We start from the raw sequence: 57,671 nt of genomic DNA, 5'->3' as shown, positions 1-57,671 counted from the left end.
AATTAAAGATGATTACATTACATTATTTAGCCCATCAGATGTGCCTGGCCTTTATGATGCATTTTTTGAAGACCAAGCTGAGTTTGACGCACTTTACGTTAAATACGAACAAGACGAGTCTATTCGTAAAAAACGCATTAAAGCCATTGAGCTTTTCTCTATGTTTGCGCAAGAGCGTGCAAGTACTGGTCGTATTTATTTACAAAATGTGGATCACTGTAATACACACAGCCCATTTATTTCTAAAGTTGCGCCAATTCGCCAATCTAACTTATGTTTAGAAATTGCATTGCCAACTAAGCCACTTAATAACGTGAATGACGAAGAAGGCGAAATTGCCCTTTGTACACTTTCTGCGTTTAACCTAGGTGCAATAGAGTCACTTGATGAGCTTGAAGAGCTAGCTGAACTTGCAGTACGCGCACTTGATAACTTACTTGATTTCCAAGACTACCCTGTACCGGCTGCTAAAAATGCAACTATGGGTCGTCGTACACTAGGAATAGGCGTAATTAACTACGCATACTACCTAGCTAAAAACGGTAAGCGTTATTCTGATGGCAGCGCTAATGCATTAACACATAAAACCTTTGAAGCTATTCAATATTACTTAATGAAAGCATCAAACGAGCTTGCTAAAGAGCGTGGCGCGTGTCCTAAGTTTAACGAAACAACGTATTCACAAGGTATTATGCCAACAGATACGTACAAACGTGATTTAGATAAAATTTGTGATGAGCCACTTCATCTTGATTGGGATACACTACGTGCAAGTATTAAAGAGCACGGTATGCGTAACTCAACACTAAGTGCATTAATGCCATCAGAAACATCGTCGCAAATCTCTAACGCAACTAACGGTATTGAGCCACCACGTGGACATATTAGCGTTAAAGCAAGTAAAGACGGTATTTTAAAACAAGTTGTTCCTGAGTATGAGCGTTTAAAAGATCAGTACGAGCTACTATGGGACATTCCATCAAACGATGGTTATTTACAGCTTGTTGGCATAATGCAAAAATTTGTTGACCAAACAATTTCTGCAAATACAAATTATGATCCAAACAAGTTCGAAGGCGGTAAAGTACCTATGCAAGTCTTATTAAAAGACTTACTAAGCGCGTACAAACTAGGTGTTAAAACCTTGTATTACCACAATACTCGCGATGGCGCCTCAGATTCACAAGAAGATGCTCCAGAAGTGGAAGATGACGATTGTGAAGGCGGCGCGTGTAAAATATAACTGCTGATTTTTATTTTAAGCGGGCATTTAGCCCGCTTTTTCTGATAGTTTTTTGAGTGATAAACATGTCTTATACTACTTTTAGCCGAAACCATAATAACCAAATGCAAGAGCCAATGTTTTTTGGCCAAACTGTAAACGTATCTCGTTACGACCAACAAAAATACCCAATTTTTGAAAAGTTAATTGAAAAGCAACTGTCTTTCTTTTGGCGTCCTGAGGAAGTAGATGTAAGTAAAGACCGTTTAGACTTTCAAGCATTACCAGATCACGAAAAGCATATATTTTTAAGCAACTTAAAATACCAAACACTGCTTGATAGTGTACAAGGTCGTTCGCCAAACGTGGCTCTACTTCCAATTGTATCGCTACCAGAGCTTGAAACATGGATAGAAACGTGGGCGTTCAGTGAAACAATTCACAGCCGTTCATACACGCATATTATCCGTAACGTAACACAAGCACCTGAGCTTATTTTTGATGACATTGTTAGCAACGATAAAATTAGCGAACGTGCTGATGCCGTAACTAAATACTACGATGACTTAATTAACTCTGTATCGCTTTACAACTTATACGGTGAAGGCAAACACGAGATTAACGGTAAAACAGTTATCATTAATTTATTTGAGCTTAAAAAGAAACTTTACCTGGCTATGATGTCGGTAAATATTCTTGAAGCGATTCGCTTTTACGTAAGCTTTGCATGTTCGTTTGCATTTGCTGAGCGCGAGCTAATGGAAGGTAACGCTAAAATCATCAAGCTAATTGCACGCGATGAAGCACTTCACCTTTCTGGTACTCAGCATATTTTAAACATTATGCAAGACGGTAAGGACGATCCAGAAATGGCGATTGTTGCTGCCCAGTGCCGCGACGAAGCAATTAAAATGTTTGTTGATGCTGCAGAGCAAGAAAAAGAGTGGGCCGAATACTTATTTAAAGATGGTTCGATGATTGGCTTGAATAAACATATTTTATGTCAGTACGTTGAATACATTACCAATGCACGTATGACTGCAATTGGTTTGCCAGCACAGTTTGAAAATAACAGTAACCCTATCCCGTGGATAAACTCGTGGTTAGTGTCTGATAACGTGCAAGTAGCACCACAAGAAGCAGAAATAAGCTCATACCTTGTTGGTCAAATAGACTCTCAAGTTGATGCATCAGAATTTGGTGATTTTGATTTATAATGAGTGACAAGTCTACTGCAAGCATAACGCTTGCAGAAAACAGCCAGTGTATAGAATTTACCGCAGGCTGCCCTTCTCTTTTACAGTGCTTAGAGTCCATGAAAATAGACGTCGCATTCCAATGCCGTGAAGGTTACTGCGGCGCTTGTAGAGCAACGTTAGTGTCAGGTAGTGTTGAATATAACGAAGAGCCACTTGCGTTTGTGCGCGAAGGCGAAATACTCCTGTGCTGCTGTAAACCCAATGGCAATGTAAGTATTAATTTAAAGTAGTCTAAACGCTAAATACAGTTTATAAACGCCAATCTAATTGTTTAATACCCGATAACTAGCTCTTTAGCTTATTTACGTATCACTGAACGAGCTTTACACGCATTGAAACTGATGCGCTACGCCCTAAATTATCAACCACTCTTACGTCAAATTCGCCTACTTGCGGGTGCCAGAAAAAAGGCGTATCTCGCTCTACTTTACCAACAAAGCTGTTATCTACAAACCAATATAAAATACGTGAATCTGTATCTGTGATTGCACTAAAAGGCAGGCCTTCTTTTTTCAATTTACTGGCTCTTATCGTGTAGCTAATTAAATTACTCGGGGATGTAATACTCGGTGCTGAGCCACGTGTACTCGTGTCATTAATTAAGCATGAATCTAAATAAGGTGGAGGCTGGCGTTTAACAATACCTGCTTGTTTAAATAATCTGACTAAGTCAGATGGCCAAAATTCATAAACTGCCTTTGTAGTTGTAGATTCAACATACTGACAAGCACGTAATCCCGATACTTTATCAATATAAATTTCACGATGTACATCGGACACTTTAATTGGCGACTTACCTGGAATAAAAAGCCCTTTTTCTGTTTTAGGGCAATGCACATTAGGTAAATCACCTGTTGTTGAACAAATATCTACTTCTGTAATATTTAAACTACCTGGTTTTATATTGCCTTTGATTAAGCCGTAACTATCTAATGAACGTATTATTTCAAAAAATAAAGGCGCGGCTGCTTGTCGCCCAATAAAAGATGGGTGCCCTTCTCCTGAGAAATTACCCACCCATGTAGCTAAAACATACGGACCAACAATACCTACTGACCATGCATCGCGAAAAGCAAATGAAGTACCTGTTTTCCAATATACAGGGTATGATTGCCTTCTTTCTTTTTGAAATGAAATTTCATCAACTGCACTATTTTTACTTAGCATTTGTAAAGTCAGGTAGGCTGCCTCTGGGCTGATGAGCTGCTTAATATGATTGTTTTGATTATTTGGGTTGTTTTGGTTAATAACAGTGGCGTCTTTTTTTAATATAACTTCATCCTTATACACCCCTAAATTAGCTAACATAGCGTATAACTTAACGAGCTCTAGCATCGTTACTTCACTGCCGCCCAGCGCAAGCGCTAAACCATAAAACTCTTTGGGCTGAAGCTTTTTAACATCGGCTGCAACGAGTAAATCGTATAGCCCAACATTTTGTAAGCGATACATCAAATTAACAGCAGGCACATTACGGCTCAGCACTAGCGATTCAGTAGCCGATATAGGCCCTAAAAACTGCTGATCGTAATTCTCTGGTGTATATCCTCCAAAGCGTTTGGGGGCATCTTTTACAAGCGTTAATGGATGAATTAACCCTTCCTCTATAGCAAGCGCATAAATAAATGGTTTAAGGGTTGAACCTGGTGAACGCTTAGCTCTTACACCATTTACTTGACCGCTAATGTCATTATTAAAAAAATCCACAGAGCCTAATTCAGCAACTACTTCCATAGTTTTATAATTTAGTAAAATAGCAGACGTATTACTAAGCCCGTCTCTATGCCTGCGATTAATGTAATTTCTTGCATGGCGCTGAAGTAAGTTTTGTAAATTAAGGTCTATCGACGTTTTATATTCTCCAGGCTTTAGGTGCGGGTACTCGCTTTGTAAATTATTAATAAAATGTGGGGCTTCAAAAGGCAAGTCTGAAGAGGCATATACCTTTATCGGTAATTGCATAGCTGCTAGCCAGTGTTTATCGTCTGGGTACTTTTCAAGCCAACGAGTAAACAGTTTTTTTCTTGTTTCTAGCAATACCAGTTTAGCCGATTTTTTAATGGGATTTCGTTTGGTTGGGTTTTGCGAGATTAAGCTAAGTAATAATGACTCAGGTAAATTAAGATCAATAGCTGGTTTCTTAAAATAAATTAAACTGGCTGCACCAACACCTTCAATATTTGATCCATAAGGCGCTAAGTTAAAATACGCCTCGAGTATTTGGTTTTTACTGTAGTGTCGCTCAATTTGTAACGCTCGAAGTATTTGTTCTACTTTTCCAAAAATAACATGCGTGTTCATCCCAAAGTGTAACCGGGCTACTTGCATTGTTATTGTTGACGCACCGACTCGGTGACTTCTTTTAATATAGCTAGTATAAAACGCATTTATTAAAGCAATAAAATCGACACCAATATGCTCATAAAAGTCTTGGTCTTCATACAGTAAAGTAGCTTGTTGAATGCTCAAAGGGATTTTATCTATTGGCGTCCATAATCTATATCTATCGTCTGCGGCTAAATTTAAACGAAGTAATTTATCACTGCTATCGTAAAAAGCCGTTGAGTAAGCATTGGGCTGGGTAATATCAGGCTTTGGAGTAAATAAATACAACAGCACTGCAAGCAGTGCTGTTGTAAAAAAAGCCGTTTTTATTATAAAACTAAGCTTTTTATTTAGCGGCGGTAACATCAAAACGACCCGATTTTGAGTGCGCTTTGATACTTAAATCATACATAGATTCAGCATAAGCCGATGGCACTACAAAGCTGCCAGATGCTGTAGCCTTAACTTTGTAAGTAAGCTCAGTCATGCTATCGCCAAAGCTGTCATACAATATAACGCGATCCTCTCGTATATCTTTATAATCAGAGGTCCAGCGATTATAACTATTGCGAACGCTGTCTCTGAGTACTTCAAACCCACCAGGTAGTAAATCAATAACAGCAACATCCGAAATATTTTTACCCGTTGTACTACGCACTCGTAATACAACGTTTAGTTCTTGACCTTGAACAGCGGTGGTTATCACATTACCTTTATCGTCTTGGTATTCTCTGACAACTTCTAAACCATTACTTAATGACTTTTGTGGCACGTTTGTATCAAAACCAGCTTGGCTCATCATGTAAAATGAGCGAGGTGGCGCTAATACATCAAGCGTTTTAACGTCATTTAAAAACGAGGCTTTAGGATAAGGTGTATAGGTTACGTCTAATGCCTTTTTTTCTGCCATTGTCGTTGTTGCCATTATTTTTACATCTTCAGGCTGGGCTTGTGATAACGCAACTTTTGAGTATGCCGTCATAGCAAGTACAGACCAAGCAGACGACAACGTGTTGAAGTCTCCTTTAAAAATAGGGTCAACGACATTAAACAAATCATCTTTAGTTAACTGCTTTAAGCGAGCAGGAAAATGTTTTGATAACAAATAAATATACTGTCCGTCGTGAGCTAAACGTGAGTCGTAAGCGCCCCAATTATCGTGCTGGGTATCTTGCCCAATTTTATAGCTATGGATCAGTGCTTGCGCTTTGTCGCTTGCACGTAATAGCTGATAAGTTGCGCCCATAAACGCGGACGTTATATCTTGTTGCCATACTTTGCTATTACTCGCATTTACACTTTTTTCTAAATCAGATAAGTAATTAGTTGTTACCTCACCTTGTCGTGTTAACAAATAAATGGCATAAGCGCGGTTTCTGTCATTCGTCTCTAAAGATCCGCTCGCTATACTGCGCACACCTTCAAAACCACTGCTCCACATATCATAAGGTATTGCTACGCCCGCTTCTTTTGCATCTAATAAAAAATGCATAACATAAAGAGAAGAATAAATAGATGCACTAGAATTACCCGGCCATAACATAAACCTGCCATCAGGTAACTGACGTTGACGAAGGGTATCTATTAAGTTGTTTATACGCTCACGTTTATAAGATACATCGCCCATATAACTCGGGTGTTCTAAATAACTCAGCACCGGAAACACACTACTCACTACCTGCTCGGTACACATATGAGGAAAGTTATCTAAATAACTAATAAGACCATCAACAAGCGCTAACGGGCTTTGTGAAGCGGTAATATTATTTTGTGATAAGTTAGGATATAGCTGTCTCGAAACCGCTATTTCTTTTTTACCTGATTCACTAAAGCCACTTTCAAAGCTACTAACAAATGCAACCGCAGGGCGCACACTTAACGTTGCCGTGCGTTGGCTAACATTGTCACCCGATAACGCAGTAAATGTAATTGATGCAGCGCCAAGCTTATCAAGCACTTTCACTCTAAACGTTAATGTGTCTTCTGATTTTTCATCAATATTTAGCGTTAATTTTTTATCGCTTATTATTTCAATTTTGCTTGAAGTAAGCGCTTCTACCGTAATTGGCAGTTGTTTACCTGAATCCTCAACGCCATTAGCAATACCAAGTACAATATCAAACTCATCGCCTGGTGCTGCTGTCGTTAATACATTAGGAGTTAATACAAAGGGCCCTTTCACAAGTGTTGTACTTTCTTTAACACCAACACCCTCGTCATTTACGGCAATAGCAATTACACGTACCTGACCTGCAAAAGTATCTGGGATAGTAAACGTATGTTTTTTCGTTTTAGCATCAGCCGATAAAATACCAGACCAAAATGCGACTGGTTTTTGTACCTTACGAGAAAACGGGTTAAGTTGCTTGCTCTTGCGGTTCATTGCCATTGAGTCATCATAACCACCACCCGCAGCTGCAAGCTCTTGCACTAGTTTAAATTCAGGTAAAATAAGATCAACAATTTGCATAGTACTAACTTCTAAAGCACGTTTTTGTAAGAAGTGATTTAACGGCTTTGGCGTCCGATAATTTGCCACTTGTAAAATACCTTCATCTACAGCAAATAACAGAACACGTGAAGGTGATTTGGCACTATATGAAATGACTAAATCGTCACCTGGTTTTACTTTATCAGGTATGTTTACGTCAAAATCTATTGCGCGTTTACTTCGTTCAATCGCAAATGGTTTAACTGCGTAGCTTAATGGGCTTGTAAATATTTCTTTCGATTCAAGGCTTCGAACAAATGAAACATTAACATACGCATTGCCTTCTATCCCTTGAGGTAACGTTATGGTTTGTATGCTACTTGTTGTTTTACTCTCAAACCATTTAAAAGCGTGTACTTTATTAGTTTCAATTGTAATTAAACCCGAGCCAACATAAGGCGCTACAATACTTATTTCAATTGTTTCGCCCGGTTTGTAATCCGGTTTATTTAATTGAACTTGCAGTTCAGCATTCTTTTCAAGCTTACCCGCTAAGTTACCCGTGCCGGTTATCGTAAATGATACCCTACTAACGGTATTCCCTTTGCCATCAACGAGTTCTATTAAGTAATCACCTGGTTCAGCAGTGGGTAATTCGTAGTTTGCGCCATCTTGTTTAATGTAAAACGGATTGCTTGATACCTGTTTGTTTTTTCTAACCGATTGGTACTTATAAGTGCCGTTATTTTGTTGCACCAACGTAGATACATATTGTTGTTCTATTAAATTTAGCGATAAATCATCACGAGCAACTTGCTCAGTTTCTGAATTAATATTAATAAATTTTACAACACGTTTTGACTCTTTTGATATGTAGCTTAAATCGCCATCGGCTTTATAACCAACTAACTGCTCAACGGGTGAAACAAGCACCGAGCTGCTTGCACGAACACTTTTACCACCGCCTTCTTCATACCCTTGTACTGCAAAATTTAACTGATAAGTACCTGCCTCATAGCGAGTTAAGTCAATATCAAATTCTGCCTTGCCTTGTTCATCAGTTTTGGTTTCGGTTAATGATTCATAACTGTGTCTAATATTTTTTCCTTCACTGTGGGGATCAGAAAACACATAACCTTTGTATTCATTAAAGTAAAAACCAGCTGGAGATAAACGTAAATCAGCAGTAACACGTCTATTTTGAGCGGGTGTACCAAATAAATTTTGAAGGCTCACCAATGCTTTAAATTTTGAGCTGTTTACCCACCCCTTTGCAGATGATTGAGAAAATTGACTACTAATTTTCAATCTATCGGGTACAAACTCTTCAACTTTAAACTGAGTACTGCCTAATTGGTCGCGGCTATTATTATTTTTAATAAGTTGGACCGATACATAATACGTTCCGGTATTGGCGCTATTTTGTGTTTTAAAGTCAAAATCAAGCAATCCATACTTATCTAAGCTCACTCGTTTATTATAAACAGTTGTCCCTTTAGGATCGGTAATTATAAGTTCAAGCGGTATATCGCCCAGTTTTGCAAAGTTTTGTTGCTTCACAATCGTGGCAAGTTTAACACTATCGCCTGGTCGATAAATTCCACGATCAGAAAAAACAAACGCATCTATTTTATTACTACCACTGAGCCCAGAACTTACACCGCCGGTATCAAACCGAGAGTAGTTAACCATTCGAGCATAGCGATTATAAGGAATAAAAGACATGTCACTTTTAGTTTCGACTACAAAAGCAACGGGAGTTTGATCATCAGTAAACCACGTTGTGTTGTCGAAAAATGCGTGCCCCTCAGAATCTGTTTTAGCATTTAAAATAACTAATCCGTTTTTCCCCAATAACGACACCTTCGCTTTTGCTACCGGTTTTCCTGTTTCAATAGATTGGACAAATATATCGCGAGATCCATCTGCATTATTTTTTACCAAAATACCTAAATCAGTAATAAGGATAAGTCGTTTTTCTTGGGGGCCATATACGTAATTATCTTCTGTATTTAACGCTTGAGCATTTATAAAAAATAAGCCTAAACCAACTGACTCATTATACTTACTACTCAAATCAATAGATGAATAGACCGCTTTTTTAGGGTGCTCCGATTTTAAATTAACTTGTCTGGTAAAAATTGAACTTATGTTTTGTTCTGTAAAGTAATAATTATTAAATTCTGGATTAGAAATATCACCACTGGTTTGACTTATAAGGTGGTTAATTTGATTGGCTTCTACCCTACCTACTTTAACTTGAAGTGCGTTTACACCGCGGGTCAAAAATGACAATTTATGATCGCCATTTTTTGATAATATAGAGCCCTTAGACATAATATTTACTTGTGTCGGATAAGCCGGCGTATCTAAAATAGTGTCGTATTTATTCACCATCGTAAACTCACCCGTCGACTTTAATCCCTTATCAATCGCGATATAAACTTGCTGGTTTTGAGGGGCGTCAAACGTAAAACTGTGTAACTTAGTTGTATCTTGCGCGGTAGGAATCGCATTTAACTTAACTTTTTGAGATTGCTTAAGCACTGCATCAGTAACTTCTCGTGGGCTACTGAAGTACTTATAATTACCTTTTGAATCTTTAGCCGGTAATACGTAAGCAACTGTTTTACTAACCACATCTTGCGATGAAATATCATCTGTGAAGTCTAAAACAAGTGTTTGTTCGGGCTCCCCTTGCGTATTTTTTACCATCAACACATTGGCAGTATTTACTCTAAAAAAGCTATTTACACTTGGGATCAACACGGCGTCTTTAATCTCTACTGTTGTTTGAGAAGGACCCATAACCGGCTTTACACCGCTATTAAGAACAAAATACAGATAGCTTTCGGTATCTTGAATACGTATTTGCTCTGAAGTAATGTAAATCTCTCGTTGATGCTTGTCGTAAGTAACATCAAATTTGTATTGTGCTAGTTCGTTTTTGCCATCTTGCTCAAGTGATTGAGTCAGCTTTAAATTATTTTTTATGGTGCTTAAATCTGTTGGGTGAGTCGCTTTTAATGTTGCAATCACCTTGTGACTTTTTTTAACGTTAGGATCTTGATAAAAAGCGAGTGAGCTAAGCGTTAGTTCAAAATCGGGAGTTTTAAATACATGCTCATTATCGCTTAGATGTATATCACTTTTAAAAATAGATGAATCAAAACGTACCTTATATTCTTGCCCTGCTGACCAATCTTGTTTTGGGATAAATTTAAGCTGGCTTTCACTATTCCAAGACCACTGTCCAATTAGCTCAGGCGTGACTTTTATACCTGTGGGAATCACTTTGCCAACAAGCGCAAGCTTTGCGACAGAGTAAGACACTGCATCCGTGTTTTCTACATCATCTAAAACGGGAGTAAAATCAATATAAAGCGGTTCAGGGTTTAAAACATCAGATAAAGTGGTAACAGCAGGTGTAGAGTGAGTTGCTTTGTAACTAATTGGCTGTGGTAAGGAAAGAAAAAAACAATAGCCTGCTATAATTAATATCAACATTAGCACGGCGCTAAAAAATGCTGTTTTGCGCTCTTTAGCAAACCTAAGCACATTATTTATAGCAGTAATTAACCATTTCGGTTTATGCCAAATAATGACACCAAATGCATTTAAAATAACAAAAAATGTGGTCAGTAAAACCCACACACTGCCAACTGTTTTTTCGGTTACATTTACGTTGCCAAGTAAGCTTGCAACCAAACTAAACAAACCCGTACCTATCGCTAAAAAAGCAATACTCATAAATAAGCTAGCTATTTTGGGAGCGAGTTTACTTTGTTTAAGATTAACCTCTTTTGGGCTAGCCTCTTTTGAATCGGTTTTTGTATTCACGTTCAAAATCCTTTTTCTTTATACTGCAATATCAATAAATGAGAGAACTCATACTTATAATCTGGTTATTTATATTCTTGTGGGACGAAACGGTAATGCCCCGTAATTTTAAAATCGAAAAGCATGTCGCTTTTTTCAGGTCCTCGACCAATATTATGAACAATTAATGGATTCCCTGTGTCTTTTGCTAACTCATTCACAACCATACCAATGTGCGGCAAATTACCTGGCAGCATCCACGTTACAATGTCACCCGTTTTATAGTCGTTCACGTTACTTGATTTAGCGAGCACTTGGCCATGATTTTTAAAGTAAGCCTGTAAGTTTGGCACACGGCGGTGGTCTATATTTTTATCCGGTTTGGTTAAACCCCAAATACGCTTAGAGGGATATAGCTCAAAACTTTTTAACATGTCCTCATGCACAAGCTTTTGCAAATCAATACCTAAAAGTCGATATGATCGAATAACTACATCGGTACACACCCCTACATTAGCGGGCACATCGCCACCCGGATAAGTAATAGAGCGATAAGACCCGTCATAGGTAACGTTATGTGTTGTTCTTTCAAGTAACGCAGCCACAATATCGTCATCAAACGATGCCGCATAGGCATTTACACTAAGTAAGCTCAGTAAAAAAACAGTAAAGCGTGTCATATGCAATCCTTTGAAAATGTTAATTAACTACAACGCTTGAACCACGAGTTCAGGCACGTTTATTTTCTTGCCATTATTTGTAAAGTGCTTATCAAGACCATACGCCATGACTTCAAGTGGCGCAGCATTATAACCAACCTGCTGAATTTCGGTTATGTAACGCAACATAAAAGCCTCGGCGCCAAGTTCACTCCATTGGGCTACGTGAACAAGTTCATGAAAATGCACAGCTAAATTATCAGCTACGTAAGGAAGCATGTAATAAGTGTTTTTGTATGTAGTACCTGCAGCATCCATGTCAATAAAATCGTCTAATCCCATTTCACGCAAAAAAGGAAAGTTAGGTTTGGGTATTTCATCGACAATAACGGAAAAGGCATTTTTTAAAAATTCGACAGGATAAAACCCTGCAAACTCACTGGCAAATTTCTCACAGCTAATTCTTTGGGTTTTATATTTAATATTTGTTGCATCAATCCATTGTTCTATTTGTTCGAGCACGTCCTTCCTCCAAAATACTCACTTAACATTGTATAAATGTTGTAAGCCAACAACTCAATTGTAACAAAAGTAAATTAACGAATCTCTTTTTAAAGTACAAAAAGCTGCTAAAAAACCACTTACCCTCTAATCAACTATATATTTGGTAATGTGCTTTAAAAACACAGGTATTGTTACTGTGTCCTTATTAGTAGTAACTTGTAATTATTAACTGAATGCAATTGTGTAAATAACGGGTCTGGTAAATTAATAAAGCGTCATTACCAAAAATAACGAGTTTACTTATGCACCCAGATATACAAAAAAATCTTAAAGTAAAACCTGCTCACATCGTCTCATTTATTGTGTTTTTATTAGTTTCAATGTCTACGCTTACCGCTCAGGTATATGCCGCTGATGCTGTATGGCCTTCAAAAACCGCTTACAAATATGCAAATGTAAACGGTAAAAAGATATTTTACCGAGAGGCTGGCATCCAGAATAAGCAAACCATTGTGCTTTTACATGGCTATCCGTCGTCTTCACATACTTATCGTGAGCTAATTCCGCTTTTATCAGGGCGTTATCATGTTATAGCACCTGATTATTTAGGTTCTGGTTACAGCGAACGCCCAAACCCAGAAACTCAAAAATATACTTTTGAATTACTAGCTCAATACGTTGAAGGGTTACTAACAACGCTTAAAGTAAAGCGCTACAGCCTATATATACAAGACTTTGGAGCGCCCGTAGGCTTTAGAATGTTATTAAATAATCCTAATAAACTTGATGCACTTATTGTACAAAATGGTAATGCGTATTTAGAGGGGCTACCCCTACCGAGGCAAGCATTTTTTAAAGCCGCGAATGAAGATAGTTCGAAAGCTCAGCAAGATAAAATTTATTCGTTCACGTCTGAACAAGCCATTATTAATAAGCAGTATTTACGAGACGTACAAAGTAACCCAGAAGTGATGAGCCCAGATAGCTGGACGCATGATCTTCACTTTTTACAAACCAAAGCCGATAGAGTAATTCAAGTGCAATTGCTACAAGATTACTACAACAACCTTCTCGACTATCCAAAGTGGCAAGCTTATTTACGCAAGTACCAACCACCAACGTTAATTATATGGGGTAAAAACGACCCTGCGTTTATAGCCGAAGGCGCTAAAGCATACTTAAAAGATGTACCGAACGCTGAACTGCATTTACTCGATTCAGGACACTTTAGCGTTGAAGAAAAACCAGTAGAAATTGCAAAGTACATTGTCGATTTTATGAATAAGCTAGCTCAATAATAAGCCTTTCCTTTTGGTTTAGTATTTATAGCGAACATAAAAAAGCGCTGAGGCTAGAAACCATCAGCGCTTTATTAAGCTCAAGCTAAATCCACAAAAATCACATTTAATATGGATAAGTTATGCTTTTATGTATTTAACCTTCTTCTTCAATAAGCGACTCTAGTAGGTCGTGTATTTCAGCTTTAAGCTCTTTGTCTTCAATTTTATTGGCGCTGACTTTAGCATTTTGAAGGTTTTTAATAGCTTCATCTTTTTGGCCAAGCTCAAGCTGTAATGTAGCCATTGAAAAAGAAACCGACGACATGTGATCTTTGTTATTAATCGCAATCGACTTTTCTAATGCTTTTTCGTAAGTAGTAATTGCCTCTTCTAACTCTTCGGTAAAATCAGCTAAAGTTTCCCATTGTACAGGGTGATCTTTTGAGGTGTTTTCGTTTTCAATACAAATAGCATTTAATTGAGCAAATAACGACTCAAACTTTTCACGGTTATTTTTGTTAGCCGCCGCCATTAAATCTTCTGCTAGATCATGTACCGCTTTATATACTTTTGTATTCATCATCACTGGTTATCCTTTAATGCAGCTAAACTCATTTACTCACTCAATTTAGCTAAAATGTATCATTACAGTCATTATAAAACGTATTTAAACAACTGATTTATTTAATTTGGTGTATAGCGTAATAATACATTAATAATGAACATCGCGTAGGCGTTAAACACTCTGTGATTAAACTTTATCGCAATTGCTCTTGGTAAACTTACACGCTGAATAAACTTGCAACCCAATCCAACGTAAAAATGGTCGTAAACACTTTAAGTGCAATGACAACTAAAAATAATAGGATGATTGCCGCTTTAGCTTTGCTACTTTTAAGATTGTTCCAATACAATAACTTTGCATTAAATTCTGTTTTTAACTTAGTGACAGCCTCTTTCATAATAACGCCCTGCTTAGGTATCCGCGCTCAGCAACATTTAACAATCACACAGTTTCTCAAGCGGGGTTTGTAACAATTTTCGCTACCTTTAGAGTTAACCATTAAATAAAGCCTGTACTATATAAAATGTAACAAGGGGTTTTAACTTAAGTTATTGTATCTAACTATTGTTTACACACCCAAAAATTAAAGGATGGGTAAATTCAGTAGAGCGTTAATAATAAATTTGGTGCTACACTAATAACTAACTTAAATTCGTTAACAGCCAACTAAATTAGCCAATTATGAAAGAATGCAACCAGTGTGGTAAATGCTGTATTAAATATGGCGGCGGCGATTTAAGCGCAACGAAAGAGGAAATAGATTTATGGGAGCTCTTTAACCCCGAAATTTATGAATACGTTAAAAACAACGAAATTTGGTTTGACCCAAAAACAGGCTTAAGACTTCAAGTATGCCCATTTTTAGAAATTGCGCCTAAAAAAGATCCTCTCGCTAAAAATATGTATACCTGCAGTATTTACCTCGACCGCCCAGAAGACTGCCGCCACTACCCTAGTCTTATTTCAGAGATGATCCGCGACGAATGCGAAATGATTGAATCTGTAGATATAACAAATCAGACAAGAGCGCAGCATAAACTAGATGCGATAATGATAGATAGCCGCTATTAAATAAATAGGTTTACCGGTTAGCGCTATGAGTTCTTCGGTCAAATAGATAAGTTTTCTATTCACAAACCTATTATTTGAATTTTTATAATATTGGCTTAATCGTCATTTTTAGATTATTCATCGCAAAATTCAAAGTTATACTATAACATTGTTGATTCGTTAATTTTGCGGTGTTATATTATATCACAACATAATAACCACGAACCAATATATCCATGACAAAGTTAACATTAATCTCCTCTGCTATTTTTTCTGTTTTATGTTCTCAATCAGCTTTGGCTGCAACCGTTACTGGTAAAGTAATGGATGATAAAAATCAACCTATTAAAAATGCCTCTATCCATGTCCATGGCAAAAACCAAAGCGTTAAAAGTAATGATTTAGGCGAGTTTGCTATCGATATAGATGCAGACAGCCAATTACATATTAGTAAAGACAACTACGTAGACTCTCGTATTGCTGTTAGCGAATCTTCAAATAATCTGTCTGTGTCACTTAAACCAACATCGGTTGAGACAGTGGTTGTTTATGCCTCTGCACTTCATAAAAATAGCCTCGAGATGATATCGCCAGTAAGCGTGCTCTCAGGTGATGAATTAAGAAATAAATCTAAACCAACTCTTGGTGAAACTCTAAAAGGTTTACCAGGCGTAAATGCAAGTTACTTTGGCCCTGTATCATCAAGCCCAATTATTCGTGGTTTAGATGGCCCTCGCGTTAAAATCACACAAAACGGATTAGATGCCAGTGATGCATCACGCATTGGCCCAGACCATGCGACATCAAGCGATAGCCTAGCAGCAGAACAAATTGAAGTATTACGTGGCCCAAGTACCCTACTTTATGGCTCTGGCGCAATTGGCGGTGTTGTAAACGTGGTTGATAACCGCATTCCTACAGACAATATCGACGAGCTTACGGGTGCTGCTGAATACAGCCACGATACAGTGTCAAACTCAAACACAGTAGCTGCAAAACTTGAAACAGGTAATGAAGGCTTTAACTTTCATTTTGATGGCACTAAGCGCAGTGGCGATGATTACCAAACACCTACCTTTACTATTGCCGACGATGATGGCGATGTAGAAACAGAGAATTCTGTAGAAAATACTTTTATTGATAGCGAAACACTCAACTTTGGTACCAGCTATGTGGGCGATCATTTAACGATTGGTTTTTCTTACGGTAGTATTGATACTGATTACGGTATTCCTGGGCATGAGCATCATCACGATCACGAAGGTGAAACTGAAGAAGAGCATGCAGAACATGAAGATGAAGCTGCTGAGGAGCCAGTTTACGCACATTTAGAGCAAAATCGCTGGCAAGGGCTTGTAAGTTACGCCCTTCATAATAACTGGATTGAAACCATCAACCTACGTGTTGGCTATACAGATTACTCGCACAGCGAAATTGAAGATGGCGAAATTGGTACTACTTTTAAAAATAAAACGACTGAAGCACGTTTAAATGTAGAGCATAAGTTTGCTGATTGGCACGGAATGATGGGCTATCACTACAGCGATTCTGACTACGATGCAATTGGTGAAGAAGCCTTTACACCCGCAAGTGTAACTACAACTAACGCATTATATTTACTAGAAGAGCGTGAATTTGGCGACGTTACAATTGAACTTGGCGCACGTGTTGAAGATTACAAAATTGAAAGCCAAATCACGGCACACGAGCATAGCCACGATGAAGTAGAAATAGATCACAGCGACGAAGAAACCATTGGGTATAATGAAAGTTTTACCAATTTAAGTGCCTCTGCTGGTGCCATTTGGCAATACAAGCCGGGTCATAGTATCGCTACAAGTATTTCTCATTCAGAACGAGCACCGCTTTCGGCAGAACTTTTATCTAACGGCTTACACATTGCAACTGGCACTTACGAGCTAGGCCTTGGTTACAATATTGAAGATAATGAAGCGCATTTTGAGCCAGAAAATATCAAGCAGGAAACTTCAACAAACTTAGATTTAAGCTTTAGACGCTTTAGCGGTGATTTTGGTTACACCGTTAACTTTTTCTATAACGATATCAAAAACTTTTATTTTCAAGAAAATACGGGTTTAGTTTACGATGAAGAAGATGGTTTAGAATCAGCTATTGGTGCACATGACGATGCTGTTGCGGTTTATCAGTTTACAAGTAAAGACGCAGAGCTTTATGGAATTGAGTTTGACGCGCATTACCAAGTAACACCAAGCGCTATGGTTAAAGTATTTGGTGACTCAACTCGTGCAAAACTAAAAGACGACGAAGGTAATTTACCACGTATCCCTGCCAATAAATTAGGCTCTGAGTTACAGTACGATTTAGGTGACTTACAACTAACATTAACGGGTACTCATTACTTTGATCAAAACGATGTAACTGCCTTTGAAACTCAAACTGATGGCTATACGTTATTTGATGCACAAGCTAATTACCAATTAGGTTTAGGCAGTGTCGATGCACAGCTGTATATAAACGTTGATAACATTACTGATGAGTTAGGTTTTGTACATAGCTCATTTATTAAAGATAAAGCACCACTACCAGGCAGAAACTTCCGCTTTGGTGTTCGTGGCTATTTTTAATAATTAAAAGTAGTTTTAGTTTATAAACCGCATTTTATTAATGCGGTTTTTTATTTTTAGAATATATAATATCAACACGCAGTTATACTTAATCGATTTGAAGGATTAAACCTGATGCTAACTGCGTTAAGAATTTCTGATATACGACTGCATGGATGCTGGAGGTAGAGCAATGCAAGAGCAATTAGTGGTAACAACTAAACAACGAAATTTTTGCCTTGTTATCGACACAATTTTCTTAGCGAAAAATAGATCACTTAATTAAGCTAATTGGTATAAAACTCTTAAATTACAAACACAAAAAAGCCGTATTCAAATTGAATACGGCTTTTTAAATTCTTAAATTAAAATTTATTTAATTTAAGAAATGATTTCGTGTAGCTCAACATCAAATACAAGCGTTGAGAAAGGTGCGATTGCAGCACCTGCGCCACGTTCACCATAAGCAAGCTCATGAGGAACGTAGATACGCCATTTAGTACCTACAGGCATCATTTGTAATGCTTCAGTCCAGCCTTTGATCACGCCACCAACTGGAAATTCAGCTGGTTGACCGCGCTCGTATGAGCTATCAAACACAGTACCGTTAATTAGTGTACCGTGGTAATCAACACGTACTGTAGACTCAGCTGTTGGCTTTTCGCCTTCGCCAGTCGCTAGTACTTCATATTGAAGACCAGACTCAGTTACTGTGATTTCAGGACGTTTTGCGTTTTCTTCTAAGAATGCAATACCTTCTGCAGAAAGTACTTTAGATTCTTCTTCACGACGAGCTTGGATCTCTTCGTTAATCTTTTCGAATGCAGCTTGAATCTCAGGGATCTCAACTTGAAATGCGCTACCAGCGTACGCATCTTTCATGCCTTCAAATACTGAATTTAGGTTTAAGCCTTCAAAAGGATTAGACTTAAGTTGCTCACCCATTTGTAAGCCAATACCGTAACTTGCTTTTTCAGCATCTGTAGTAAAATTATCTGACATAATGTGTTTTTCACGTTTTGTTAGTTAAAAGACACGTATATGCTATCACAAAATAAACCCCGTTTGGGGCTAGTTTTTGCTGAGTTTTAGCTTAATTAGGCCAACAATATAACTACAAAGCGGTAAAGTGAATAAAATTCCAACAAGTAAAGGAATAGCTAATAATCCAGATTCACCAGACAATAAAAATGGCACTGCAACTAAGCCTACTAAACCAATAAAAGCAGAGCCAATTACTGGCCAATGTTTATCATATTTAGTAATAAGATGGGCAGCCAAAATATTAAAACCAAGACCATAAGCAAAAGCGGTAATTAAAGGATATTCTGGTTGTGCGTCGACCGCCATTTTTGCCAACAAGCTAATAGCACTTTGATAGCAGTAACCAAATACCATCCATAATAAAAGATGTTTTATTAATAGCTGTGAGGTTGATAGGTTCGTTGCTTTAGTCATTAATTAAACTCCACAAAGCAAAAAACCGCCTATAAGGCGGTTTTTTTAAATAATGGTGGAGAGATAGGGATTTGAACCCTAGATGGGCTATAAACCCATGCCGGTTTTCAAGACCGGTGCATTCGACCACTCTGCCATCTCTCCGTACGGCGCGAATAATATGGTTAAACGTGTTACTTGTAAAGAGCTAAATATAAATTAATCGTAAATAATAATTAAACGACTAAAAACAAGTCACATTGCTCTTTTGTTGCGCTATTTACTGCAACACGCTTATTAATTCAATACTCAGTAATATTGTTTGGGCCTGCGAGCAATCCAAGAACAAATCAAACAAGCCAATAAACTCAGTGCCGTGAATGTTACACTTTGAAAAATTAAGTCAAACCGATTTAAATCATCACTTGGCACTATTACAAACATAAAAGCGGGGAGTACACTTAGCGCTAAAACATAACAACACACTTTAAATGCCCGTCCAAAGTCAAAACGTTTAGACTGTTGCATCCACAAAGTTAACAGTATTAGCATACCTATTGCAGAGCCTGCTATAAAATGCGCTGCATTTGTACTCATTGCAACATACAAAGTTACAAAAGCACCAACGATTCCCCAAATTGACCACGCAAGCCAGTTTTCTTTTTCCTGTAAAAATAAATTTCCCATTGTTTTCGTCTTCTTTATCGTTATTTTTATTAAGACTTTCCATAATGTATCAAAAAACAACCGATTAAAAAACAAACTGAAGAAGAATTATTAACTTTTGTGCTTCCAAGCGCTTCTCACAGCCAAACCACTAACTCTTTTATATTACTCTTGGTAACCTTAATGAGTTATGACTATGCAAATTGCATAAAGTTCATACTATTCACAAATTACTAAAATAATGTTCTGGTTTATGGCGAGGTGGCTTTTTACACTCGACTTGAGGAGTACCAATGTATAAGTACCCTACAATTTCATCTTGCTCATGTAAGTTAAGCGCTTTTTTGACTGCTCTACTTTGTGCAAAGTAACCTGTGCGCCAAACACCACCTAAACCTTGAGCAAATGCAGCTTGTTGCATTGCTAATACACTACAGCCTGCACTTTGTACTTGCTCGATACGAGGAACTTTTGGGTGTTCTTGATATTTAGCAATTGCTATTACAATCATAGGCGCACGAAGGGGAAGCTCTTTAGCACGGTTAATTACTTTTTCTGTCTGTTGCTCTGCCACTGCACTTTGATGGTAAATTTCACCCAGTTTATTGCGTGCATCACCTTGAGCAATGATGAACTGCCACGGTGCTATACAGCCATGATCAGGAACACGTAATGCTGCTTGCTTAATTATGTCGAGCTGCTCAGGCGTAGGACCCGGCTCTGTTAGTTTAGAGTCTGATTGGCGGGTAAGTAAAAGCTCGATAGCGTTCATAACGATTCCTCAAAATTCAAAACGATAGAGTAACATTTAAAACCTTAAATAATAAATACCGAGAAATTAAAAATGCAAAACGGCCGCAAAGGGTCAACTATGCAGCCGTTAATAAAATACATTTAATGCGTTATTTTTTTATAACGTTTCGCTTTAACCAGTAATCAATACTAACAAAACGCCCACCGCCCATAAAAAATAAACTTAGGAGCATAGCAAAATAAATTGCCGAAAATTCTATGCCATTATTTAAAATAGATGGTTTACCTTTTTCGTATAGGTAATCAGGAAAGCCATGCTCTTCAACTAAGCCTCGAATTTTCCCTATCCTGTCTTGTACTTCTAATGAGTTTTCGAGGCTTTCTTTTGCACCAGGGATAGATAGCCAATCAAGTACTTGCGCAGCACTTGTTTCTGGATTAGTCGGCGCTATTGCAAACCACCCGTTATGCCAATGTACTGAAGTAGCCGCTACAACCATTGTGAACATAAGCGGGATACTGACTAAGCGAGTTAAAAGGCCAAATAATAACAACCAACCACCTAAAAATTCACTCCATCCAGCTAAGAAAGCTAGTAAGTCAGGAAACGGCAAGCCTAAACCCCATTCACTATTACCAAACCATTGAACGACATCAGGAGATGCTAAAAAGTTATTTAGAAAGCCTTCTTTTTCAGTGCTTATAGCAAGTTTGTTATAACCTGCGATGATCATAACAGGAGCTAAAATTAAGCGAAATAGTAAAGCAGGTAAACCATCTAAAACGATAGCTTACCCAATATTGTGTTATAAAAACTGATTAGTTTATTCATGCGTATCCTGTGTGTTCAATGTTTATTAAGTTATAGACTATAAACAACAAAGACCGTATAAATTGATAAACTATTTCAATTTATTTACAAAGGTTAAATACTTCTCGCCACTTGTAGAGCTTCAAAAATAGCGCGTTTAGCATCAATTGCAGCAGCCAATTTAGCTCCGCCTATCACATGCACTTTTGCGTTATCTGTGTAACCTTCTAGTACTTCACTATTAGAAACCTGACCAATACACGCAATAACAGTATCTACCGGCAGTACTTGAACTTCTCCAGCAACATTAATTGTTAACCCATTTTTATCAAAACTTTGATATTGGCAGTCAGCAATTTGTTTAACACCATGCTGTTTAGCAACTTGGCGATGTATCCAACCAGTGGTTTTACCAAGCTCACTACCAAAACGACTCGAACTTCGTTTTAACATATACAATTGGCGCTCGTCTTTATGAGGTTGTGCATCACACTCAATCCCCCATTGCGTTTTAAACTCGCTAATGGATTGTGATTTATGTTCACTTAAAAAAGCAACCATATCAAAACCAATACCGCCAGCACCTAAAATAGCGATTGATTTGCCCAATTCTACTTCGCCGCGTATGACTTCGTCATAAGCAAACACACGCTTATCATCACTACATTTAATAGAGGCTTCACGCGGCCTAACGCCTGTTGCAAAAACAATATCATCATAATCTTTAAGCATTGAATCGTCGTAAGCTTTACCAAGCTCCACTGTTACTTTTAATCGCTCGAGCTCATTTGTGAAGTAAGTAAGTGTATGGTTAAAGTCTTCTTTACCCGGTATCTGCATGGCTAAATTAAATTGACCGCCCATTTGCGATTTTTGATCAATTAACGTGACGTTATGCCCTTTTTGAGCCAAGTAACAACTTGCTGATAAACCAGCAGGACCTGCACCGACAACTAATACATTTTTAGCTTTGGCTGCTTGCTCTAGCGGGTAATCTAGCTCAAATGCAGCTTGTGGATTAACTAAACACGTAGCACGTTTATTTTTAAATACGTGATCTAGACAACCCTGGTTACAGCCAATACAAATATTAATTTGTTTAGATTGATTGTTTACATACTTATTAAAAAACTCAGGATCAGCCAATAACGGACGTGCCATCGAAATTAAATCAGCCTCGCCTGCATTTAAAATATCGTTAGCAATTTCTGGAGTATTAATTCGGTTAACAGCAATAACTGGCACGCTCACCACGTCTTTTAAACGTTTTGATGCTTCTTTAAATGCACCCGGTGGCACCATACTCGCAATAGTCGGTACACGCGCTTCGTGCCAACCAATACCAGTGTTAAATATATCAACACCCGCTTTTTCAAGTTCGGTAGCCTGAATAACAACTTCCTCTGGTGTTGAACCGTTTGGAATCAAATCAATGACCGACAATCTAAAAATAATTAAGAATTTTTCAGATACTTTTGCTCTTACAGCTTTAACTATTTCAAGTGCAAGTCGCATTCTATTTTCTAAGCTGCCACCAAACTCATCATCGCGTTTATTGGTGTGCGGCGCCATAAATTCATTAATCAAATACCCTTCAGAACCCATGACCTCTACGCCATCGTAGCCGGCTTTTTCAGCCATATAGGCAGAATGCGCAAAGTCTTTAATTGTTTTTTTAATCGAGCCAAGCGACATCGCTTTAGGTTTATAAGGATTTATAGGTGCTTTTATTGCACTTGGTGCTTGATTGAAAGGATGGTATGCATAACGTCCAGCATGTAATAATTGCAAACAAATTTTTCCACCGTGTTTATGCACAGCATCTGTGTAAGCGCGATGCTTAAACACATCGTAATAACTATTAAATGAGGAAGAAATAGGTGTTAGCTTGCCACGTAAATTAGGGCTGTATCCGCCTGTAATTAACATCGCGGTGCCACCTTTTGCACGTGCTTCATAAAATGCACGTAAGCGTTTGCGGTTATGCCAGCCCTCTTCAAGACCTGTATGCATTGAGCCCATAACCAAGCGGTTACGTAATTGTGTGTGTTTTAGTTGTAATTGTTGTTCTAACATCTTGTGCCCCGTTAACTGGTCTAACCTGTATACATTAGCTAATTCTGCTTTAATGGCAAGTAATAAGCAATATGTGCATGCATTTAATTAAAAATAGCAGTAAAAACTTACGTTTATATAGGTTCATAAACACTTCGTTACGATTTAGCAGTTAAATTTATTTTTATTCTAAGCTAAGATGGGACTAATGTATTAACTGTACCAAATTAAGGAGCTATTTTGATAGCAAAGGTATTTAAAGGTATTTGGGCTGGAATTAATTTTTCTCGTCGCTTAATACTAAACATTTTGTTTTTATTACTGGTAATTGTTTTCTTTGTGTCACTCTCAAGTGACGATGATCAAATAATAGTTGAAAATGGCTCTGTACTTAGGCTTAACTTAAATGGCCCTATTGTTGAAGAGAAAACATATATAGACCCAGTTGAAGCCGCAATTAGTGATGCAACTTCTGGTTCTGAAGCACCAAGCGAAATATTACTCGACGATATTGTTGAAGTAATAAACGAGGCGACTAAAGACGATCGTATCACGGTGATATTGCTTGATTTACAAGAGATGCCTAAAGCACATTTAAATAAACTTAAGCAAATTACAAAGGCTATTGATGCCTTCAAGCAAGCTGGCAAAAAAGTAATTGCATCGGGTTATTACTATACTCAAGCGCAATACTATATTGCATCGCATGCTGACGAAATAGCTATGCACCCATACGGCAGCGTAGGTATTGAAGGTTATGGCATGTACCCGCTTTACTTTAAAGATGCACTTGAAAAGCTTGAAGTAACGCAGCATATTTTCCGTGTTGGTACATTTAAGTCAGCAGTAGAACCTTTTATTCGTAACGACATGTCCGATGCAGCTAAAGAAGCTAACCGCGTTTGGTTAGGCGCTCTTTGGAGCGAATACAAACAAGATGTTGCCGCTGTTCGCCCGTTTGATGAGTCAAATTTTGACGAAACAATGGACGTATATCTAGAAAAAATGAAAGCTGCCGATGGCGATGCAGGTAAATATGCACTTGATCACCAGTGGGTTGACTCTTTAAAAACAAATCAGCAAGTTCGCAAACAATTAATTGATTTAGTGGGCACACAAGAAGATGGTAAGACATTTAAGCAAGTTTCATTTCGTGAATACTTAAGCTTAATTAAACCGCCTATTGAAATTGATAACCCTATTACCGAAAAAGTAGCGGTAGTTGTTGCTAAAGGTACGATTGTTGATGGTGAGCGTAAAGCGGGCGAAATTGGGGGTGACTCTACAGCTGCCCTACTTCGTAAAGCACGCCTTGATGATAAAGTTAAAGCGGTTGTACTACGTATCGACTCTGGTGGCGGTAGTATGTTTGCCTCTGAAGTTATTCGTGCTGAAGTATTAGCCCTTAAGGCTGCTGGTAAACCTGTTATTGCTTCAATGAGTTCTGTGGCTGCATCAGGTGGTTATTGGATTGCCTCTGCTGCAAACGAAATTTGGGCAGCACCAAGTACAATTACAGGCTCAATTGGTGTATTTGGTACCTTTATGACATTTGAGAAAACCTTATCGAAAATTGGTGTTTATTCAGATGGCGTTGCAACAACCGAAATGGCTGGCTTTTCTATCACTCGTCCACTAAATGAAAAAATGGGTCAAGTAATTCAAATGAACGTTGAGGAAGCATACGGACGCTTTTTAAATGTTGTTGCTGATGCGCGTAATATGACGCCTGAGCAGGTTGACAAAATTGCCCAAGGCCGTGTATGGATTGCATCTCAAGCACTTGAACTAGGTTTGGTTGATAAGCTAGGCGACAAACAAGGTGCGATTGAAGCCGCTGCTGCACTTGCCAAGCTTAATCATTATGAAGTTAAAACTATTAAACAAGATTTAAGCTCGCAAGAAAAAATGATCCAAAACATTTTTGGTAATGCGTCTATTAAATCTATGCTTGGTTTGCAAACACAAAAAACATCTGTGTTAGCAACACAAGCTAATTTACAAAGTGTTATTAACCAATTAAGTACTGAAGTTGAAAACCTTAAAGATTACAACGATCCACAAGGTGTATACGCACGCTGTTTAGTGTGTAATGTTGCACAATAAAAGTGCATAGCTTCACCTAATCAGCTGTATTTAAAGCTGCTTAACGTTATACTAGGCCCAGTTTTTTTACTGGGCTTTTTTTATGAAACGTAAACGCATTTATATCGCTTATACTGGCGGTACTATAGGTATGAAAAAATCGAGTCGAGGCTATATTCCGGCTGAAGGTTTTTTAACAGAAACCGTAGTGAATAACGCAGAATTTAATCGTGATGAAATGCCTTTGTTTGATATTCACGAATACTGCCCTCTTATAGATTCTTCAGACATGTCACCAGAGCATTGGCAACTCATTGCTAATGATATCAAAGATAAATACCAAGATTATGATGGTTTTGTGGTGCTCCATGGCACTGATACTATGGCGTATACAGCCTCAGCGCTGTCATTTATGTTCGAAAATTTGACTAAACCTGTGATTGTAACCGGCTCACAAATTCCGCTCTCACAATTACGTTCTGATGGCCAAGTAAACTTACTTAATGCCATGTATTTAGCTGCAAATTATCCTATTGCTGAAGTAAGTCTCTTTTTTAATAACCAACTGTTTAGAGGTAATAGAGCAACTAAAGCACACGCGGATGGGTTTAATGCTTTTGCCTCGCCGAATCTAGACCCCTTAGCGTTATCAGGTATTAATATTCAACTTATTAAAGGTCAGCTTAGCCCATATGTTGAAAATGAGCTGCAAGTTACACCTATTACACCTCAACCTATCGGGGTGCTTTATTTGTATCCTGGCATTAGCCAAGAGGTAGTTAAAAGCTTGGTCAATGGCAATATCAAATCACTGGTGTTACTGAGTTTTGGTGTAGGTAATGCACCACAAGATCCGAGCTTTTTGTCAATACTCGAAGAAGCAAGTAAACGTGGCGTCGTAATTGTTAACTTAACTCAGTGTTTAAAAGGTCATGTAAACATGGGTGGCTATGCAACAGGTAATGCGCTATTAAATATTGGTGTAATTAGTGGGTACGATATGACCCTTGAAGCATGTTTAACTAAGTTACATTATTTATTTAGCCAAAAGCTTGAAGTCGAAACGATTCGTCATTTAATGCAAGATAACTTACGTGGTGAGTTGAGCCGTTAATTTTTACAGGCTAAAAATACAAAAGGCACGCTAAATAGCGTGCCTTTATCGTTTTAAACAACTGTTTTTTATCTAACTTTAGCGTCTATATCTACTAAATCAGTTAAATGACACATTTCACCACTGTGGGTTTTTATGCCGTGCTCACCAAAGTAATCACGCTGGGCTTGAACTAAATGCCCATTACTCGGTGTAGTTAATGTTGCTAAATACGTTTGTGTAGCTCCCAATACAGGGAATGCTAAACCAGTCATTATTGCTTGACCGGTAATTTTTCGCAAAGAGTTAGACTCTTTTTCAAGAGTGTCAATAAATTCAACACCTTGTGCAACGCTATCAAGGTAGTCAGCACGGATTATACAACCAGCGCGCCACGTTTGAAGCGTTTTAGATAAATCTACTTTCCACTGATGAGTACGTGATGCACCTTTGATTAGCGCTAAACCTTGACGATACGCAAGTAAGCTTGCAAGTAAGAACGCGTCTTTTAGCTCTTCTAAATCAATTTCAACATTGTTCGTTGATTTAGATGCATATGTCATCTCTTGTGCAGCCGTTGTGTTACATGCATTAGTTAAATGACGAGCTTGAACAGCAGCAACAAGTGAAGGGACAGCAATACCAAGTTCGAGTGCATTTTGCGCGGTCCAAAGACCAGTACCTTTAGCGCCAACTTTATTATCAATTAAGTCCGCAAGCGGTACATTATTATGATTTTCAAGTGACAATATATGGCTAGAAATAGACAGTAAGTAACTATTTAATTGACCTTCTGACCAGTCATTAAATATCTCAGCTACTTCTTTTGGAGAACGATTAGTACCTAAACGAAGTAATTGGTACACTTCTGCAATAAGTTGCATCAGTGCGTATTCAATACCGTTGTGAACCATTTTTACAAAATGACCACTTGCTGATTGGCCAACACGTGCAAAACACGAGTCGCCATTATAGCTAGCAGCTACTTTTTCAAACCATGGCTCAATACGTTCCCAACCACCTTCAGAACCACTTGCCATCATTGCAGGACCATGACGAGCGCCTTCTGCACCGCCAGAAATTCCCATAGTGGCAAATTCAAATTTATTTTGGTATTTGAGTTTACGCGTTATACCGTCTTTATAATTACTATTACCGCAATCGACTATCATATCGTCACAATTAACGCCGGCCTCTACAAGTTCATTACAAACTGTATCAACTAACTCACCAGCAGGAACAAGTAATAAAATAGAACGAGGTGCCTCTAAACGCCTTACCATGTCACTTAAATCAGAGACAATGTGAAGCCTATCAGCCATGCCTTGTGATTTGGCACAACTTAGTAACTCTTCACCCGCATGTGGGTTTTTATCATAAGCGACTAGCGTTATCCCTTTTTCAATCAAGTTTAGGGCAAGATTTTTTCCCATAACGCCTAACCCTACTAATGCAACTTGCATCTAGTCTCCTCCTCGGTAACAACTATTTGGTTAGAAAATTCAGTGTATAAATTAAATAATACCGCGTGCATTATACTCATACAGTCATAAAATACTAACTATGAGCCCATACAACATGCTTTTTTATTACAGATAAATAAGCTACGTAATTATATCAAACATCAATGCTCTCGGGGTGACTAAAAGCAACGCTAATTGAAATTAAGATCATTGACGCATTCTGACACCGGTGTCATAATGATGACACAATAGTTTTGTATAAAATAGTGGCAAACCTTTGAAGTTTGCACATAATTAAAATATTTTAATCTAATATAGATGTTTTAATTCAACAAAATAACGTCAACATGCTTTCACCAAGCAAACAGGAGAAATTGATGCTAAGACGCACGAAAATAGTTGCTACCCTTGGACCTGCTACCGATAGAGATAACAACTTAGAAAAAATTATTATCGCTGGGGCTAATGTAGTACGTTTAAACTTCTCACATGGTGTTGCCCAAGATCATAAAGACCGTGCGCAAGCTGTACGCGATATTGCAAAAAAATTAGGCAAGCATATTGCTATCCTTGCTGACCTTCAAGGCCCTAAAATCCGCGTTTCTACTTTTAAAGAAGGTAAGGTAACGCTTGCTGTGGGTGCAAAGTTCACTCTTGATGCAAAAATGGAAAAAGGCGAAGGCGATGTTAACTCTGTAGGTATTGATTATAAAGAACTACCTAACGATGTTAGCCCTAACGACTTACTACTCCTAAATGACGGCCTTATTCAACTAACTGTTGATGAAGTAGCTGGACACTTAGTACATTGTACTGTAACTGTTGGCGGTGTTTTATCTAACAATAAAGGTATTAATCGTTTAGGTGGTGGCTTAACTGCTCCAGCATTTACTGAAAAAGATAAAGAAGATTTAATAACTGCCGCTGAAATTGACGTAGATTACATTGCCGTATCATTCCCACGTAGTGGCGACGATATGCGCTACGTACGCTCACTTGCTGAAGCTGCTGGTTCAAAAGCACAACTACTTGCAAAAATTGAACGTGCTGAAGCCGTTGAAACACAAGAAGCTGTTGATGACATCATTCTAGCGTCTGACGCTGTAATGGTTGCTCGTGGTGATTTAGGTGTTGAAATTGGTGATGCAGCTCTTATGGGCAAGCAAAAACTAATTATTCGTCGTGCTCGTTCATTAAACCGTACTGTAGTAACAGCAACGCAAATGATGGAATCGATGATCGATAACCCTATGCCTACACGTGCAGAAGTTATGGATGTTGCAAATGCTGTTCTTGATGGAACAGATGCTGTAATGCTTTCAGCTGAAACAGCTGCTGGTGATTACCCTGAAGAAACTGTTGCAACTATGGCACGTGTTTGTTTAGGTGCTGAATCTCAAAAAGAAACGCATGTTTCTAAGCATCGTTTAGATAGTCGTTTTTCTAACAATGCAGAATCTATCGCACTTTCTGCTATGTATGCAGCTAATCACTTAGATTCTGTTAAAGCTATCATCACGCTTACTGAATCTGGTAGCACGGCTAAATTAATGTCACGTATCAGCTCTGGCTTACCAATCTACTCGCTTTCACGCCATGCGAGTACATTAGGTCAAACAGCACTTTATCGTGGTGTTTACCCAGTATTTTTTGATTCTACAAAAACTGAAAAAGACGGTATGGTAAAAGCGGCACTTGATACTTTAGTTTCTCAAGGTTCTTTACAGTCTGGCGATACAGTAATTATTACTCACGGTGACTCAATGGAAACTGTGGGCGCAACTAACACTATGAAAATTGTAACTGTTGCATAATTACTAAATATAAAAAATGCGAGCTTAGCTCGCATTTTTTGTGCCTGTAATAAAAGCGTTGGTTTTAACTTGCTAATGCCGCTTTAACCTTATCTCGGTAGCTACGGCTCACTTTTAATTCTTGTCCGTTTTCAAGTACTAATAAATACTCGCCACTTACTTGTGTAACCAGCTTACTAATTTGTTTTGTATTTACTATTGCACTGCGGTGTACACGCACAAATAACTGAGGGTCTAGCTCTTGCTCAAGCTCTTTCATTGTTTTACGAAGTATATGCGTTTGTCCATCTTCACAGTGTAAACACATATAGTCACCTGCAGCATCAACCCATTGGATAGTCGCTACAGGTACCCGTATAATTTCACCCTGCTCTTTTACTGCAAGCGATTCTGGGTAACGTCTATCTGTTAAGGTATCGCCAGTGGCTAATTTTTTTAATATTTCTTCGCAATTATTACCAGTAATACCGGCTACAAAACTCGCTAGTTTTTTCTTATGGGCGTTGTCTTGCTGCGTTTTTAAATAAGTATGCACTTTTTCTACCGCCTGTTTTAATCTGTTATCATCAACGGGTTTTAAAATGTAATCGAGAGCATGAATTTCAAATGCTTTTACAGCAAACTGATCAAAAGCAGTTACAAATACTATAGCAGGTAATACTTTTGTACTTTCGCTAAGCGCTCTTGCCACCTCAAAGCCATTCATACCTGGCATCTGAATATCTAAAAAAACCAAATCGATTTTCTCGCTTTGGCACATTTCAATTGCATCAGCGCCTGAACTACATAATTTAATTACTTCAATATCAGAATATTCTTCAAGTCTTACCGCTAAACCTTTTCGCGCTAACGGTTCATCATCAACAATGAGTGTTTTTATTTTAGTCATTTTTCACAGCCTTCTCAAAAGGTACTCGCAGATTAACTTTTAATCCACTTGGCGTATTATGTGATAATACAAACGAATAATTATTTTCATACAACGTTTTTAATCTATCTTTGGTGTTAGCAACACCTACACCTTGAGCGTTAACTAATTGGCCATCAAGTATTTCAGTGCCTGGGCCGTTGTCACCCACTTCTAGTAATAATTCATTCGCAAATACTTGTGCTTTAATATCAATTACACCACCTTCTGTCAGATGGGCAATGGCATATTTAATCGCGTTTTCTATAATTGGTTGCAAAATTAAGCTCGGTACTAAAGCCTCTTTTGCTTGCTCGCTAATATCTACATTTACTTTCAACCGCTCATCAAAACGGACGCGCTCTATTTCTAAATAAAGCATGAGAGCATGTAGCTCTTGCTCAAGCGGTACTTTTTTAATTGGATCGGTATTAAGTGTGTAACGTAAAAAGTCACTTAACCTTGCTACCATTAAGTTAGCATCTTTGTTTTCTTTAACCAAAATTAAAGTAGAAATAGCGTTAAGTGTATTGAATAGAAAATGGGGGTTGAGCTGATACCTGAGCATTTTTAGTTGCGCTTCGTGTGCCATCGTTGTGGCCTTTAACGCTTTTTGTCGCTCACTTTGTAATAACTGATAATATTTAACGCCAAAGTACAAACCACTCCAACATAAAATAATATAAACCGAATCTAAACCTTGCTGCAGGTAATAAAACCATTCCTCTGGTCTATAACCATGGCGGTATATTTCCCATAGATTGAATTTTTGAACGACAGCCCATAGAGTGCCCGTTATATAAGAGGCACCAAATACTACAATCATTAACACCCAGGGCGAAGCATTCCAAATTTTACGGTAAACATACCTAAGCGGCACTGTCATCAAACAACCAGCGTAAGCATTCAATAAAATAACAAATACGTATATATCACGCATTTCAAATACTTTAGAGCCGATATAATTTACTAACGCGTAACCAATCCAGCCCGCGATTTGCAAAAGCCAAAAAAAACGTTGCCTGTTATCGACTAAAGATTGCCAGTTCAAAATAGATGTTTACTCCGTATGGTTAAAACTAATTCCATAAAATAGGCGTTTGTTATTTTTATTATTTTTACCTATGTAGGGCTAATTTTCACAAAATTAGGTAGTCTTATTATATAGATTTATGAGTTTGCATAGCACTACAGCTTGCCTTGCTTTTTAAGAGTCTTACCGCAAACAAATAGTCGAGACACTAAAAAAGCGAAAGGTTATCCGCCTTCCGCTTTTTAAATATCAATAGCCTTGTGTAAATTAAGCTAGTTTATCTGATGCTACTTTGTAGGTTGGATCTTCAATCACATTCACTTCAACTAAATCTCGTGCTTTATGAAGCAACTGCGTACAGTCTTTACTTAAGTGACGTAAATGAAGTTGTTTACCTGCTTTTGTGTATTTGTCAGCAAGTGTATCAATTGCTTCTATTGCACTGTGGTCAGATACGCGGCTGTGTTTAAATTCAACAATCACATTTTTAGGATCATTTTTCACATCGAATAACTCAGAAAAGTTTTTAACAGAGCCAAAGAATAACGGGCCATGTAGTTCGTACACCTTAGCGCCTTCCTGATCAATGTAGTTAGTTGTATATATCTGCTTCGCATGCTGCCAAGCAAAGACTAGAGCCGATACAATAACACCCACACATACAGCAATCGCTAAATCAGTAATAACAGTCACGCCCGACACAAGAACAATTACAAATGCATCAGATAATGGTACGCGCTTCATCATTTTAAAGCTTGCCCATTCAAATGTACCAAGTACTACCATAAACATAACACCAACAAGTGCAGCTAATGGGATCATTTCAATTAAGCTAGAGGCAAAAATAATAAAACCAAGTAGCATAAGTGCAGCGCTTATACCTGATAAACGAGAGCGACCACCTGAATTTATATTGATCATTGATTGACCAATCATTGCACAACCACCCATTGCACCAAACATACCGCAGGTAATATTTGCAGCACCTTGACCAATACATTCTTTATTACTATGACCACGGGTTTCTGTAATCTCATCAATTAAGCTAAGCGTTAATAAAGATTCAATTAAACCAATAGCCGCTAAAATAAGTGCATAAGGAAAAATAATTTGTAGCGTTTCGAAAGTAAACGGTACCATAGGAATATGAAATTCAGGTAAGCCGCCAGCGATTGTTGCAGCTTCGTCGCCTGTCATTCCTTTTAAGAAATCTAATACTGTATGCGCCTCTAAATCAAACCCAATCACTAATCCAGTTACAGTTACAATAGCAACTAGAGATGAAGGCACTGCTGTAGTCAATTTTGGCAAAAAGTGGATTATTGCCATGGTTAATGCAACTAAGCCAAGCATGATAAATAATGGATTACCTGTCATCCATTCTTGTCCGCCCATACCGTCTGGCACTTTAAACTGCCCTAGCTGAGCTAAAAATATAACAATTGCTAACCCGTTTACAAAACCAAGCATTACCGGATGAGGAACCATACGGATAAACTTACCGAGCTTAAATACACCCGCGAGAATTTGCAGTATTCCCATCAGCAACACAGTTGCAAATAGATACTCAACACCGTGATCAAGCACTAAACTTACCATGACAACAGCTAGTGCACCGGTTGCACCTGAAATCATACCAGGGCGACCACCAAAAATAGCCGTAATTAAACCAACGATAAACGCGGCATATAGACCAACCAAAGGTTCTACATTTGCAACAAATGCAAACGCAACTGCTTCTGGGACTAAGGCTAACGCCACAGTTAATCCAGATAGAATATCGTTTTTAGCAGAGCTAGGCGCCCTACTGAGTAAGTTAAACATTGAGGTCCTCAAATGGTGTAATGGGTATCAAAAAAAGCGCTAAATTCTACCAAATTAGCGCTCAGTTAACAATTGTCATTATGTGGTTAAGCTAAACTAAAAATGGTTTAGCTTTTAAAAGAAGTGCTTTTACAAAGGAAGGGAAGTACTGCGTTTTACACATGTCATTGTTACATTAGAATGTACTTCTTGGACGTATTCTAAGCTTAGTAAATTATCGCGCACAAAATGCTCATACCCTTCTATGCCTTGTGAAATTATGCGTAGCATAAAGTCCATGGTACCAGCCATAGTGTAACACTCTGTTACCTCGTCGTAGCTCATGATCAGCTTTTCAAACTCAGCAAGATTCTTTTTACCGTGATTTGATAAACGCACATGTGCATATACAAGCATATCAAAGCCAAGTTTTTTCTCATCTAAAAGAGCCACTTTGCTTTTTATATAACCATCTTGCTCTAGCTTAGCGATTCGACGCCAGCATGGAGATTGAGACAAGCCTACTTTATCTGCAATTTCTGCGGTTGATAAACTAGCATCTTGTTGTAAAAGTGCCAATATTTGGCGATCTACGTGATTTAGAGACATTTTATTTCTTATTTATCAAATAAACTGGTTAAATTATACAGCCATTTTAAAACTCAGTCTGCTTATTTTTAATGTTTATGCAGTTTGTAAACTTAAAATAAGCAACTTAACCAAACTTACCACTTACAAAAGGATTTGTTTTCTTTTCAAATCCCACCGTAGTGTCGCTACCATGTCCTGCCAGTATTTTAGTATTATCAGGTAAGGTTAAAATATGCGTCTTAATCGACTCTATAAGTTGTTCACTGTTCCCCTTAGGGAAATCAGTGCGCCCTACTGAGCCTTTAAAAATAACATCACCTACAATAACGCACTCATAGTCTGGTTGATAAAACACTATATGACCGGGTGTATGCCCCGGGCAATGTTTAACTAAAAAGCTAAGTTTACCTACGCTCACGGTATCGTTATGGTTTAGCCAAATATCCGGATAAAAAGGCTCAATGGGTTTAAACCCGAACATTTGTGCTTGCATAGGTAAGTTTTCAAACCAGAAGTACTCCTCTTTTTGTGGGCCAATAATTTGTACGTTAAATTGATTACGTAAAATATCAGCCCCACCCACATGATCTAAATGCCCGTGCGTTAACCAAATAGCACTTAACGCTAGTTTATGCTCATTAAGGACCGTTATTATTTTATCAGTGTCGCCACCTGGGTCGATAACCACAGCGTGTTTAGTTTCGCTACACCAAATAGTACGGCTGTTTTGTGCAAAGGCAGTTACAGGTATAGTTATGATTTCCATATTAAATTTCTTTACTTTTTTGATCTGGAATAACAACTTCTTCTTCGAATGACATAAGTATTGGATACTTTAAGTACGCTTGATCATAAAATGGACTTTGCTCATATAACCAGTTTAATCGAGCTTCTGCGTCACTCGCGAATGATTTATCTTTAAGTTTTTCATCAAACTTAAGCGCAAGCTTTGGGTTATCTTTTAGCATTTGGCGTGCATAAGGAATTAGCGCATAGTTTTCCATATATTCAGTACGCTGAAAAATAGTATTAAACTCACCCCACGCAAAAAATGAATCAGGTGCTTCCGGGTGCAATAAATGAACTGCTAATTCACCTGCTTTTTGTTGAGTATTGACTTGATACCAACCATCTAAATCTACATTTATAGCAGGGACGTAATCAAAAGTTGCTGATACTCTAAAACGCCCTTCAAATGGTGCTTTATCAAACGTGTAGTCTGCCACCTTTGCAACTTTCAAAGGCTGTGTGTTTGCCCCTTCAAGTTTATTAATAGAGACACCATGTAACTTTAGTTTCTCAATAATGTTGCTATATACAGGCGGAATAAAAAAAGCTTTAGGTACTTCAACTGTATGTTGTACATCTTTTTGCCAATAAATAGGTAAGTCAGTATATGTATGTGCTTTACCCAAATACTTCACTTCATTTTGACCCGAAAGTGAATTCATGCTTGATGAATATTCAATACCTTTAAACTGCGCAATCGTATCAGCTTGCTTGGCATAGCCACGCTTTACTATTAACTGTTTAGGAACAAATTCTTGTTCTTTTTTAACTGCATTAGCTAATTCATGACTGTGCTTTGATAGCGCAGTAATAGCACCATCTAAAAATACATAAGTTCCCAATACACGTTGCTTGTAAGGCTTCAATGAATGATTTTCGACTAAAATAGTCGGCAATGACTTTAAATCCCCCCAACCATTTGAAAAACGTGGCGTAGCAACCCAGCCCGCTAACCCTTTTTTAAAGTCGCGCTTGTCCATAACAAAAACAAGTGGCCCTGGCATGTGTCCTTGCTTAGCTAGCGTATCGTCAATAAGAGGTTTAAAAAACTGGTTTAATGTATCTGATACCGCAGGCGATTCGCTCGAAAATACCGGATTGTAACCATAAGTCACATCGTATTGGTAATCTGCGCCGTCAGTAACGTGTACATCAATGTATAAATTTGGGTTGTAATCGTTAATAACCTTTAAAACACTTCTAACTTCTGGGGTATCTAATTTAGTAAAATCACGATTTAAATTAAGGTTATTAGCATTTGTTCTAAAGCCCATTTTTGCAGGGCCCCGTTGGTTAATGCGATTGAATGCACTGCTACGTTCGTGACCATCTACATTTAAAATAGGAATAAATAATATGTTTACCTTTTTTAAAATGTCACGGCGCTTACCCGTCGCTATATCTCTGAGTAACATGAACATGGCATCTTTACCGTCTATTTCCCCAGAATGTATTCCTGCCTGGATAAAAATAGTTGGCTTAGTGCTATTAGCCATTTGCCTTGCTTCAAAAAAACCTTGCTCACTGGCAATCAACATTTTTATTGCACGCTTACTATTACTATAGCCAATGGTTTGAGATTGAAACTGAGTAGGGTTTGCAGCAACTAACCTATCTACAAATGCCATTGTATTTGCATAATCGGGCGACGCTTCACCTGCAGATAACTCGAAGTCAGTAGTTAACGGCCCTTGTTTTTGTAAAAGCTCTACGCTTTTCCCCTGCCACTCAATGAGTGGAGGTAAGTGTGCGTCATACGCCACACTTGCAGATAAAATTAGTAAACTTGCAAACATAAAATTCTCTAACAAACGCCTTAATTATATAAATTATATCAACTAAATTTTTTATAATGAGGAAACTGCGGTGATTCAACAAAAAAATGCAGCCAAATACATCTCACTCATTCGCACCTGTATTTTTAGGCTTTATAACCTTATTAAATATTATACCAATCCGCAGTAATACTTAATCATTTTGCGGGGCTAAACATGTCGCTACCTGCGTTAAAAAACTCTCATTTACGACTGCATGGATGCAGAAGGTAGAGCAATGCAGGAGCAATTGCCGAGAACAACTAAATAGCGAATTTTTTGCCTAGCTATCAATACGTTTTTACGCTCTCAAAATAGATCCTTTAATTAAGCGAATTGGTATTACTCATTGGTTTAAGTTACTAAATTACAGGCACAAAAAAAGGAGCCATAGGCTCCTTTTTAATACTTATATAAAAAAGCTTAAGCGGCTAGGCCTTCTTTTGCTTTTTCTACAAGCGCTGCGAATGCAACTTGGTCGTAAACAGCGATATCTGCAAGGATCTTACGATCGATTTCTACAGAAGTCTTTTTAAGACCATTGATAAAACGGCTGTAAGACAGACCATTTTGACGTGAAGCAGCATTGATACGTGCAATCCATAATTGACGGAAAGTACGTTTCTTCGCACGACGGTCACGGTAAGCGTATTGACCCGCTTTAGTAACAGCCTGGAAAGCTACGCGGTAAACACGTGAACGTGCTCCGTAGTAACCTTTTGCTTGTTTTAAAACTTTTTTGTGACGTGCACGTGCGACAACGCCGCGTTTAACTCTTGCCATTTCTAAAAACCCCTATTAAGCGAACGGTAACATACGTGAAACTAGACCATGGTCATTTTTATGAACCATCATCTTAGGACGTAGGTGTAACTTACGCTTAGAAGTTTTCTTAGTCAGAATATGACGAAGATGCGCTTGTTTACGCTTGAAACCGCCAGAAGCAGTCTTTTTGAAACGCTTAGCAGCGCCACTGTGACTTTTTAGCTTATAAGCCATTGCAATAACTCCAATTGTATTGCTTTTAAATTAGTAAGCAGGCGTGAGATATATTTCTATAGCTCCACTTTTAGGCCTAACTTACTGCCATGTTCCGGTGAAGACCCAACATAAATGCCGCAATCTTGCTTTAAGACCGGTTAACTCAGGTGAATATTCGCATATTGCTTGCAGACCTGAGTTAATTTCGGTGCGTATTATCGCTTAAAAATTATTTTTTAGCAACAGGCGCCATCATCATAACCATTTGGCGGCCTTCAACACGATTTGGGAAAGACTCAACTACTGCAAGCTCTTCTAAATCGGCTTTGATACGGTTTAATAATTCTATACCAATTTCTTGGTGAGCCATTTCACGACCACGGAAGCGGATAGTAATCTTAGCTTTATCGCCAGCTTCTAAGAACTTACGTAAGTTGCGAAGCTTAACCTGATAATCACCTTCATCCGTTCCAGGACGGAATTTGATTTCTTTTATCTGGATTTGCTTTTGCTTCTTCTTCTGCTCTTTTAGTTCTTTGCTTTTTTCAAAGATGAACTTACCGTAGTCCATGATTCTACAAACAGGCGGCTCAGCGTTTGGACTGATCTCAACAAGATCAACACCCGCTGCATCGGCCATAGTTTGCGCGTCTTGTAATGACTGAATTCCAGCTTGTTCGCCTTCAATGTCAATTAAACGAACTTCTTGCGCTGTAATTTCTTCGTTAATACGATTTTTTTGAGCTGTTTGTTGCCCTTTCTTGCCGCCTCTAATAGTACGTTCCTCCAAGAATATCAATAATATAAGCGTGTAAATGGCTGTTTGTTCATGCCTTACACGCTCGATTTTTACTGTCGATTTTTAATTTCTTCACTAATTTTAGCTACAAAATCATCAACATTAAATTTGCCAAGGTCTTCACCTGTGCGAGTACGCACTGCTACTTCTTGCTGTTCAACTTCTTTATCGCCAACAACAAGTAAATATGGAATACGCTTCAGTGTATGCTCACGGATTTTAAAGCCAATCTTCTCATTTCTCAAGTCAGCAGCGGCTCTAATTCCAAGTTTATTTAATTTTTGTACAACTTCTTTAACATAAGGAGCCTGTTTATCGGTAATATTCATAATTACCACTTGCTTTGGTGCAAGCCACGTCGGGAATAAACCAGCGTACTCTTCAGTTAAAATGCCAATAAAGCGTTCAATAGAACCTAAAATAGCACGATGTATCATTACAGGTGTACGACGCTCGTTATTTTCTGCTACATAAGTAGCACCTAAACGACCCGGTAATGCAAAGTCTAATTGCACTGTACCACACTGCCACGCTCTGTCTAAACAATCGTACAAAGTAAATTCAATCTTCGGACCGTAAAACGCGCCTTCGCCCGGAAGATAATCAAATTCAATATCGTTTAGCTTAAGTGCATCAGCTAAAGCAAGCTCTGCTTTATCCCACATATGGTCTTCGCCAATGCGTTGTTCTGGGCGAGTAGATAGCTTAACTACAATCTTCTCAAATCCGAATGTTTCATATGTATCATAAACCATCTTAATACACGCTGAAACTTCGTCCATTATCTGCTCTTCGGTACAGAAAATGTGAGCGTCATCTTGTGTAAAGCCACGTACACGCATTAAACCATGTAGTGCACCTGATGGTTCATTACGATGACAACAACCAAATTCAGCCATACGAAGTGGTAAATCACGGTACGATTTTAAACCTTGGTTAAAGATCTGCACATGTCCTGGGCAGTTCATTGGTTTAATCGCGTATTCACGCTTTTCAGACTCAGTGGTAAACATTGCTTCTGAATATTTTTCCCAGTGACCTGATTTTTCCCAAAGTGAACGGTCCATCATCATTGGACCTTTTACTTCTTCGTACTCATATTCGCGTAACTTTTCACGTACAAATTCTTCAAGCTCGCGGTAAATGCTCCAACCATCGTTGTGCCAAAATACCATGCCTGGCGCTTCTTCTTGCCAATGCCATAAATCAAGCGCTTTACCAATACGGCGGTGATCGCGTTTTTCAGCTTCTTCAAGGCGTTTTAAATACGCTTTAAGTTGCTTTTTATCGCCCCACGCTGTGCCGTAAATGCGTTGTAGCATTTTGTTTTCTGAATCACCACGCCAATATGCACCCGCCACTTTCATTATTTTAAAGTTTTGGCAAAATTTCATGTTAGGAACGTGAGGTCCACGACACATGTCTACATATTCTTCGTGATGATATAACCCAGGACGGTCATCTTTAGCGATGTTTTCGTCCAAAATTTCTATTTTGTATGTTTCGCCACGCGCTTCAAATGTATCGCGTGCTTCTTGCCAGCTTACTGTTTTTTTCACTACGTCGTAGTTGGTTTTTGCAAGTTGCAGCATACGCTTTTCAATTGCTTCAAGATCATCTTGTGATAATGAGTGTTCCATATCGATATCGTAGTAAAAACCGTTATCAATGGTAGGACCAATTGCCATTTTTGCGTCTGGGAAAAGTTGCTTAACTGCATGACCGATTAAGTGAGCACAAGAGTGACGAATGATTTCAAGTCCGTCGTCGTCTTTAGCGGTAATGATCTCAAGACGAGAGTCTTCACTAATTAAATCACATGCATCAACACGGTCACCATTTACACGGCCCGCAATGGTCGCTTTAGCTAAACCAGGACCAATGTCGTTTGCAACATCAAGCGTGCTTACAGGGTTTTCAAAACTACGTTGACTTCCGTCTGGAAGAGTAATAACTGGCATTATAAATCCTTGCTACAGTGGTGACACCTACAATGTATCACGTGTATTTTTAATAAATTAAATGAGAATGACTCGACAACGCTTTTACGAATAAGCATTGACTAATATATGTAGATGAGGAGTCTATTCAACTACAAAGATATATTGTCGCGTGCCGCGCATTTAATTACAAGTTTAAAGGGGTGAAATCCACCCGTTTTATCCACAAAATGTAGCTTTTAAAGCAAAAAAATCATTTTATTAAAATATAAAAGCATCAATGCATTAATTACGCGCCTACAACTATACCCACACTCGCATTTTAATGTGCGTTGCGTATAATACTGCGTAATTAAGTTATTTTAGAGAATAAACATGAGAACATGTGGTGTAGAAATTACCGGTAGTGATGTACTACTTTGTATTTTAAGTAAAGATAATGACGTATTTGATATTCGCGATGTGCGCCAAACACGCTTTACCTTAGGTAACGGTAACGACACTGAAGTAATGCGTAAATTTCAATTCGATTTTGCAAAATTAATGCAAGATTACCAAATTGATTCTGTTGCAATTCGTGAGCGTCAGCCTAAAGGTAAATTTGCTGGCAGTGCAAAAGGCTTTAAAATGGAAACTGCAATTCAATTAATCGACAACTTAGATGTACGTTTATTTACTACAACTGAAGTTAAAGAGCAATTAAAACGCAACCCCATCCCTATTGATTTTGAAGAAACAGGCCTTAAAAAGTACCAAGAAAATGCTTTTGTAAACGCTTACGTTTACATCATGAAAAAAACATACCGCAGCGACGAAATGTAAACTCATTACTCTTTTAAAAACGCGTACTTACAGTGTAAGACGCGTTTTTTTATGTCTAAAAAGTAGTATTAGCTTTTATTAATCGAATAATACATTAGTCTAACCGCACTTCTCTTTGTCGACAATATGTGTTTATTTTAACTTTGTAGTTTAATAACTCACACACATTTCCATGGAGAGAGCAATGCACACACACTATTACGGTAAAAGAAGTAGAACAAATAAATCACTTGCCGTTATCTCAAAGCTACTTTAAAGGTATACAAAGCACACCTTTAACAAATTCAACTATAGGCGAGTACTTTGACTTTATTGTCGACAAAAATCCAGGGGCGTTAGCTGTTGTAGTTCATCATCAAGGTATTAGATTAACGTATAAAGAATTTCAAAAAGAAGTTAATCAGCTTGCTATGGGGTTACTGGCACTTGGCGTAAAACCAGGTGAGCGCGTTGGTATTTGGTCTCCTAATAATATTGAGTGGTGCTTAACCCAATTTGCAACGGCAAAAATTGGCGCAATAATGGTGTGCATCAACCCGGCATATCGTCCTAACGAATTACAATATGCTTTAAATAGTGTTGAATGCTCTACTCTGATCACAGCATCAAATTTTAAAGGCAGTGATTACTTAGAAATGCTTAATGGTTTAGCGCCAGAACTTGCAACTTGCGATAAGTACACACTTAATTTAAAAGCGCTACCCACTCTTAAAAATATAATCCGCATTGGCAATGAAGCATCTCCTGGTATGCACTCTTTTAACGATGTTATTAACTTGCCAACAGCTGCTCATGAGCTGGAATTAAAAGCAATAGGTGAAAACTTAAATGCTGAGCAAGACATCAATATACAATTTACATCAGGCACAACAGGCAACCCAAAAGGCGCAACGCTCACGCATAAAAATATTTTAAATAATGCGCTATTCGTCGCCGAATCTATGCACTTTACGAGCGATGACAAGTTATGTATCGCTATCCCGTTATATCATTGCTTTGCAATGGTATTGGGTAGCTTATTGTGTGTTAGTAAAGGTGCAGCAGCCACTTACCCAAGTGATTCGTTCGATGCAAAAACCACACTAGATGTAGTTCAACAAGAAGGATGTACAGCGCTGCACGGTGTACCTACTATGTTTATTAGTGAGCTTGAGCTGAGTAATTTTAAAGATTATGACCTAAGTACTTTACGCACGGGTGTAATGGCAGGCTCTACATGCCCAGAGCAAGTAATGCGCAAAGTACAAACACAAATGAACATGCATCAAGTACTGATTGCTTACGGGCAAACGGAGTGCAGCCCCATAAACAACATTACCGAAACAGACTCTTCAATAGAGCGGCAAGTAACGACAGTTGGCCGTGCCCTTGCCCATACCGAGGTTAAAATAATTGACGAGCTGGGTAACATTCAAAAAATTGGTCAACCTGGCGAAGTGTGTAGTAAAGGTGCAGGCATAATGCGCTGCTATTGGAATGACGAAGCTAAAACAAAAGCCACAATAGATGACGAAGGTTGGCTGCACTCTGGCGATTTAGGTGTCATGGATACAAAAGGGTTTGTCACGATTGTTGGGCGTATAAAAGATATGATTATTCGCGGCGGCGAAAACATTTACCCTCGAGAAGTAGAAGAAGTACTTTACACCTACCCGGGCATTCAAGATGCTGCCATATTTGGTATAACCGATGAAAAGTATGGCGAGGAAGTGTGCGCTTGGATCCAACCAAAAGAAGATGCTGTACTTAATGAGCAAGCAATTCGTGAGTTTTTAAAAGACAAACTAGCCTACTTTAAAATGCCACGACATATCCGTTTTGTAGAAAACTACCCAATGACAGTAACAGGTAAACTGCAAAAATTTAAAATGCGCGAGCAAATGCAAGAAGAACTAAGCGAAAATCTTTTTTCCTAGTTTCGTCTTTAAGTAACTGAGACTCTGGATAGGGAATTTATCTCAGAGCTATATTTAGAGCTAGCAGCGTTAAATTTACGTATGTTAGGACTAATACTAAAAAGCACAGCCAATTGGCTTTGCTTTTTATGAACTGAATTGTACTGAATTTATTATAAATTCAACATTCTCTTTTTTAAACGTTCTAAATCAATCGCACTCGAGCGTACTGTTAATTTAATATGGCTGTATTCATATTCTTCTTTAACAACACTCATACTCGATCGGATTTCGCCCACGATACCTTTGGCTGTGTACGGTATAACAATCTCTTCTTCAATCATGTCCTCTTGAGCAATGCCAATAATGTATTTGTGCAGTTTACTAATATCATCTGGATTACGCGTAGAGGTCATCATCGCATCAGGAAATTCATCCATTAGAGACTGCTGTTGATCAGTACTTAATTGGTCTGACTTATTCAGTACTAATAATTTTTTGCTACCTTCTACCCCAACTTCTGCCAGTACTTTATGTACTACTTCAAGTTGTGAGCGAAAAGAAGGATCTGAAGCATCTACAACATACAACAATAACGACGCATCATGTGCCTCAGCGAGCGTTGAATGAAATGAAGCCACCAAATCGTGAGGTAACTTTTTAATAAAACCAACTGTATCTGATACGAGTATACGAGGCTGCGTAATCGGATACAGCGCGCGAACAGTGGTATCTAGCGTTGCAAAAAGTTTGTTTTCGCCTTCTACATCACTACCTGTAATTGCGCGCATCATTGATGACTTGCCCGCATTGGTATAACCAATTAAAGCCACTGAGAATAGCTCAGAGCGCTGCGTACGTCTGTCCATCATTACATCTTGAACACTAACAAGTTCGCGCTTTAATTCTGCTAACTGATCGCGCACCTTACGGCGATTAAGCTCAAGTGTGGTTTCACCCGCACCTTTACCCATTTGGCGTTCTTTATCACCTGTTGATGTTTCACGCAGTCGTGGCGCTACATAATTAAGGCGAGCTATTTCAACTTGTAATTTTGCAGTTTTAGTACGCGCATGACGACTAAATATTTCAATGATAATACCAGTGCGATCAAATACTTCCACACCTAACTGGTTTTCCACATTACGTAGTTGAGAAGGCGTTAAATCGCAGTCAAACACGACAACATCGGCACAAGCAAAATCTAAACCGTCTGATGGAATTTCTGATGGCATGTCGGATAATGGATCGTCATCAAGAAAATTCTCACCCTCTTTCTCATCTGCAGCAGAACCTTTATTACCAGTAAGGTGCGCTATTTCAGCCAGTTTACCTGAACCCAGTACATTTACTTTTTGGGTAGAACTTTGCTTTTGTGATTGTGTACCAACTACTTTAAAGCCAAGAGTGGTAACTAGGCGTGCCAATTCTGCAAGCGACTCAATTGCTTCATCGCCTTTAAAGTGAGGTGTACTAATAGAGATAAGTAATGCGTTAGGAAGTGATGCTTTTGCAGTTAGTTGCATAATTTTTTATGTTAATGCACCGCGAAGTGCAAACCTATTTTCATTCGAAAGTAGCCTGATCCTACGCTGTTATAGCTTGGCTTTATAGCGTTATAACTAACTTAAGCGGTTATTTAAATAAAACACCCCATAAATAGCTAAATTTATGGGGTGTTTTTAAGTACAGGCTCTCACAGCAATAAGCTGCAATTGCTTTAAACTATTTTAGTTAAACTACGCCTTGCTCTATCATTGCATCGGCAACACGGCGAAAACCAGCAATATTAGCGCCAAGTAACAGGTTAGTAGGTTGGCCAAATTCTGCCGCTGTTTCGTTAGCAATATTAAAAATGTTTTTCATTATGTGCTGTAATTTTGCATCCACTTCTTCAAAAGTCCAGCTTTGCATACTGGCATTTTGCGCCATTTCTAATTGGCTGGTTGCAACGCCGCCCGCATTAGCAGCTTTACCTGGGCCGTAAGCTATTTTGGCTTTAATAAAGCAGTCAATCGCGTCTTTGGTCGAAGGCATGTTTGCACCTTCACTCACCAAAATACAGCCATTGCTTAGTAGCGCTTTTGCATCGCCTTGAGTTAACTCATTTTGAGTGGCACATGGGAACGCAGCATCGGCTTTAAAACGCCACACTGCATGCCCATCTTCTGGGTAATCTGCGCGAGCAATATAAGTGGCTTCTGGGTAGCTTTCTTTATATTTGCTTAAACAGCCACGTTGCTGCTCTTTTAACTCTTTAATAAGCGTTAAATCTATACCCGCGTCATGAAATAGTGTACCGCGAGAGTCACTACAGGTAATTGGTTTTGCATTTAATTGATACAGCTTTTCCATCGCATAAATAGCAACATTACCCGAGCCCGAAATTAAACAACGTTTTCCAGCTAGGCTATCATCGCGGTTTTGTAGCATGTAGTTTGCAAAGTACACTGCGCCGTAGCCAGTTGCTTCTTTACGAACTAACGAGCCACCCCACATTAGGCTTTTACCGGTTAACACACCATCGTAACGCCCTGTTAAACGCTTGTACTGGCCAAACAAATAACCAATTTCGCGTGCGCCAACACCAATATCCCCTGCAGGTACGTCGGTAGTTGGGCCAATGTGGCGGTATAACTCGTTCATAAATGATTGGCAAAAACGCATTATTTCACCGTCTGATCGCCCTTTTGGATCAAAGTTAGCACCGCCTTTACCACCACCAATAGGTAGGCCGGTTAATGAGTTTTTAAACACTTGCTCAAAACCCAAAAACTTAATAATACTGGCATTAACACTCGGGTGAAAACGCAAGCCCCCCTTATATGGGCCCAAGGTAGAGCTAAATTCAATGCGATAGCCTTTATTTACTTGAATATTACCTTCGTCGTCAACCCAAGGTACACGAAACATTAGTTGACGCTCTGGCTCTACCATTCTTTCTATAATGGCTTCTTTTTGATAATTTGTAGTTTTTGCAAAAAGAGGTTCTAAAGATTCTAGTACTTCTTCAACAGCTTGATAAAACTCACTTTGCGCGGGGCTAGTTTGCTTTAATTGAGCTATCGTACTATGTATATAATTCATAATTATTCTTCCGTGTAAGCTATTTTTAAAATTTGAGAATTCGGGTAAGTATGATTAAGTTTGTTTTTTGAATATAAATCTATTTTAAAATCATAATTTTCATACACCTTACCATTAGAAAGAGTGGTGTTGCACGTCATTCAAGTTGAATTATTTTACTGTTGTGTAAAAATAAAACAGCGACTAGCCGAATTTTTATTCATTTTAACGATATAAAAATACAGTGCGCGGTTGCTAAAACCAAACATACAGTTAACAAAGGAGGTAATTACTTGATATTTAAATGTTCTCATTCAATTGCTAGTTTATTAAGCGGTATTGAACAATTTTAAAGTAGGCGTGTAACAAGTTGAAATATATTTAACTTAAAAACAACAAAACGCTAAAACAAGGGCTGTTTTAGCGTTTTGAAAGAGTAATGGCTTTACCTTGCTTACTCAGCAGTGCTTTGTGGACGAACCTGCTGTTGTACACCCGTTAAAAATAAACGAAGTACCTGGTTGTTACATACGCGGTAGTGCTTGTTATCTACTTTACGAGAAAACGCGCTTAGCTCATGCTTACTCAAATTAAAGTCAACGAGTGCCAGCGTCGCAATCACATCTTCCGCTTTCATATTTAAAGCAATACGCAGCTTCATAAAAATAATATTGTTATTTAACTTGCTCTCAGGAGCAGGTTGATCGCCTTCGCGCTTACCACGTTGCGTATTAATAAAACCATTTAAAAAAGTTGCAAACTCTGTATCACTTATTTCAGTGTAAGCTTCTTCGCCTTCTTTAGTTAACCAAGCAATTACTTGCTCTGTAGTAACCGTATGCTCAGCTGCAGCAAAAACATTTACCATAGCGGTGTCAGTTAAATTAAAAGTGTAGCGAATGCGGCGTAAAATATCGTTATTTGTCAAAGTAAATCCCAGAGTAGTAAATGCTAACCCAATGGTTAGTTATTGTTAGCTTGTAAATAAGCGCCCTAGTTTAACAGACTTGCCAATACTGCCCTATTAGTTTTTATTTAGCAGCGCACACGCTACCAATGCCGCTAATTACCCAGCACTTTTGCAGGGTCAACTCTTGTTGCTTGCCACGCCGGATAAATAGTAGCAACTATCGCAAGCACAAACGTAACAATCACTGTAATACCAATGTCTTCAAGTACTAATTTACTTGGTAAAAACTCTATAAAATAAACGCCCTCAAGTGGATTGGCTCCAAATAATTGGCTTATCCACGTAAAAAGCTCACTTATATTAAGCGCTAATACCACACCAATTAGTGTTCCTAGTGCCACGCCTACAAATGCTTGCATTAAGCCCTGCATTACAAAGGTGGCTAAAATAGTACTGTCTTTCGCGCCCATGGTTTTTAAAATTGCGATATTGCCTTGTTTTTCGCGTACCTCCATCACCAAGGAGGAGACAATATTAAAACTGGCTACCGCTATAATTAAAAACACCACAATATAAACAATGGTACGTACCATTTGAATATCTTGATAAAGGCTGCCTTGGGTTCTAAACCAACTGGAAACATACACGTAGTCGTCAATAGTTTGCCCTACTTTTAGCGCTATTTGGTGCGCCGAAAACACATCATCAACACTTAAACGCAGCCCGGTTACTTGGCTTTCATCGTAACCTAATGTTTGCTGCGCTTTGTTAAGATGTATAAATGCAGCGGTACTATCAATCGGTCCGCCCATTTCTATAACACCTGCAAGGTTAAGTGTTACGCGTTTAGGCGCTAATAATGATTGACCTTTTTGACTAATTTGCGGAATAAGTAATGTAATGTTATCGCCTACTTTGGCGTCTAACTGTTTTACTATTTGCTTACCTAAAATTACATCGTCAAGGCCTAACTGACTCACTAATTTACCACTGGTAAACTGGTTTACCGCCGATACATTACTCTCGAGCGATGGCTCAACACCTCGAATTTCTATCGCTTTTAGCTGGCTTTTATATTGCGCCATTCCGTTAACGGCAATAAATGGCGCAGCCCCTGTTACGTGAAGTTGTGTTTGTAAATCCTCAACCTTTTGCGACCAATTTGCAATGGGTCTACTTGGTGCTACATATTCAACCTGCGGCACAACACTTAGCAATCTATGTACTAGTTGCTGCTCAAAACCATTAATTACCGACAGCGCCACAATTAAAACCGCGACACCTAATAAAATACCAATAGTCGACGCTTTAGCGATAAAACTAACAAAGCCGTTTTTTTCATCTTTGTGGCCTGAATAGGCTCTAAAACGTTTACTTAAAAATGCACTAAGCAACATGCTGCGACTCTTTAATAGCTAGTTTTCCATCGTCTAAATAAGCTATTTTGCCTAGCTTATCGGCAAGTTCTAAATCGTGTGTAACTACCACAAAACTGGTGTTTAAGCTTTGGTTAAGCTCATTAATTAAATCGTAAATTTTAATCGCATTTTGTTTATCTAAATTACCGGTTGGTTCATCAGCAAGCACAAGCGCAGGTTTAGTAACTAGCGCGCGGGCAATAGCCACGCGTTGGCGCTCTCCACCAGAAAGCGCAGACGGTTTATGCGAGTTGCGATGTGCAAGGCCTACTTTTTCGAGCATATCGAGCGCTTGAGCTTTGGCTTCTTTTGCACTCAAGCCTTTAATTAATAACGGCATAGCCACGTTTTCAACTGCGCTAAACTCCATTAATAAGTGATGAAATTGATAGATAAAGCCCAAATTTTGGTTTCTAAATGCGGCTTGCTCTGTTCGCGAAAGTTTTGCAACTTCTTGGTTTTTAATTTTAGCGCTACCTGAGCTTGCGGTATCTAATGTGCCAAGTATGTGTAAAAGCGTACTTTTACCAGAGCCAGAACTCCCGACAATAGCGAGCATTTCACCTTGCTGAAGCGCTAAATCAACGCCTTTTAATACTTCAACTTGGTTGCTGCCGTCTTGATAAACCTTACTTAAATTTTCACAACTAATCACTAAATCATTCATAACGTAATACCTCTGCTGGTTTTACTTTTGCGGCTTTACGCGCAGGATATAAGGTAGCTAAAAAGCTCATAGCAATACTGGCAAACGCTATTATCACTAAACTCAAAATATCAAATTTTACCGGAAGCTCTATACCCGCCAGTAAGTTTAAGCCCACTAATGCAAGTAGCTCATTTATATATAAACTAAATATTACACCTAAAAATGCGCCTATTGCGGTACCAATTACGCCGTTATATAAGCCTTGCACCATAAACACTTTTTGCACTTGCGAAGGTGTTAAACCTAACGTTTGTAGTATGGCTACTTCACCTTGTTTTTCGCTTACCATCATGGTTAATGCCGATACAATATTAAATACAGCCACCAATACAATGAGGGCAAGCAACATAGACATAATGCGCTTTTCCATAGCAACGGCTGCAAATAGAGTACCTTGGGTACTGCGCCAATCACTGTAATTGTGATCTTTTAAAATACGTTGGCTTGCTTCAATAAATTCATCTAGTTCGAAAGGTTCGTGCAATGAAACACTTAAATTTGGGGCGGTGTTTTTATCCAGCTTTAATACCCGTTGTAGCGAAGCGCCACTCGTAAACGCAAGTGCCATATCTATCTCAGATCCGGTTTCGTATATTGCGGCTACTTTAAATAAACGCTGGCTGGGTACTCGCCCAAGAGGTGTATATGTTGAAGCATTAGGCATAATAACGCGAAGCTTATCACCCACGCTAACGCCTAATTTACGACTCAAATAACGGCTTATAGCAATGTTGTAATTTTTGTTTAATACAGTTTTCCAATCGCCTTGCACTATTTTATCGGTAATTTTATACAAAGAACCACTATCGTTATAAAGGCCTTGTAGTAAAACGCCGTGCAAGTCTTTATTTGTTTGCAAAATAGCTTCGCCGTGGCGATATAAGCTTACATGATCAACATAAGGAGATTGTTCGAGGTCGGTTTTTAGGGTGTTCATTTGGGTGGCAGTGTGTTTATCTGCGCTAACTTCAACATGCGGAATAAGTCCAAGCATATTGGTTTTCAGGCTATTTTCAAACCCGTTCATTACACTGCTTACCGTAAATAATGCCATTAAACCAATAGCGATACCGGCAATAGAAAAAAACGAAATAAACGATATAAACGCATTTCCTTTAGATGAGCGACTATATCTAAGCCCTATAAATAAGCTAACCGGTTGAAACATATTATTTTTAACACTTATCGTAAAAGTATTGAGCAATAGTAGCACGAAAAAAGTGCCTTTGGGTATGGCGTAAAATGTAAGAAATAATTTAAAAATCTGATACTTGGCTATATTTACAGCAATATGTATTTAACCATTAACTCGCGGTTAAGCTTTAAGCCCGTTGACTAAATAATCGAGCAATACCCGTACATTAGTGGCCACAAACTGCCTTGGTGGATATACGCCCCATACCCCTTCTTGCTGTGGTTGATAGGGTGTTAAAATAGGCACCAATTGCCCTGAGTTAATTTCGTTTTCAATGTAGTAGTCTGGGAGCTGTACAATACCGAGCCCCTTTTTTGCGCCATCCACCAGCGCCCAACCACTATTACACTGTAGCCGCCCCGCTATTTTAAAGTGTTTATCGCGCCCATTTTCGTTTACGCGCCAGTAGCTACTATTCCCAATTAAACATTCATGGCTGTTTAGCTCGCCTAAAGTATGCGGCTCACCAAATCGCGTTAAATACTGTGGTGCCGCGCACATAATAAAACGCCGCGCACTTAACCTACGCGCTTTTAAGCTAGAATCTTTTAAGTGCCCTAGCCTTATGGCTAAATCAAATCCGCCCTCTAATAAGTTTTCTTGCTCGTTACTTAGTGTGGCAACAACTTCTACCTCGGGATGATCCTTCATAAAATTATGCACTATGGGCATAATGAACGTTTCCCCATACATAACAGGGGCTGTGAGCTTAATTTTACCCTTTGGTGTACTTTGTTGCTGAGCAAGACCTTGAGTTGCCTCGTCCATAGCGTGTTGTAAGTGCTTTATTTGATGTAAGTACACTTCGCCTTCTTTGGTTAAAACCACTTTACGGGTTGTACGGGTTAAAAGCTGGGTATTTAAACGTTGCTCAAGCGCTGTAACATGGCGGCTAATATGCGCAACCGAAAGTCCAAGCGTTTTTGCAGCCGCAGTAAAGCTGCCCTCCTCCCCTACAGCTATAAACTCATCTATTCCATTCCAACGCGTCATTATTACCATACTGTAAAAGTGTTTTAATAAAATTGAGATTATCATTGTTTGAGAAACAAATACAATAGCTACATTACCCAAGCAAATTGGGTCTACAATTATTATCTAACCACTACAAAGGATAAACACATGTCAGAATTTATTAAATCAAAAGCAGCTATTGCTTGGGGTCCTAATCAACCACTTAGCGTTGAAGAAGTTGATGTGATGATGCCTAAAAAAGGCGAAGTAATGGTAAAAATTACCGCTACTGGTGTATGTCATACCGATGCATTTACTTTATCAGGTGATGATCCTGAAGGTATTTTCCCTGCTATTTTAGGCCATGAAGGCGCAGGCGTTGTATACGCAATTGGCGAAGGCGTAACCAGTGTTGAAGTTGGGGATCATGTTATTCCTTTATACACTGCTGAATGTGGCGTTTGTAAAATGTGTACTTCAGGTAAAACTAACCTATGTTCTGCTGTGCGCGAAACTCAAGGTAAAGGCCTTATGCCAGACGGCACAACACGCTTTTTTAAAGACGGCCAACCAATATACCACTACATGGGTTGCTCAACGTTTTCTGAGTACACAGTGCTTCCAGAAATTTCACTCGCTAAAGTAAATAAAGAAGCCTCTTTAGAAGAGATTTGTTTACTAGGCTGTGGTGTAACAACAGGTATGGGCGCAGTAACAAACACTGCAAACGTAAAACCTGGCGACACAGTAGCAATTTTTGGCCTTGGTGGTATTGGTTTATCTGCCATTATTGGTGCAAAAATGGCAGGCGCTGGACGTATTATTGGTGTTGATATTAACACCACTAAATTCGATTTAGCGACAAAACTTGGTGCAACTGATTTAATTAATCCAAAAGATTTCGACAAGCCTGTTCAAGAAGTGATTGTTGAAATGACTGACGGTGGCGTTGACTACTCGTTTGAATGTATTGGTAATGTTGATGTAATGCGCTCTGCGCTTGAGTGTTGTCATAAAGGTTGGGGTGAGTCGGTAATTATTGGTGTAGCCGGTGCAGGCCAAGAAATATCAACCCGTCCGTTCCAACTGGTAACTGGGCGTGTATGGCGTGGTAGTGCATTTGGTGGCGTTAAAGGTCGCTCGCAACTACCTGAAATAGTTGAGCGCTACATGGCGGGTGAATTTGCGTTAAACGACTTTATTACTCATACAATGAGCCTTGAACAAATTAACGAAGCGTTTGATTTAATGCACGAAGGTAAAAGTATTCGTACAGTAATTCATTACTAATAAGCACTTAGTAAACGACTTAATAAAAAGCCGTAAAACCTAAAGGTTTGCGGCTTTTAAGGATTATTATGTTAGAGAATATCTCAAGTACAAAAGTAGCTGGTGGTTGGCATAAGCAATATACTCACCCTGCAACAAGTACACATTGCACTATGCGCTTTGCGGTGTTTTTACCACCAGGCGCAAGTGAAGCCAATAAAGTACCGGTACTTTATTGGTTATCGGGTTTAACCTGTACCGACGAAAATTTTATGCAAAAAGCCGGTGCATTTAAAAAAGCAGCAGAGCTAGGTATTGCTATTGTAGCGCCTGACACTAGCCCTCGTGGGGATAATGTTCCTAACGAAGACAGCTACGATTTTGCACAAGGCGCAGGCTTTTACGTAAATGCCACGCAAGCTCCTTACAACACCCATTTTAATATGTACGATTATGTTGTTAGTGAATTACCAGCATTGATAGAGCAACATTTTCCGGTAACAAGCACAAAAGCAATTAGCGGTCACTCTATGGGCGGGCACGGTGCATTAATGGTCGCACTTAAAAACCCGACTGCGTTTGTAAGTGCCTCGGCTTTTAGCCCTATTGTAAATCCGATTGAATGCCCTTGGGGTGTAAAAGCATTTACTGGTTATTTAGGAAATGATAAAGCGCTTTGGAAGCAATACGACAGCTGCGAGCTGATGAAAAACGCAGAGCAAGCTAATTACTTACCTATGTTAGTGAGTCAAGGTGATGCCGATGGTTTTTTACAAGAGCAACTTAAGCCAGAAAACTTAGTCGCTATTGCAGATAAAAAAGGCTACCCGCTTACACTTGAAATGCAAGCAGGCTACGACCATAGCTACTTTTTTATAAGCAGCTTTATTGACCAACACTTATTATTTCATCATCAGTTTTTAACTGCTTAGACTCATTAGTGTGTAGAGATGACTTTTCTACCTCTACACACTCTTTCAATACTTTACTCACTTGCCTGCATACTTGTACCGTATTGTTATTGCCCTTACCTTTAATAAATTCAACTATAGCCATATCGGCTTCAACACCGAGTTTAGTAAAGCTAAAGCCCTCTTTATCTTTTACAACAGGCCCCGCATTTACTGGGCCAGGTTGAGAGCGCGCTGCCCCATCTAAAATTATACCCGCAGCAGCGCAACCAATTAATACATTTGAAAATAGAATAATCAAAAAAGTACGCATTATTAACCCCACCAATATAATTACCTAAATTATATACAATTTTAAAAATAGCATTGTAAATAAATGTAAGTCTTAGTGCTTAAATTCACGTATGAACTCTTTAATAAAACCAATTAATTGCAATATAAATATAATTAAAAAAGGAAGCGCTCCAATAATAGCAACGCTTCTGTTTAATGGTTCATTGTTTTGTACTAACAAAACAAAAGCGCATAAACCTAGTGCAAACGACCAAGCATACAAGCTCCATGTTTGAGCTTCACTTGCACCACTTAATTGGCGAATAACCAAAACAGCAGAGTCTGCTGATGTGGCTACAAAAATGAGTAGAAGCAATAAACTTGACCAAATTAATAGACCGCCTTGCCAGCCTAATTGCTCGAAAAATACAAACAGCCCTTGCGTATAATCGGCTTTAATAGCCTCTAAAATGCCTGCATTGTGAGTTTGATCCCACGCAATTGCAGAGCCCGAAAACACACTAAACCATATAATAGTCACAAAGGTTGGTACAAATACGACACCTAAAATGTATTGCCAAACCGGCCGTCCTTGGCTAATTTTTGCCAAAAACACACCAACAAATGGGCCCCAAGCTAACCACCAAAAATAGTAATTGTATGTCCAACCTGTTGCCCATGCGGGGTCATTAAGTACGCTTTCAAACTGCCATGTACCTGTGGTTATGAGCTGAATGTAATCCCATGTACCGCCTACAGCTATGTCTATAATTGGCTTTATAGGCACAAAAATTAATAGCCATGCTATAAGTGCAAATGCTAAAAACACATTAAATTTACTAAGAGTTTGAATTCCTTTTTTAAGCCCCAACTTTGCAGAAATGGTATAAAGCAGCGCAATTAAAAAAATTATAATAAACCCCGGAAATAAAGCCGATTCAACCCCTAGCTCAAGCTCGAGCCCTTTACGCAGTAATAAAGTTGAATTAGCAATTGTGCCCACGACACCAAAAAATATTGCAAGTATGGCAATTAATTTAATGCTAAAGCTCAGCTGTAACTGCCAAGCCCGATTAATAACGCCTTTAGTTGCACTGATCACAGGAGCACTAATATCGCCCGCTTTACCACTATTGCGAGTAAGCCCACCCAATAACAAGCCAAATACTGCATAGAGCGCCCATGCATGCGCGCCCCAATTAACTAAGGTAAGCGCCAAACCACTTGTTTGGTGGTTGGGATACAAGCTTTGCTTTAAAGGCGAGTTAACCGTGTGTAGTGCAGGCTCTGCTACTCCCCAAAATATAAGTCCTGAGCCCATCCCTGCTGCAAACAACATAGAAAGCCAACCAAAGGTACTAAACTCAACAAGTGCTAGCGCTCCTCCTATTTTTCGTTGCCCTAATGGGCTTATAGCAATAGCTATCACAGAAAAAAGTAACAAGTTTACCAATATAAAAAATGGCGACCCTAAATAACCTAAAATTTTATTAATGGTAGGTTGTAAGTGTTCTGTGAGAAATTCAGGAAATAAAAAAGCAAAAACAGATAACCCAGCGCAAAATAGTAACGCTGTTTTTTCAATTTTAGTTGTTGTGATTAATGTTTTATTTAAAGGCAAAAGGTTCACATAGGTGTCTTTTAGGTATGATAAAAGAATACGGGGCTTTAAAACTCAGATCAAATTAACTATCGCGTAAAATAGTAATAAAAACATGTAAAAGTTTCCTCAATAATTTTTATTAAACTCAGCTTCCTACAATAAACCATTAATTATTAGTTATTTATGCAATGGCTCGCTGTTTGCTTATTATTAACAAAATTAACCCGCATAGGCTCAATAATGGAAATTGATTTACAGTGGAATGAAATCATCGATAACTTAATACATTTAGGTTTTGCATACCTACTTGCGCTACCTATGGCTTACGACAGAGAGCGTAGCCATGATGGTGCAGGCCTTCGTACATTTCCTCTTGTTGCTGTTGCATCGTGTGGGTATGCATTAATAGCTATGTCGGTTTTAGATGGCGCAGAAGCTCAATCTAAAATGTTGCAAGGCATCATTACTGGCATTGGTTTTATTGGCGGTGGCGCAATTTTGAAAAATAACAAATCAACCTCCGGTACAGCAACCGCAGCCAGTATTTGGAATATGGGCTTAATTGGTATAGCTGTAGCCTATAGCCGTTACGAAATAGCCATTTTGCTCGCCATTATTAATTTTATAACGCTAAGGTATGTAAAAAAGTTTAAGTGATAATTAGCTGTATCATTACAAGTAATGCGAGCAAATATTGGTCGTATTACGTGTGTATAATCACTGGCAAAATATAAATACACGGTTTCAATTTGATACAATATAACATATAATAAATACAGTTTTAAATCACTCTATATAGCTCTCTTATGCCGCTACCTTCAACCGATAACCGCTTACATCATATTGATATATTACGGGGCATTATAATTATATTTATGGTTATTGACCATGGTATGTATTATTGCCTTAATTACTCAGTTACCGATCCGATGACCATTCCAGGGACTGATCCCGTTACCTTTTTTACGCGTTTTGTTTCTCACTTTTGCGCACCACTCTTCGTATTCTTAGCAGGTCTATCTGCGGCAATAACAGAGCATAAATATGTATCCACTAAAGCATTTTCACAGAGCTTGATTATTCGTGGTTTAGTGCTAATTTTGTTTGAATTTACTATTGTTTCGTGGTCTTGGAGCTTTAACCCATTATACTCAATGCTATACGCACAAGTTATTTGGGCTATCGGCTGGGGCTTTGTTATTTTAGGACTGCTGCGTTTCCTGGGCATTTATGCCATTTTTGTAGCAGGTTTATTACTCGTGTTTGGGCATAATTTATTTGATGGAACAAGCTTTGAGCCTAATACATTTGCACATACTGCTTGGTCTATTGCACATCAAAAAAATGTACTTGATCTCCCTTTTGATTTTCAAATTAGAACAACCTACCCAGTTGCCCCCATTGTTGGCTTAATGGCATTGGCATATTGCGCTGGTGTTTATTACAAAGCGCAACAATACAGTAAAAAAGTGATGAATCACGCATTGTTATTAGGGGTTACTTGCCTTGCGCTTTATGGCATTTTACGTGGATTTAACTTATACGGTGATATGTCACAGTTTGCTATACATACAAGCTCATTACTCACTGTTATGTCGTTTCTAAACCCAACAAAGTATCCGCTTTCGCTGCAATTTATGTTACTTACTGTTGGCCTTGGGCTTATTTCTTTAAAAGCATTAAATGGTTTAAAAACCGATTTTTCGCATAACTTTTTACAAGTACTGGGTAAAACAAGTATGTTTTCATACCTTGTGCATTTGTATTTATTACATGCTATTGCTTGGTTAATTATACCTATTCTTGGCTTTAATTTTAGCGATATGACCTACGCAGATACTCTCGTTGGTTTGCCTGAAGGTTATGGCATGAGTTACACAGCAACACTTTTATTTATAACCGTTGTAATAGGACTAACAACCCTACTCGCTAAGCGATACATTGTTTGGAAGCGAAGCCACAAACATACCTTAATTGCTAAATATATATAGCGTTTATACAAATTAGCACAAAATAATAGACATTAAAAAAGGCGCTTAAAAAGCTGTCTCTTATACACAAATTCCTGCTAAGAAATTAGCGGGGATTTTTTTGAACTAAATCTCAATGTCAT

At 38.5% G+C, this 57,671-nt stretch carries 46 protein-coding genes, 1 tRNA gene and 1 pseudogene (1 of these 48 running past the window's edge); 15 read left to right on the top strand and 33 right to left on the bottom strand.

The genetic code is table 11. The features are described from left to right. The 3 genes from nrdA to yfaE form a co-directional block, all read left to right on the top strand. On the top strand, nt 1–1,243 hold the 3' portion of the coding sequence (gene nrdA, locus GQR53_RS08580; protein WP_002961160.1) for a class 1a ribonucleoside-diphosphate reductase subunit alpha. 1,040 nt of this gene lie to the left of the window's left edge; only the last 1,243 of its 2,283 coding nucleotides appear in the window; its start codon lies off the left edge, out of view; it ends in the stop codon at nt 1,241–1,243. Between the two features lie 65 nt (nt 1,244–1,308). Then, nucleotides 1,309–2,439, top strand: coding sequence for a class Ia ribonucleoside-diphosphate reductase subunit beta (nrdB, locus tag GQR53_RS08575; protein ID WP_002961159.1), 1,131 nt, complete (start codon nt 1,309–1,311; stop codon nt 2,437–2,439). Further along, nucleotides 2,439–2,711, top strand: coding sequence for a class I ribonucleotide reductase maintenance protein YfaE (gene yfaE / locus GQR53_RS08570; RefSeq protein WP_007583035.1), 273 nt, complete (start codon nt 2,439–2,441; stop codon nt 2,709–2,711). The genes nrdB and yfaE overlap by 1 nt, the downstream gene beginning before the upstream one ends. A gap of 79 nt (nt 2,712–2,790) precedes the next feature. Here yfaE and pbpC read toward each other — a convergent pair whose 3' ends face one another. From pbpC to GQR53_RS20845, 4 genes are all read right to left on the bottom strand, one after another. Beyond that, nucleotides 2,791–5,172 (bottom strand): penicillin-binding protein 1C, encoded by a 2,382-nt coding sequence (pbpC, locus tag GQR53_RS08565; protein ID WP_165743585.1) that lies wholly within the window; start codon nt 5,170–5,172, stop codon nt 2,791–2,793. Next, nucleotides 5,153–11,077, bottom strand: coding sequence for an alpha-2-macroglobulin (locus GQR53_RS08560; RefSeq protein ID WP_165743584.1), 5,925 nt, complete (start codon nt 11,075–11,077; stop codon nt 5,153–5,155). The genes pbpC and GQR53_RS08560 overlap by 20 nt, the downstream gene beginning before the upstream one ends. Before the next feature lie 65 nt (nt 11,078–11,142). Further along, nucleotides 11,143–11,736, bottom strand: a complete 594-nt coding sequence (locus GQR53_RS08555) for a DUF1287 domain-containing protein (protein ID WP_165743582.1) — start codon at nt 11,734–11,736, stop codon at nt 11,143–11,145. Between the two features lie 27 nt (nt 11,737–11,763). Beyond that, nucleotides 11,764–12,237 carry a hypothetical protein gene (locus tag GQR53_RS20845; RefSeq protein ID WP_165743581.1) on the bottom strand — a complete coding sequence of 158 codons (474 nt, stop codon included), beginning with the start codon at nt 12,235–12,237 and terminating at the stop codon, nt 11,764–11,766. Nucleotides 12,238–12,521: 284 nt separating this feature from the next. Between GQR53_RS20845 and GQR53_RS08545 the strand changes: the two genes are divergently transcribed. Then, entirely contained in the window at nt 12,522–13,517 is a 996-nt protein-coding gene (locus GQR53_RS08545; RefSeq protein ID WP_165743579.1) for an alpha/beta hydrolase, read from the top strand. Between the two features lie 136 nt (nt 13,518–13,653). On the opposite strand, the gene GQR53_RS08540 is transcribed toward GQR53_RS08545, so the two are convergent. Together GQR53_RS08540 and GQR53_RS08535 are read right to left on the bottom strand one after the other, a co-directional pair. Further along, the gene (locus tag GQR53_RS08540) at nt 13,654–14,082 is read right to left on the bottom strand and encodes a tetratricopeptide repeat protein (RefSeq protein WP_165743577.1); all 429 of its coding nucleotides are present in this window, start codon (nt 14,080–14,082) and stop codon (nt 13,654–13,656) included. A 199-nt stretch (nt 14,083–14,281) separates the two neighbouring features. Further along, nucleotides 14,282–14,461, bottom strand: a complete 180-nt coding sequence (locus GQR53_RS08535) for a hypothetical protein (RefSeq protein WP_024592379.1) — start codon at nt 14,459–14,461, stop codon at nt 14,282–14,284. Nucleotides 14,462–14,745: 284 nt separating this feature from the next. Between GQR53_RS08535 and GQR53_RS08530 the strand changes: the two genes are divergently transcribed. Then, nucleotides 14,746–15,135, top strand: coding sequence for a YkgJ family cysteine cluster protein (locus GQR53_RS08530; RefSeq protein WP_024590141.1), 390 nt, complete (start codon nt 14,746–14,748; stop codon nt 15,133–15,135). A 215-nt stretch (nt 15,136–15,350) separates the two neighbouring features. Then, nucleotides 15,351–17,720, top strand: coding sequence for a TonB-dependent receptor (locus GQR53_RS08525; RefSeq protein WP_165743575.1), 2,370 nt, complete (start codon nt 15,351–15,353; stop codon nt 17,718–17,720). A 360-nt stretch (nt 17,721–18,080) separates the two neighbouring features. Here GQR53_RS08525 and GQR53_RS08520 read toward each other — a convergent pair whose 3' ends face one another. From GQR53_RS08520 to GQR53_RS08490, 7 genes and pseudogenes are all read right to left on the bottom strand, one after another. After that, nucleotides 18,081–18,701 carry an FKBP-type peptidyl-prolyl cis-trans isomerase gene (locus tag GQR53_RS08520; protein WP_002962890.1) on the bottom strand — a complete coding sequence of 207 codons (621 nt, stop codon included), beginning with the start codon at nt 18,699–18,701 and terminating at the stop codon, nt 18,081–18,083. Nucleotides 18,702–18,770: 69 nt separating this feature from the next. After that, the gene (locus GQR53_RS08515; RefSeq protein WP_188160815.1) at nt 18,771–19,157 is read right to left on the bottom strand and encodes a hypothetical protein; all 387 of its coding nucleotides are present in this window, start codon (nt 19,155–19,157) and stop codon (nt 18,771–18,773) included. A 53-nt stretch (nt 19,158–19,210) separates the two neighbouring features. After that, nucleotides 19,211–19,301, bottom strand: a tRNA-Ser gene (locus GQR53_RS08510). A gap of 144 nt (nt 19,302–19,445) precedes the next feature. Further along, a complete protein-coding gene (locus GQR53_RS08505; protein ID WP_002962892.1) occupies nt 19,446–19,823 on the bottom strand; it encodes a hypothetical protein in 378 nt (125 codons plus the stop codon). Nucleotides 19,824–20,025: 202 nt separating this feature from the next. Continuing rightward, on the bottom strand, nt 20,026–20,574 hold the full coding sequence (locus tag GQR53_RS08500) for an NAD(P)H nitroreductase (protein WP_165723417.1): 549 nt from the start codon (nt 20,572–20,574) through the stop codon (nt 20,026–20,028). Nucleotides 20,575–20,704: 130 nt separating this feature from the next. Beyond that, a pseudogene (locus tag GQR53_RS08495) lies at nt 20,705–21,387 on the bottom strand (DoxX family protein). A gap of 93 nt (nt 21,388–21,480) precedes the next feature. Continuing rightward, nucleotides 21,481–23,442 (bottom strand): NADPH-dependent 2,4-dienoyl-CoA reductase, encoded by a 1,962-nt coding sequence (locus GQR53_RS08490; RefSeq protein WP_165743573.1) that lies wholly within the window; start codon nt 23,440–23,442, stop codon nt 21,481–21,483. Between the two features lie 219 nt (nt 23,443–23,661). On the opposite strand from GQR53_RS08490, the gene sppA reads away from it, so the two are divergent. Both sppA and ansA read left to right on the top strand, forming a co-directional pair. Further along, entirely contained in the window at nt 23,662–25,527 is a 1,866-nt protein-coding gene (gene sppA, locus GQR53_RS08485) for a signal peptide peptidase SppA (RefSeq protein ID WP_039489813.1), read from the top strand. Nucleotides 25,528–25,609: 82 nt separating this feature from the next. Further along, entirely contained in the window at nt 25,610–26,620 is a 1,011-nt protein-coding gene (ansA, locus tag GQR53_RS08480) for an asparaginase (RefSeq protein ID WP_002962901.1), read from the top strand. Nucleotides 26,621–26,688: 68 nt separating this feature from the next. Here ansA and gndA read toward each other — a convergent pair whose 3' ends face one another. After that, complete coding sequence (gene gndA / locus GQR53_RS08475; protein WP_165743572.1) at nt 26,689–28,062, bottom strand: NADP-dependent phosphogluconate dehydrogenase; 1,374 nt, start codon at nt 28,060–28,062, stop codon at nt 26,689–26,691. Nucleotides 28,063–28,439: 377 nt separating this feature from the next. Here gndA and pyk point away from each other — a divergent pair, with 377 nt between their 5' ends. Further along, a complete protein-coding gene (gene pyk / locus GQR53_RS08470; RefSeq protein ID WP_002962904.1) occupies nt 28,440–29,876 on the top strand; it encodes a pyruvate kinase in 1,437 nt (478 codons plus the stop codon). A 64-nt stretch (nt 29,877–29,940) separates the two neighbouring features. On the opposite strand, the gene GQR53_RS08465 is transcribed toward pyk, so the two are convergent. The 10 genes from GQR53_RS08465 to thrS form a co-directional block, all read right to left on the bottom strand. Continuing rightward, complete coding sequence (locus tag GQR53_RS08465; protein WP_024596642.1) at nt 29,941–30,765, bottom strand: LytTR family DNA-binding domain-containing protein; 825 nt, start codon at nt 30,763–30,765, stop codon at nt 29,941–29,943. Beyond that, nucleotides 30,758–31,834: a histidine kinase gene (locus GQR53_RS08460; protein ID WP_165743570.1), complete on the bottom strand. Its 1,077-nt coding sequence runs from the start codon at nt 31,832–31,834 to the stop codon at nt 30,758–30,760. Before GQR53_RS08460 ends, GQR53_RS08465 begins: the two co-directional genes overlap by 8 nt. A gap of 249 nt (nt 31,835–32,083) precedes the next feature. After that, nucleotides 32,084–33,640: a SulP family inorganic anion transporter gene (locus GQR53_RS08455; protein WP_024596640.1), complete on the bottom strand. Its 1,557-nt coding sequence runs from the start codon at nt 33,638–33,640 to the stop codon at nt 32,084–32,086. 129 nt (nt 33,641–33,769) lie between these two features. Then, entirely contained in the window at nt 33,770–34,228 is a 459-nt protein-coding gene (locus GQR53_RS08450; RefSeq protein ID WP_002960703.1) for an Lrp/AsnC family transcriptional regulator, read from the bottom strand. A 106-nt stretch (nt 34,229–34,334) separates the two neighbouring features. Further along, nucleotides 34,335–34,976, bottom strand: coding sequence for an MBL fold metallo-hydrolase (locus tag GQR53_RS08445; protein WP_165743568.1), 642 nt, complete (start codon nt 34,974–34,976; stop codon nt 34,335–34,337). 1 nt (nt 34,977) lies between these two features. Then, complete coding sequence (locus GQR53_RS08440) at nt 34,978–36,795, bottom strand: M14 family metallopeptidase (RefSeq protein ID WP_165743566.1); 1,818 nt, start codon at nt 36,793–36,795, stop codon at nt 34,978–34,980. Nucleotides 36,796–37,236: 441 nt separating this feature from the next. Next, nucleotides 37,237–37,596 carry a 50S ribosomal protein L20 gene (gene rplT / locus GQR53_RS08435; protein WP_002960711.1) on the bottom strand — a complete coding sequence of 120 codons (360 nt, stop codon included), beginning with the start codon at nt 37,594–37,596 and terminating at the stop codon, nt 37,237–37,239. Between the two features lie 15 nt (nt 37,597–37,611). Then, on the bottom strand, nt 37,612–37,812 hold the full coding sequence (gene rpmI / locus GQR53_RS08430) for a 50S ribosomal protein L35 (RefSeq protein WP_002960713.1): 201 nt from the start codon (nt 37,810–37,812) through the stop codon (nt 37,612–37,614). 211 nt (nt 37,813–38,023) lie between these two features. Beyond that, nucleotides 38,024–38,584 carry a translation initiation factor IF-3 gene (gene infC, locus GQR53_RS08425; protein ID WP_002960714.1) on the bottom strand — a complete coding sequence of 187 codons (561 nt, stop codon included), beginning with the start codon at nt 38,582–38,584 and terminating at the stop codon, nt 38,024–38,026. Nucleotides 38,585–38,643: 59 nt separating this feature from the next. Beyond that, nucleotides 38,644–40,554, bottom strand: coding sequence for a threonine--tRNA ligase (thrS, locus tag GQR53_RS08420; RefSeq protein WP_033039267.1), 1,911 nt, complete (start codon nt 40,552–40,554; stop codon nt 38,644–38,646). 354 nt (nt 40,555–40,908) lie between these two features. Here thrS and GQR53_RS08415 point away from each other — a divergent pair, with 354 nt between their 5' ends. Further along, nucleotides 40,909–41,355 (top strand): DUF3010 family protein, encoded by a 447-nt coding sequence (locus tag GQR53_RS08415; protein WP_002960715.1) that lies wholly within the window; start codon nt 40,909–40,911, stop codon nt 41,353–41,355. 197 nt (nt 41,356–41,552) lie between these two features. Beyond that, nucleotides 41,553–43,271, top strand: a complete 1,719-nt coding sequence (locus tag GQR53_RS08410; RefSeq protein WP_165743602.1) for an AMP-binding protein — start codon at nt 41,553–41,555, stop codon at nt 43,269–43,271. A gap of 152 nt (nt 43,272–43,423) precedes the next feature. Here GQR53_RS08410 and hflX read toward each other — a convergent pair whose 3' ends face one another. The 7 genes from hflX to GQR53_RS08375 form a co-directional block, all read right to left on the bottom strand. After that, a complete protein-coding gene (gene hflX, locus GQR53_RS08405) occupies nt 43,424–44,776 on the bottom strand; it encodes a GTPase HflX (protein WP_165743564.1) in 1,353 nt (450 codons plus the stop codon). A gap of 208 nt (nt 44,777–44,984) precedes the next feature. Further along, entirely contained in the window at nt 44,985–46,337 is a 1,353-nt protein-coding gene (gene gdhA, locus GQR53_RS08400) for an NADP-specific glutamate dehydrogenase (RefSeq protein WP_011328073.1), read from the bottom strand. A 433-nt stretch (nt 46,338–46,770) separates the two neighbouring features. Beyond that, nucleotides 46,771–47,244, bottom strand: coding sequence for a DUF1456 family protein (locus GQR53_RS08395; RefSeq protein ID WP_011328072.1), 474 nt, complete (start codon nt 47,242–47,244; stop codon nt 46,771–46,773). Nucleotides 47,245–47,378: 134 nt separating this feature from the next. Further along, entirely contained in the window at nt 47,379–48,623 is a 1,245-nt protein-coding gene (locus GQR53_RS08390; RefSeq protein ID WP_165743562.1) for a lipoprotein-releasing ABC transporter permease subunit, read from the bottom strand. Continuing rightward, nucleotides 48,613–49,311 (bottom strand): lipoprotein-releasing ABC transporter ATP-binding protein LolD, encoded by a 699-nt coding sequence (gene lolD, locus GQR53_RS08385; protein WP_165743560.1) that lies wholly within the window; start codon nt 49,309–49,311, stop codon nt 48,613–48,615. The genes GQR53_RS08390 and lolD overlap by 11 nt, the downstream gene beginning before the upstream one ends. Beyond that, the gene (locus tag GQR53_RS08380; RefSeq protein WP_165743558.1) at nt 49,304–50,521 is read right to left on the bottom strand and encodes a lipoprotein-releasing ABC transporter permease subunit; all 1,218 of its coding nucleotides are present in this window, start codon (nt 50,519–50,521) and stop codon (nt 49,304–49,306) included. The genes lolD and GQR53_RS08380 overlap by 8 nt, the downstream gene beginning before the upstream one ends. A gap of 147 nt (nt 50,522–50,668) precedes the next feature. Beyond that, nucleotides 50,669–51,541 (bottom strand): LysR family transcriptional regulator, encoded by an 873-nt coding sequence (locus GQR53_RS08375; RefSeq protein ID WP_197099258.1) that lies wholly within the window; start codon nt 51,539–51,541, stop codon nt 50,669–50,671. A 129-nt stretch (nt 51,542–51,670) separates the two neighbouring features. Between GQR53_RS08375 and GQR53_RS08370 the strand changes: the two genes are divergently transcribed. Next, on the top strand, nt 51,671–52,792 hold the full coding sequence (locus tag GQR53_RS08370) for an S-(hydroxymethyl)glutathione dehydrogenase/class III alcohol dehydrogenase (protein ID WP_165723406.1): 1,122 nt from the start codon (nt 51,671–51,673) through the stop codon (nt 52,790–52,792). Between the two features lie 68 nt (nt 52,793–52,860). Further along, nucleotides 52,861–53,703, top strand: coding sequence for an S-formylglutathione hydrolase (gene fghA, locus GQR53_RS08365; RefSeq protein ID WP_165743554.1), 843 nt, complete (start codon nt 52,861–52,863; stop codon nt 53,701–53,703). On the opposite strand, the gene GQR53_RS08360 is transcribed toward fghA, so the two are convergent. Together GQR53_RS08360 and GQR53_RS08355 are read right to left on the bottom strand one after the other, a co-directional pair. Continuing rightward, nucleotides 53,657–53,995, bottom strand: coding sequence for a hypothetical protein (locus tag GQR53_RS08360; protein ID WP_165743552.1), 339 nt, complete (start codon nt 53,993–53,995; stop codon nt 53,657–53,659). The genes fghA and GQR53_RS08360 overlap by 47 nt on opposite strands. Before the next feature lie 72 nt (nt 53,996–54,067). Further along, nucleotides 54,068–55,585: a BCCT family transporter gene (locus GQR53_RS08355; RefSeq protein WP_346774391.1), complete on the bottom strand. Its 1,518-nt coding sequence runs from the start codon at nt 55,583–55,585 to the stop codon at nt 54,068–54,070. Nucleotides 55,586–55,798: 213 nt separating this feature from the next. Between GQR53_RS08355 and GQR53_RS08350 the strand changes: the two genes are divergently transcribed. Both GQR53_RS08350 and GQR53_RS08345 read left to right on the top strand, forming a co-directional pair. Then, on the top strand, nt 55,799–56,215 hold the full coding sequence (locus GQR53_RS08350; protein ID WP_165743551.1) for an MgtC/SapB family protein: 417 nt from the start codon (nt 55,799–55,801) through the stop codon (nt 56,213–56,215). Between the two features lie 149 nt (nt 56,216–56,364). Next, a complete protein-coding gene (locus tag GQR53_RS08345; protein WP_165743549.1) occupies nt 56,365–57,549 on the top strand; it encodes a heparan-alpha-glucosaminide N-acetyltransferase domain-containing protein in 1,185 nt (394 codons plus the stop codon). Nucleotides 57,550–57,671: the final 122 nt, after the last annotated feature.

Source organism: Pseudoalteromonas sp. Z9A6, from assembly GCF_011378805.1.
Lineage (GTDB): Bacteria > Pseudomonadota > Gammaproteobacteria > Enterobacterales > Alteromonadaceae > Pseudoalteromonas > Pseudoalteromonas distincta.
Note: the sequence above shows the minus strand (reverse complement) of the source record. Positions and strands in the feature narration are given on the sequence as shown.

Excerpts from the sequence above, each read along its gene's own strand:
- GQR53_RS08445 (WP_165743568.1), bottom strand. The coding sequence starts at position 34,976 with ATGGAAATCATAACTATACCTGTAACTGCCTTTGCACAAAACAGCCGT.
- GQR53_RS08515 (WP_188160815.1), bottom strand. The coding sequence starts at position 19,157 with ATGACTAAAGCAACGAACCTATCAACCTCACAGCTATTAATAAAACAT.
- GQR53_RS08465 (WP_024596642.1), bottom strand. The coding sequence starts at position 30,765 with ATGACTAAAATAAAAACACTCATTGTTGATGATGAACCGTTAGCGCGA.
- pyk (WP_002962904.1), top strand. The coding sequence starts at position 28,440 with ATGCTAAGACGCACGAAAATAGTTGCTACCCTTGGACCTGCTACCGAT.
- GQR53_RS08455 (WP_024596640.1), bottom strand. The coding sequence starts at position 33,640 with ATGTTTAACTTACTCAGTAGGGCGCCTAGCTCTGCTAAAAACGATATT.
- thrS (WP_033039267.1), bottom strand. The coding sequence starts at position 40,554 with ATGCCAGTTATTACTCTTCCAGACGGAAGTCAACGTAGTTTTGAAAAC.
- GQR53_RS08525 (WP_165743575.1), top strand. The coding sequence starts at position 15,351 with ATGACAAAGTTAACATTAATCTCCTCTGCTATTTTTTCTGTTTTATGT.
- GQR53_RS08490 (WP_165743573.1), bottom strand. The coding sequence starts at position 23,442 with ATGTTAGAACAACAATTACAACTAAAACACACACAATTACGTAACCGC.
- GQR53_RS08375 (WP_197099258.1), bottom strand. The coding sequence starts at position 51,541 with ATGACGCGTTGGAATGGAATAGATGAGTTTATAGCTGTAGGGGAGGAG.
- hflX (WP_165743564.1), bottom strand. The coding sequence starts at position 44,776 with ATGCAACTAACTGCAAAAGCATCACTTCCTAACGCATTACTTATCTCT.
- GQR53_RS08380 (WP_165743558.1), bottom strand. The coding sequence starts at position 50,521 with ATGTTTCAACCGGTTAGCTTATTTATAGGGCTTAGATATAGTCGCTCA.
- ansA (WP_002962901.1), top strand. The coding sequence starts at position 25,610 with ATGAAACGTAAACGCATTTATATCGCTTATACTGGCGGTACTATAGGT.
- GQR53_RS08555 (WP_165743582.1), bottom strand. The coding sequence starts at position 11,736 with ATGACACGCTTTACTGTTTTTTTACTGAGCTTACTTAGTGTAAATGCC.
- rplT (WP_002960711.1), bottom strand. The coding sequence starts at position 37,596 with ATGGCAAGAGTTAAACGCGGCGTTGTCGCACGTGCACGTCACAAAAAA.
- GQR53_RS08390 (WP_165743562.1), bottom strand. The coding sequence starts at position 48,623 with ATGTTGCTTAGTGCATTTTTAAGTAAACGTTTTAGAGCCTATTCAGGC.
- gndA (WP_165743572.1), bottom strand. The coding sequence starts at position 28,062 with ATGCAAGTTGCATTAGTAGGGTTAGGCGTTATGGGAAAAAATCTTGCC.
- GQR53_RS08535 (WP_024592379.1), bottom strand. The coding sequence starts at position 14,461 with ATGAAAGAGGCTGTCACTAAGTTAAAAACAGAATTTAATGCAAAGTTA.
- yfaE (WP_007583035.1), top strand. The coding sequence starts at position 2,439 with ATGAGTGACAAGTCTACTGCAAGCATAACGCTTGCAGAAAACAGCCAG.
- GQR53_RS08520 (WP_002962890.1), bottom strand. The coding sequence starts at position 18,701 with ATGTCAGATAATTTTACTACAGATGCTGAAAAAGCAAGTTACGGTATT.
- gdhA (WP_011328073.1), bottom strand. The coding sequence starts at position 46,337 with ATGAATTATATACATAGTACGATAGCTCAATTAAAGCAAACTAGCCCC.
- GQR53_RS08360 (WP_165743552.1), bottom strand. The coding sequence starts at position 53,995 with ATGCGTACTTTTTTGATTATTCTATTTTCAAATGTATTAATTGGTTGC.
- GQR53_RS08415 (WP_002960715.1), top strand. The coding sequence starts at position 40,909 with ATGAGAACATGTGGTGTAGAAATTACCGGTAGTGATGTACTACTTTGT.
- rpmI (WP_002960713.1), bottom strand. The coding sequence starts at position 37,812 with ATGGCTTATAAGCTAAAAAGTCACAGTGGCGCTGCTAAGCGTTTCAAA.
- GQR53_RS08345 (WP_165743549.1), top strand. The coding sequence starts at position 56,365 with ATGCCGCTACCTTCAACCGATAACCGCTTACATCATATTGATATATTA.
- fghA (WP_165743554.1), top strand. The coding sequence starts at position 52,861 with ATGTTAGAGAATATCTCAAGTACAAAAGTAGCTGGTGGTTGGCATAAG.
- GQR53_RS08540 (WP_165743577.1), bottom strand. The coding sequence starts at position 14,082 with ATGATGAATACAAAAGTATATAAAGCGGTACATGATCTAGCAGAAGAT.
- GQR53_RS08530 (WP_024590141.1), top strand. The coding sequence starts at position 14,746 with ATGAAAGAATGCAACCAGTGTGGTAAATGCTGTATTAAATATGGCGGC.
- GQR53_RS08500 (WP_165723417.1), bottom strand. The coding sequence starts at position 20,574 with ATGAACGCTATCGAGCTTTTACTTACCCGCCAATCAGACTCTAAACTA.
- GQR53_RS08505 (WP_002962892.1), bottom strand. The coding sequence starts at position 19,823 with ATGGGAAATTTATTTTTACAGGAAAAAGAAAACTGGCTTGCGTGGTCA.
- GQR53_RS08545 (WP_165743579.1), top strand. The coding sequence starts at position 12,522 with ATGCACCCAGATATACAAAAAAATCTTAAAGTAAAACCTGCTCACATC.
- GQR53_RS08350 (WP_165743551.1), top strand. The coding sequence starts at position 55,799 with ATGGAAATTGATTTACAGTGGAATGAAATCATCGATAACTTAATACAT.
- GQR53_RS08370 (WP_165723406.1), top strand. The coding sequence starts at position 51,671 with ATGTCAGAATTTATTAAATCAAAAGCAGCTATTGCTTGGGGTCCTAAT.
- GQR53_RS08440 (WP_165743566.1), bottom strand. The coding sequence starts at position 36,795 with ATGTTTGCAAGTTTACTAATTTTATCTGCAAGTGTGGCGTATGACGCA.
- lolD (WP_165743560.1), bottom strand. The coding sequence starts at position 49,311 with ATGAATGATTTAGTGATTAGTTGTGAAAATTTAAGTAAGGTTTATCAA.
- GQR53_RS08450 (WP_002960703.1), bottom strand. The coding sequence starts at position 34,228 with ATGTCTCTAAATCACGTAGATCGCCAAATATTGGCACTTTTACAACAA.
- nrdB (WP_002961159.1), top strand. The coding sequence starts at position 1,309 with ATGTCTTATACTACTTTTAGCCGAAACCATAATAACCAAATGCAAGAG.
- pbpC (WP_165743585.1), bottom strand. The coding sequence starts at position 5,172 with ATGTTACCGCCGCTAAATAAAAAGCTTAGTTTTATAATAAAAACGGCT.